The following is a 57,671-nucleotide window of genomic DNA, read 5'->3' as shown; positions in this document are numbered from 1 at the left end:
TTTGATGATTGTTAATATTACATTGTTTTTTCTTGTAAAGTAATTTTAAAAGTAAACTGACCAGTAATTAATTTACTAGTTTCACTTGCAGTAATTGTAAACGTTACAACTGTCTTTGGTTCTTGTTTTTTATCACTAGGTTGATTATTCGTAATGATAAAGTCAAGCTTAGTCACCGTAATCAAAAGCGTCTTATTAATCGTTGTTGTTACTGCTGTGATAATTTCATTATTTTTATTTAGTGTTTCATAAAGAGCATCTGGGTCAGCAACAACGGTGATAGTTGTTCCATCAATTTTAACGGGGGTTAAATTTAATTTTGCTAATACAACCGTAAATTTAAAGGTACCATGAATTAAACTACTAGTTTCTGTTGCCACAACGATAAATGTTACTGTTTGACTTGGTGCTTGTGGTTCATTAACTTTTTGATCATTTGTTACAATAAAATCTTTTGTTGTAATCGTAATTTGTAACTTGTTATTAATTGTTCCAATAATGGCATCTAAAATCTCTTTGTTTTGATTTAATTGATCATAAGTAAACTTAGGGTTTGGATCAACTGGTAAATTATTAATTTCAACTTCGGAAATATCTTTTCGTGCTGATAAAGTATTAATAAAAGTAAATGAACCTTCAATTAAACTACTATTTGGTGCGGTAGTAACAGTAAAAGTTACAACTGTTCCTGGCAACTGTTTTTCATTTGGTTTTTGATCATTAGTAATAATAAAATCACTATTCGAAGCTGTAATCGATAAACGGTGATTAATTGCATCACGAACCGCTTCTATGATATCATAATTAGTATTTAACTTTTGATAGACCTCATTTTCTCTTGCAGAAGTTTTTAAATCTGGAACAATAACAGTTTTAATATTTTGTTTATTAACATCAGTGACTTTAATTTCAACATTATATGTGTTCCCTAGTTCAAATCCTTCTTGCACTAAATTTTGTTGATCAACAGAAATTGATGAATCAGGTGGGGCTAAAGTAATAGTAATATGAACAATTCCATCACGACTAACAGTTACTATTTGATCATTAGTAATATCCTTGTTTTGATATACAACCTGATATGTCGCAATTTTTCGTGCTGTAGGGTCTTGCGTTAAACGATAACGAATTTGCATAAAAGTATGTAAATTAGCTAAAATTTCAATCCCCGTTTGATTTGTATTAATTTGAAATGTTTGTAAAATGTTTTTTTCTTGGTGTTGGGGTGGGTTACAAGCAATTAAACTAAAACTAGAGGTTGCTGTAATTCCTAAACTAACTAAAATTAATAATAGTTTTTTCATTGATCAACTTAGCTCCTTTATTTCTTCTATTTTTTTCTATAAATTAATTATAAACAAAAAAAAGAATTTAAAAAGTCTTCATTTTAAATTCTTTAAGATAAATTATTGCATTATAATGCTAATCATATCTCCATTAAACAACTTTAAATTCAATTGTTTGTAAAAATTCATCTTTCTTATCAGTATTTGTTTCGTGCCTATCGGGTTTAAAGAAAAAACTATAACCAAAGGCATTGTAACTAAAGTTTATGTCTAATCATAGATAATATCCATCTTTATTCATTTTTCGAAATAATTGAAAAATTAATGCGTTTGAATTTTTTATTAAATTAATATTATCAGTATTAGTGTAATATGAAAGTCTTGTATCAGATTTAATTTTCGGATCTAATTTATCATTAAATATCTTAAAAATAGTTCTGAAAAATGGGATTAAATTTGCAAATGAATTATTATTTGTTTTAAAAGCAACTGCCTTATTTGCTAAAACATTAAAATTATTTTGGGTCATTTTAAAAACTAGTCTGTCATTATATGTTTCAATTTGATAATATTGTCATAATTTCATTGTTGTTTCCGCAAATTGATCTAATTTTTGATCAATAAATTGTTGTGACTGTAATACTTTAATTGGTGTTTTTAAGGTTTTAGATGAGTTTTTCTTGTTAAAGGGCAAATTTTCAATTGTAAAACTTTGTGGATAAAAAGATGTAACATTTCCTTTAACATAAACATAATAATTTTTTAAAGTACTTGGTTTAAAATATTTTTCCTTATAGAATTTCAAAAAATTTTCTGGTGTTAATTTCTGTGAATCATAACCACTACCTACCTATGATAAAACCGAATCTGATTTGGTTACGGTTTCAATAAGACGAAAGGAAGTACTAAAAGAACTTCAAGAAATACTTGAATTATTTTTAAATAAAATTCCTCTCGCCTTTAATTCTTGACCCACTATCGGCCAAATTGTATTATAACCATTGATAGCATCAAAATTATGTTGTAATGAATCAATGATTTCATAATTTTGCTTTTGAAAAAGTTCATCAATAAAAGTAATAAAATAGTTTTCAAGATTCTTCTGAATACCGCTTAAGGCTTAAACATCATTGCAAATAACAACAAGTCCTTGTGAATTCTGAGGTTGTTCAAGATCCTTAAATTTAATTGAATATGAAATACTAAAATTAATTGTAATACCCATAATACTATCATTATTAACTGTAATTAATTTTGCTAAATTATCAAAATTAATATGACTTAAATTAGACTTCTTGCGATACCCTTTTTTATTAAAATATTATTATAAAATATAATTTATGGGGACATAAAAATATGAACAATAATAAATTTAATACTCTTAATGATAGAGAATGGTTAAGATTAACAGGAATAAAAAAATCCACTTTTAATAAAATGTTAGATATTTTAAAAGTTGCTGAAATAGAAAAATTTAAAAAAGGTGGTAAAACTAATAAATTATCATTAGAAAATAGATTATTGATGACTTTATTATATTGACGAGAATATCAGACTTATTTTCATCTTGGTAAAAGTTTTGATATTAGTGAGGCTAATTGTTATCGTAATATTAAGTGAATTGAAGATATTTTAATTAAAAACTCTGATTTTCAACAATTTGCTGGTAAAAAAGCACTAATAAATGATTATTTTAATGATAAAACTATTATTATTGATGCTACCGAAACTCCAATCCAACGCCCAAAAAAAGACAAAAACAATCTTATTCTGGTAAAAAGAAAAAACACACGATCAAAACACAAGTAATTATCGAACAAGAAACCAAAAAAATTATTGCAACAAGTTTTTCGCTCGGAAAAAAACATGATTATGCTTTATTTAAAGAATCAAAAATCCCAATTTTAAAAAATACCAAATTAATAGTTGATAGTGGTTATCAAGGAATACAAAAAAATCACAATAATGTTCTAATACCTACAAAGAAAACAAAGAAAAACCCTTTAAACAAAGAACAAAAGCAATATAATAGACTAGTTTCAAAAATGAGAATTATTATTGAAAATATTTTTGTTATTCTTAAAAAATTTAAAATTATTACAGAAAAATATCGTAATCGAAGAAAAAGATTTGGTTTAAGATTTAATTTAATTGCCTCAATTTATAATTTACAATTATTATATTTAACATAAAATATTTATTTAAAATTAAATAATTTAAATAATAAATTAATTTTTCGTTGTGGAAAAATATTAAATTTTTAAATAAAAAACATAATTAATTAAAATTATATTTTTCTATTAGTATCTTTTTTACAAATATTTGCAATTTTTTAACAAGTAATGCAAGAAGTCTATTATAAAATGAAAGAAAATGTGTTTTTACAAATTAAATAAGAATAATCAAGAAAACATAACTAAAACCCACTAAGCCCGCGAAACAAAACCTAAATCTTGTTGCAATCGCGTTCAAGCAGTATATACAATAGCACTATTCCTTGAATCTCCAAAACCAAAACCTAAACTTCAAAACATCTTGGATCCTTGTGTTGAAAAACTCTGGTCCCTTGTAGCTTCGTTTTTATTTCAAGTTAGCCTTATCCAATATAAACAAAAATTATGTAAAAAAAATAAATTAAGATCTGGTAATGTTTTAGCAACATCACTTTGATTATTTGTAGTAACATATTTAATATTAAATCTTGCTGGATTAGTTAATGTTTTGAATGAACCAGTATAACCAAAACTATAATTTACCACAACTGCTTTTAAATCCTTAATTGGTTGTGTAGTTAATTTTTGTAATGCTACTACATCAACGTAATTTACTTTTAAATTTGAAAGACTCGTCTTAAAAGCAAACGGCATTGAATTAACATAATAGTTTGAGTATTTATTGGTAATTAATCGATTAACCTCATCAAAAACTGTTTTAAAATTATTCTCAAGAAAATTATTTATTTTCTCACCAAAAGGAGTGTCTAATTGCAATTCAACTTCTTTTTCCGTTGGATTAACTAAATCAAATAATTGGTTTAATTCTGGAATTTGATAATCATTAAAATTAAGAACAGCTTTTTCATTTGCATAATTTAAAAATACTTCATGAGCTTCATTCATAATCTTTAATAACAAATCTAAATCTTTTCTAATATCATTATCATCATCACTAGGGTCAACATTCGGCTTAGATGCACAACTAACAACGGTTGTTACTCCTGCTGTTAACAATGAGCAGGTTCCTAATAAGGCTAATATTTTTTCATTTTTTATGTCTCCTTATTAATATATTTATTTGTTGCTAAGTTTTTTATCATATTTTTCCTATATCACTAATTATAATTAAAAAAAGTAAGCACCCCTAAATTATTATAGGAATTATTGTCCTTAATTTTGTATTTTAAAATAAAAATGATTTGAAAGCATAGTTAACTATGCTTTCAAATCAGAATTTTTAATACTCTATTTTGAAGTATTTATATATGTAACAAAGATAAATTTAAAATACTTTTTCTTAATATCTTAATTCATCAAGTCCGATAATCATAAATCAAAATTGATATTTCCATTTGTTTCGTAAGCAATTTTATCATTATTTTTTGGAGTAACTTTAAATTTAACATTCATAAAACTAATTTTTATATCAGTTGCATTAAGAATTTGCGTTAAATCAGGTTGCTTATCACCTTCTTTAAAAGTTGCTTTAAAATCCTCTCACTGATTATTTTTATTTTTAAGTGATAACTTAACTGTTCCGGCAGTCATTGTAATGTTATTGTTATCTATTTCAGTATTGCTTAAACCTAAATTACGTAAAATCGTTGGTCCAGCAAAATTCATAATACTTGGCCCTAAATAAACATTAATTGCTGGAATATTCTCTTGTATCAGTGAATTAATTCCTTTTCACGTTTTTGGTTGTAAAATACTTTTCCCAACAGCATCAATCCCTTTTCCTTCATTTTGACTAAAAACATTTAAAATACTTGCAATTAATAAGGTTGGATTTAAGTGTAAAAAAACAAATGTTTTTGTAAAAGAACTAGGATGACCTTTATTACCAACAAGACTTTGATCAAAAACATCATCAAGTTCTATAGCAACTTCTAAAACGACATTCATAACTACTTTTCCAACAACTTTAAAAATATACTGATTATCAGCTTTCGTTGGTTCTCCTTTATACCCACTAAGTAAATGAAACATCAAACTATCAAAATTTGTTGCTGTATTTTCATAGAATCAGTTAGTTTCACCAAATTCAGTTTTAATATTTTCTTGAACATTTTTATTAACTGGTGACAATAAATATTGAATTAATGGTAAAACAGTATTATGAGTTGTTCCAATTCTTTCTTTGCCTTCTTTAAGGTATCATTGTAATAATGCAATAACATCTGGAGCAATATTATGCAATAAATCATTAACAGTTCCAGTTCCTTTTATGGTAATATCAGTTTTGTTCTCTTTAGTGGGTTTTACTACTTTAAAAGAAAACGATAAGTCTTTTGTTAAGAAATCACCAAGACCAAGACCAAGAACTGACAATCTATCGCTAATCTTTTTTAAAACATCATTAAACTTAGTAACAAAATCGGGGGTATTTATTTGTGATAAATCAATACTATTGATTAATTCTGCTGGCAATTCAATTAAGCCAAGATAACTATATAAATCAGCAATATTAATATATAATTCCGGCATAATTGGTGGTAGTGGAAATTTAATATTTTGAGTTGTATCCCCCACATCATTAATTTTATTAATGGTGCTTGCTAAAAACAGTAATTCATTTGTTGATCACTTAATTTTAACACTAAATAGTTCAGTTGATTTTTTCTCCAAACTAACAATTGCACTTCCATTATTCACAACTAATTTTCCTTCTGCTGCGGTTAGTGCTAATTGTGTTTTAAACTCATTAATGGTTGCTGCTGATAGAGCATTGCCATCAGAAATTTTTGGTTGCACAAATGTCGGATCAGCTTTAACGACTAACTTGTAACTTCCTACTGTTATTTTACTAGCTAATTCTGATGCTAATTTATCGTTTGTTATTTCTGATGAAGAAGCAAAAAATGGTGTATCAGTATATTGTTCTAATTGTTTTTTAATTTCATCAACTGACACATTCTGATCTTGAGGATGACCACAAGCAACAACTGAAACGGCGCTTGTCCCCACTAACGATATTGCTCCTAAAAGAGCTAATATTCTCTTCATATTATTCCTCCTATTTTTTAAAGTTTTTATCTAATTAATCTCATTAATATCTTTTAGTTTTATTTTTCAAAATTTATAATAACATTTTTTGTCATTATCAGTTAAAAATATTTTTTGTTATTAAAAAATAACAAACACCCTGTCTACCTCAATTAAGTTAAAAACCTCTTTTTTGGACAAAGGGAGTTAATAGCTAAGTTACTACAAACGGATCCAAGAGTTGTTAACAATTAATTTTAAATTACTTATGTTCCTTTGAGGTATTTTTATTTTACTCTTTTTATTTAACAAATTATTTGCTAAATTAAAATTATCTTGCAAATTATTTGCAAGATAATTTTAATCCCTAATGACTAATTCGTGATGTAATTCCATCACTTTTTCTGGTCCTAATACCCGATCAGCAATTGCCAACGCAAAATTCATTGTTGATCCAACCGAAGCCCCTGTAATAACGTTACCATCAGTAATTGCTGCCATTTCATCATTGTAAATTGCTTTTTCCATTCCTTTCGTACATCCTGGATAACTTGTTGCTTCTCTGTTGTCCAAGATTCCTAAATGCCCTAAAATTTGGGGAGCAGCACACACCGCAGCAATTGTTTTTTGATCACTATTTGCTTTTAATAATCAATCTTTTAACATTTCACTTTTTGTAAGATTATCAACGCCAACCCGACCGCCAGGCAAGATAAACCCATCATAATCTTCATATTTAACATCCTCAATTAATTTATCTGCTACAATTGTAACATTATACGCTGAAACAACTTCTCGTTTTTTCATGATACTAACTAATTCCAAGTTAATCCCACCACGACGTAATACATCAGCGGTAATAATTGCTTCACCTTCTTCAAAACCAGTTGCTAAAAACAATGCAAATTTCATAATAACACCTCTTTCTCTTGGTAATTATAATATAATTTTATATAATTGTTAAGAAAAAAGAAAAAGGTGTGATTATGGGAATTTTTTCAAATTTAATTTATAAATTTCATCGTACGAAACATAAACGAAATAAAAAATATTATTTATTAAAAGATCATAAAACATTGACAGTCAATAGTATTCCCCAAGATGTTGATGTTCATATTATTAAATCTTGACGCGATAAATTTACTAGTTTAATTCAACCAAAAGATATTACAATGAAAGATGGTTATTTACTACGAAACGTGCGCGGATTTAATAGTTTTGGGATTTTTTATCAACTTGATGTTATTTTTTGTAATAAAAACTTTGAAGTTATTTCAACAATTCAAAATTTTGGCTCACAAAAAATGACTCATTATTTTTCAGAATGTTATTTTGTCTATTGTTTAGCACCAGGAATGATTAAATTCTTGAATATTAAAGCAAACGATATTTTACGAATTATTTAATTTATTAACAATATTATTAAATTAGTTTTAATAATATTGTTATAATATATCTATTGATATGGTTAAGGAGGGAAAAAATTATGGCAAAATTAAAATATGCAACAATTAAGGTTAATGTTACTTTCCAAAAAGTAATGATTTGAATTTCTGGATTATGATTGTTTATTTTAGCAATTTTAAACTCATTTCCAAATGTTAAAGTTGACACAAGACTCTTTGTTCACAATAACACTGGAGATAATGGCGCAATTATTTTAATTACAGCTTTCTTGTTTATTTGTGTCGCAACCTTTGTTCGTCACAAAATTGGTAAATTAATTGCTGGAATTGTTTTTATCACAATTGCAATTATTGGTATGATCGGTGCAATTATCACTTCAACAAAAGAAATTTCAACTTGAGTAATTGTTGTTGGTGAATTAGTTGCTGTAATTGGGGCTTTAATTTGATTATTAGAAGGAATTGGTGCAATTCGGGTTAATAAAGCAAACGCCACAAATAATACAACTACTACTAAACAGTAATAAATAAAAAAGGTTAACTAAATTCCTCTTCTTGGTCCGCTTCAGCTTCAAGTGATGTTGCATAGACTTTTCCAAGGGCTTGATTTTTATTATGGCGGTCTTCTCTTTTTCCTTTAATTTTTCGTAACTGTTCTTCAATTTTATGTAAAGTTTGGTCAACTGCTTTATAAAAATCACTATTATGAACTTCTGCTTTTAAGAAATTGTTTTTCCCTCTAATATCAATTGAAGTATTAATGACAACATTGTTCTCTTTGGTAAACTCAATATCAACATGAACAAGATCATTTTCATTAACTTGCTGATATTTTAATAATTTATTAAAAGTATCCATTAAATGCTGATGCATTGCATCAGTAATAATAATGTTTTTGCTACGAACTTTGTATTCCATTATATTCGCCTCGTTTCTATATTTTTATTATAACAAAACCAAGAATAATTCACAGGTTAAAAAAAGAAAAACAAATAAAAATTAATAAAAAATTTTAACCTTCATTATCTAATAAGAAAAAATCAATATATTCATTTGTGACTTCCTCTAATCTTATTTTTTCAACTAAAACCTTACTTGCATTAATTTGCGCAAGATTTTCATTATATTGTTTAACTAATTTAACCAAAGGAGCATTAACTTCTTTTAATAACTCTTGTAACTCTAACATTTCTTTTGTTGAATAACGTTGTGGCTCTTTAATTTTTAAATACAAATTTTTAGCATTTACTTCTGCTGGATTAACAACACTGACATATTTTTCTTTTGGATTATATTGTCGAACAATTGTGTCAATTCGAAATTCAAAACGCGTTAAAATTCCTGCAACATATTTTTCTAATAATGAATGTTGAATTAAATTTTCAAGCTCACTACGATTTTTAATCTTATTATGATTATTCTTTGTTTTTCCTCATAAATGTTGAATTGACTGTTTCTTTCGATTTGCAAGATCATATAAATTAATTACTTCTTAATCAAGTTTAGTTTTTAACTTCTTTAAAATATCTAAATTTTCAAGTGTAAATTTTAATAAAAAATCGGTATTATCTACAATTAATTTATCGTCCATTTTATATTACTCCTTAAAATTCTACACACTTTCACTATTATATATTATACTCTAAAACGGTTCGTAAAACAAGAGGCAAAAGTTTACCATTTTTAATGTGTTGGAATAAAGTAAGTGTTTGTTTAGTAGACATAAATTTAATGCTTTTTATTTATAAAAGCATTAGCAAGACTTGTCTTTTTAAGTTAAGATAATTAAACCACGAATTTTTATATTCTGCAACAACAAAATAGCAAATTATTAAAATTTGCCCTAAATTCTTAATTAATTAGTTTTTTGAATTAAGAATTTTTCTTATTAGTTTTGTAATTCCTTTATCTTTTGAATTCAAAATTGGTACTGAATCCTGTTTTGGTTCATAATCAGAATTTTCATTAGTTGGATGGAATCACATATTTTGTCGATAATATTCTGTTGCATCGTTAACTTCTTCAATATGTTCATTAATAATTAATTGAATAGGATTTCATTTATTTACTTTTGCCATTCGCATGCATAACATATTACGAAAAACTATTTCACTATATGCTTTTGCACCATAAGATTTTAATGCTTTAACATTATGTGAAATTTGTGATTCAGTTTGACAACCAATATAATATTCTTGTTGATAATTTTTGATTTCTTCAGTATTAGTAGTTATATATTGAATTAAATCTTTGACTTTGTCTTTTTTATCTTTTAAAAATGGATATATATCTTGCATTTCTTTTGTCAAAAATGGTTTTAAATAATCCAAAATAGAATTAACTTCCCCTTTTCTAACAAAAGCATATACATCTTGATAAATTGCTTTTTTCTGAGTTTCTTCTACAGTTAGTTCTTTTTTTGAATCTTTACCTAGTCTACGAAAATTAAAGCAGTGATGAACTTTAGCCATTAAATGAAATTCATCTAGGACATAATCTGTTTTCAAATATTCAGCTAATTTTTTAATTCATTCTGCACCATCACTCATTACTATTAGTTGCTTGCCTGTTAAATCATAGTTATTATTAATAAATTCCTTTAATAATTGACGATATTCTTTCATTTTAAGATTTACATTTTTTTACATTACCATTAATAATAGTTTATTTTGTAAGAAATGTCTTTTTTTACTAGATTTTTGCCAATCAATTCCGGTATGTAAATATGCTAATCTAACCATATTTTTGTCAATTTTCTTATGCTTTTTAAAAATTTTAGTAAATGTGTCATCCAGCCCTAAGTAAACATATTTGCTATCGGCTCTTATTTTATTTGGAAGAGCCATATGTTTAAAATTTTCATTTATTTCAGCTAAATCAACACTACGAAAAATATTAGAAATAGTCATTGGTGAAATCTTTAAATCTTTATACTTATCAATAATATCTCGATAACGTTTACCAGAATCTAATTCCTTGAGAACTTTAATATATAAATCAAAATGAATTCGTTGATATGGTTTTCTGCCCATTTCTGTATCTAGTAAAAAAACAAATCTATTTCCTCCTAGTTTGCCATTTTTATTTGTTTTATTTGGATCATAGTATTTTGTATACTGTAAAACTAAACGATAAAAAGTTATAATTATATTAACATATTAATCATAAAATACAATAAAAAAGTAAAAAATAGTTTTATACTATTTTTTACTTTTTTATATTTTTATTAATTTATTCATTTTTGTTTGTTTTACTAATATTTTCAATATTGTCTGTTTTATCTTGTTTTTTATTTAAGTTTTGGAATGCTGTTTTTATTTCCTGAATTTCTTTATCATCATTTTTTAATAATTAAGGGTGACAATTTTTATAACTTAATTTAAGATGTTTTCTAACTGTATTAAAATCAAGCACCTCAACTTCAATTTCATCACCAATATCAAAAAAATCTTTAATATCTTTAACAAAATAATCTGAAACTTCACTAATATGGATTAAACCATCAGCCTTTCCTGCTCTACAAAAAGCACGATAGGGAGTAATATTTGTTATTTTTACAATAATTTTGTTATTTTTATCATACATAATATTTTTTTCTCCTTTACTAAACCTAATTATATTATTAAAGTGCTGAAAATAATTTGTTAAACACAAAAATAATTAATAGATTTTATTATTTTTATTATATACAGTAACTAATTAATGAACAAATATTTTTTTAAAATGTTGTCTTGATGTAAAATTCCCTAAACAAGGTCGTATTGTTGTATTTAATATATATAAAACATTTTTTAATCTACTACGAATATTAATCAAAGGTTCATTTGGCCCAAATCATCACCTTATATCTCTATTTATTCGTTCTACTAATGCTTTTTGTTTTGGTTTACCGGGGTCACAAAAATAAACTCTTATTTTAAAATATTTTTCTATTGTTTTTCATCTATAAAATTCTTTTCCTCTATCTGTAAAAATACAACTAAATTTGCTAACACCAATTTGTTTAATTATTTTCATTAAAACCATTAACACGCTACTTGCTTTTTTAGTAAATAAAATATCATAAAAAACTATTTTAGATTTCCTATTTACTAAAACTAATAAATGAAAATTACCACAATCAAGGGTATCCATTTCTCAAATTCCACTAAAACTTAAATCATCTCCATAATCATTTAAAAATTCCTTATAATCTCTAATATTAAGCAATACACCACGATTATCATTTTTTTCACCATTTTTAGTTTTTCGCTTTTTATTTTTAAAATACAAATTATTTTTTGATAAATTAAAATAACCTAATCTAATATATTTATACATTGTTTTAAAACATACACCAAATTTTATATTATATTGTAATTCATACGACATAATAATATTTTGTGGTGAACAACCAAAATTATTATATTCATTAGAAAAATAACTTAATTCTTGTGAATTTAACATTGAATATTTACGACATTGTTTTTTCTTTTTATCATGTATTTTTTGTGCTTTTACAGCATTATAATCATTAATATTATCAAACATATTTAATTCTTCTCAAATAACAGAATAAGACCTATTCATTTGTTTAGCAATTTTTCGAATATTAATTGTTCTATTTTTCTTTTTAAATAATTCATTATCTTTTAATTTTTCTAAATTTACTCTTTCATTAATATCTAATCTTTCATATTTTTTCATATTTTACCCCCTAAAATATGTTATGATTTACATAGAGTAATTATAACATTCTAAATAAGGAGATAAGTATATGAAAAAATGACTAAGTATTTTAGGAACAATCGGATTAACTACAACAAGTAAAACATCATTAATTAGTTGTGAAAAACCAAATAACAATGAAAACGGGGGGTAATAAACCTAATAAACCTTGAATTCCACAACAACCACCAGTTGGAAGTAAATGAAAGTTTATTCCTAGCGGTACAGAAGTAGAAGAAGATAATAAAGAATATATAGTAATTTATAGAGATCAAGTACAAAAATGAAGAATTATTAAAACAAATTCAAAAGACATTAATCATAGATGAATGTGAAGTACACATGCTAAAATTTATTGTTGAGATGGTTTAAATGAACTTGAAATACCAGAAATTAATAAAGATACAGGACTAATAATTGATTGAAAAGAATAAAAGGACCTATAAGTCCTTTTTTAAATTAATCGTACAAATTTCATAAAGATAATTAATAAAAATATATTTGTTATTGTGTTATATAATGCTGGACTAAATTTTCACACTTCAAATGTTTGACTAAAAAAACTATATATTGTTTGAAAAATCTTACCAACTCCACTTGCTAATTCATTTACTTGTTTTACACCAGGAATATTATTTACAACTCAAATTGCGGCATTTTTTATATGACACGCTAAATTATATCAACTACAACTTTCATATTGTGCTTGTCATCATTGTCCATCAGGGAATAATAATCCACCGTTGTTTATTTCTTGTCAGTTGTAAATCCCAAAATTAAAATCATAATAATGATACATATCATTTTCTTTCTGCGCTTGTAATTCAAAAACATTATAACCAATTTTTTGTTCTTCAATTTTTTGTATTTTAAACCATATTTATCTTTTAAAACATCTTCAAAAATATAACCCTCATTTTGGTTAATATTATAATTATTTGCAACTGAAAAATCATAATTAAACACATTACCATAATTGGTGTTATAAAACCGATTTTTAAATGCTGAATATAATTTAATATCTAACTGATTATATTTATCGGAAAAATAAAAATATCGTGGGTAAATTTTAAAACCATTATTTGCTAATAAACCATATTTTTTATTATATCCTTGCACATAAGTATTATTTTCTAAATCAAAAATTGTTCGTAAATAATCTTTATAAAAATTTTGAGAAACCGTAAACATACTATTTAATAACTTTTCAAATTGACTTTTATTAGTATTGCTTTCATCAATTAAAACATCTCTAAAATTAAATAATTTCAAACCAAAAAAGTTAATTAAAACAGTGTTGTATTGTAAATTATCAATATATCCACTTTCAATAAAATTACTACGATTTTGAAAAACCGGTACCAAAGCGTGTGCAAAAAAGGTTTTTAATAATTTATTAATCTCAATTTGACCTTTCATTTGTTCAAAAACAATTTTACCAGTATTGGGAGTATTACCTTGATAATAATTATAAGTTTCAGCACTAAAATTAAAAGTATCTTCTTTTTCTTTTATGAAAGAAAATAAAAATCCTAAATCATCAGTATATCGATAATTATTATAATTACTACCATTTCAATATTGTTTAAGATGTGTTAATTCTAAACTACCAGCAATAATATTTTTCTTTTCATCAATCGTTAAAATCATTCGATAAATTGATTTTTTAGTTAAAATAGTACCAGTATCAGACTTATCTAAATTATTAATAATTTCAAAATCAAATATTATTCTTTGACTACCTAAATTTGGGTCATCATAATCAGGATTACCACCTTGCTGAACTCTAATATTTTCTTACACAATGGCATTAATATATTTAAGTAAAAAAGAACGAGTATTTTGATATTCATTATCAGTTCAAAAAATTACATTACCAGTATTTTTATTAATTTCTGGCATTTCAAGTTCATTTAAACCATCTCAACAATAAATTTTAGCATGTGTGCTTCACATTCATCTATGATTAATGTCTTTTGCATTTGTTTTAATAATTCTTCATTTTTGTACTTGATCTCCATAAATTACTATATATTCTTTATTATCTTCTTCTACTTCTGTACCGCTAGGAATAAACTTTCATTTACTTCCAACTGCTAAGTCAGATGCATCATCAGCATATACTGTAATTAATAAATTAGTTTTCCCTTGGGTTGTATCTAAAAACTTTTGCAATAAAGAATCTGATAGATTGCCAGGAGTATTATGATGTGTTATTGGGTCTTGTTCTGGAATTCCATCTCCAGAAATTCCATAGTCAACATTTAATGCTATATTAAGATAATTATATTTTATCAAATAATTTTGAACATTATCAATAATTCAATTTCTAATTTTATTAATATTAAAATCTTGAAAATTATATGAATAATTATCAAACTTAATTTTTGATAAATCATCAGCTTTTGTTGGATCATAATGTGACGAATTTCTAACTTGGACACTTGCTGTTCCGATTAGCAAAGTTGAAGTTGTTGCTGCTTTAATTGTTAATTTTAGATACTGTGGGTCAGTTTGATTATTTAATAGACTTCTTGCGATACCATTTTTTATTAAAATATTATTATAAAATATAATTTATGAGGACATAAAAATATGAACAATAATAAATTTAATACTCTTAATGATAGAGAATGGTTAAGATTAACAGGAATAAAAAAATCCACTTTTAATAAAATGTTAGATATTTTAAAAGTTGCTGAAATAGAAAAATTTAAAAAAGGTGGTAAAACTAATAAATTATCATTAGAAAATAGATTATTGATGACTTTATTATATTGACGAGAATATCAGACTTATTTTCATCTTGGTAAAAGTTTTGATATTAGTGAGGCTAATTGTTATCGTAATATTAAGTGAATTGAAGATATTTTAATTAAAAACTCTGATTTTCAACAACTTGCTGGTAAAAAAGCACTAATAAATGATTATTTTAATGATAAAACTATTATTATTGATGCTACCGAAACTCCAATCCAACGCCCAAAAAAAAGACAAAAACAATCTTATTCTGGTAAAAAGAAAAAACACACGATCAAAACACAAGTAATTATCGAACAAGAAACCAAAAAAATTATTGAAACAAGTTTTTCGCTCGGAAAAAAACATGATTATGCTTTATTTAAAGAATCAAAAATCCCAATTTTAAAAAATACCAAATTAATAGTTGATAGTGATTATCAAGGAATACAAAAAAATCACAATAATGTTCTAATACCTACAAAGAAAACAAAGAAAAACCCTTTAAACAAAGAACAAAAGCAATATAATAGACTAGTTTCAAAAATGAGAATTATTATTGAAAATATTTTTGCTATTCTTAAAAAATTTAAAATTATTACAGAAAAATATCGTAATCGAAGAAAAAGATTTGGTTTAAGATTTAATTTAATTGCCTCAATTTATAATTTATAATTATTATATTTAACATAAAATATTTATTTAAAATTAAATAATTTAAATAATAAATTAATTTTTCGTTGTGGAAAAATATTAAATTTTTAAATAAAAAACATAATTAATTAAAATTATATTTTTCTATTAGTATCTTTTTTACAAATATTTGCAATTTTTTAACAAGTAATGCAAGAAGTCTAATAATGTACGAATTCACAGCAAATTAAATTATTTAACACCAATTGAATATAAAAATCTTTACTCTACATAAAATTTGTCCAAAAAACCCTTGCCATTCCAATCAGCAGTCATTCGTTTAGTATCTGCTCCTGTTTGAAACTGAGCATCTTTAAAGAAAAATTCGCCTTGATATTGAAAGTTATTATATTTTGTAAAAAATAATTTTAAGTTTTCATAATTTAACGGAACTTTCTTAATTGTCATATCACTAGTTTCTTTAAAACTAATGACTCCTAATGTTGTTGTGGCAAGTATCCCCACACTTAACAACAATAAAAATTTCCTCATATGATTCTTATCCTTCCCATCTGATTTATTATTTTTTAGTACTTTATTAAACAGTTTGCATTAGGTTTGATACATTATCTTTTAATGATATATCGTAATATACCTCATATTAAAAATAACATAAAAAGCAAAAAAAGATATTTTTTACTGAAAAAAAGTTTTAACCAAAATTATGTTATAAAAATAAAAAAAGGATCAAAAGATACCTTTTTATTTAAACTTAACTTTTAAATTATTAAAAACTAATGAATTTAGTAATACTAACAACTGACTAGCACCCATCACAACTGCCCCAATTAATGGAGGAATAATTCCTAAAATTGCTAATGGAATCGTAATTAAGTTATAAATAAAAGCTCAAAAGAAGTTTCATCAAATTAAGCGGCGCGTTAATTTTGTTAATACAAAGACTTTATAAATATTAAAAATATTTGGTTTAATAATTGTAATATCACTATTTTGAATTGCAACTTCACTACCTTGTCCCGTTGCAATGGCAAAATCTGCTTGTTTTAAAGCCACTAAATCATTAATGCCATCACCAACATAAGCTGTTACTTGCCCTGTTGCTTGAATTGATTCAACAATTGTTGCTTTCGTTAATGGTGCAACATTAACATAATAACTAGCAATGCCAACTTCTGTGGCAATTGCTTTTGTTGTTTCTTCGTTATCACCACTAATCATATGGGTTGCAATATGTTTTTTTGCAAACTTCGCAATTGTAATAGAAGCATCGCTACGAATGATGTCTGTTAAAACAAGGACATTAGTAATTGTTTCATTAATTACGAAGGCAATTAAAATTGGATTAATAACCGTTAAACTTGCAACTTGGTGGGCTAATAAATTTTGAAAATCCTTTTTGACTGCTGTTTGATAACTCATAATCTGATAAGTACTGTTATTATAAACACCAGATAACCCACGCCCTGCTTCTTCTTTAAATTGTTGAAATTTAATTTCTGATTGCTCATTAGGAAAGAAATTTACAATGCTTTTTGCAATTGGATGGGCTGATAACTTTTCTAAATGATAAATATACTTGCTATTTGCATGATCACCTAAAAATTGTTGTACTGTTAATTCACCAGTTGTAATTGTTCCAGTTTTATCAAAAGCTACCGCATTAATTTTATTAATTTTTTCAAAGGCACTAGTGTTATTGAAAACAACTCCTTCTTTTAATGCTTTCCCAAAACCAACTGCCACAGCTAATGGGGTTGCTAATCCTAAGGCACAAGGACAACTAATAACAATTACAGTAATAGCAATATCAATGCCTTTAGCAACATCACCTTTGTGAAAAATAAAGTACTGACACAAAAAGGTAATAACCGCCACAATTAAAATTAACGGTGTAAACCATTTTGCAATTTGATCAGCAATTCGTTGAATCCGTAGTTTTTGACTTTGGATTTCATCTACTTTTTGTAAAATATTAGCTAAAACAGTATCGGCACCAACTTTTTTTGCTTGGAGATAAAAAGGTTCGCCCATATTAACTGTTCCCCCAATTACCTCAACTCCAAGTTTTTTTCAACAATTTAACATTGCTTCGTTTAAATAGCCAGTTCCTTGTTGAACAACACCATCAACAGGAACTTTTTCACCTTTTTTAATTAATAAAATATTATCAACTTGAACATCTTTTGTATTAATAACTGTCAATGTTTGATCAGGGTCAACACGGTTAGCCTGATCAACTTGTAATGTGATAACACTTTCAATGCCAGCCGTAACTTTTCGTTGAACATTTGTATTAATAATATTTCCTAACAACATAATCATAATAATTGTTCCAGCGGTTTCAAACAACAGCATATAACTACTATGACTAGCAATTAAATAAATACTATAGCCATATGATAATAAAGTTCCTAAACCAATTAATGTATTCATTCCTAACAAATGTCAACGGAAGATTTCATTAAACATATTAATATAATAGCGACGACCACAATAAAATAAAATAATTGTCGCAAGGGTTAATTGTAATCATTGGTTATGTAAAATACTTAAACTAGGAATCATCCCTAACAATAACGGAAGATTTAAAATAATCGCAATAATTAATTCATACAAATCACGAATTTGCCGTTTTGTTAATTTTGTTTTTAGTGGTTTTTTCATTTGTCAAAACCAAATTACAACTGTTCAGTTGCAATTTCATCAAAATCATAACCAGCTTTTTAAATTTGTTGAAAAATTGCTTCTTTGCTAACAAGTGTTTCATCATAAGTAATTTTAACATTTCGTGTTACAACCCCAATTTGAAATTCAATATTAGGAATTTTTTTAATTTCTTTTCAATTGCCATCGCACAACTACTACATGTAAGTTCAGGCACATTAATTTTAACGAGTGTCATTATCATCATTTCCATTTCTAACACCTTTATTCTAGCACTGCTAAAAAATAAACCAAGAAGTTACTTTAAAGTAACTTCTTGGTTTATTTCGTAAAGCGATCATATAACTCATTAATTCGTTTTTCATATACACTATGTAATTTTGGATGATAATAAACCGTTCCCAACATTTCTTTTGGTAAATATTGCTGCATAACATAATCATTTGGAAAATCATTGGGAAATTGATATCCTACGCCATTTCCTAATTTTACCGCTGAAGCATAACTAGTATCACGTAAATGATGTGGAATTGGATAAATTTTGCCTTTCAATACATCTTCATAAGCTTGGTCAGTTGCTAAATAAGCACTATTTGATTTTTCACTTAAACACATTTCAACAATTGCTAATCCTAACGGAATTCGACCTTCAGGTAAACCAATCTGACGAAAACTATCAACAGCAGCCTTAACATGAATTGCAATCGATGGATTTGCTAAGCCAATATCTTCATATGCAATAATTAACATGCGGCGTAACAAAGCTTCATAATCCCCACTTGCTAATAACCGTGCAAAGTAATATAACGCTGCGTCAACATCACTACCACAAATTGATTTTTGTAATGCTAATTTTAAATCGTGGTGTTCATCTCCATCAGCAAAATTAATTAAATTTGCCGATGGAGCAATACTTGTAATAATTGCAGAAGTAATTTCTTCTTCTGGGTATAAATTTAAACATAATTCTAAAATATTAATTGCAATTCGTAAATCACCACTTGCTAATTGGCAAATTAATGCTAATGCTTCGGGAGTAATTGTTAAAGTTAATTTTTTCATAGCAATTAGTTTCTTTAACCCGACTATCATTTCATCTGTAGTAATTCGTTCTAATTTAATAATATTTGCTCGTGATCGTAAGGCGGGATTAATAACAAAATATGGATTTTCTGTTGTACATGCAAACATAATTAAATGCCCATTTTCTAAGTATTGTAATAAAATATCTTGGCGGTCTTTATTCATCCGGTGAACTTCTTCAACAATAATAATAAAACGCTCAACATTTTGTGCTTTTTTAATAATGTTTTCTAAATCTTGTTTTTTATCAATTTCTGCATTAAAAACAGCATATTCTAATTGTAAGTCATTTGCTAAAGCACGAGCAATACTACTTTTCCCAACCCCAGGATCACCATAAAAAATTAATGAACTAGCATAGTTATATTTAAACATTCGTGAAATAAGACCATTTTGATCATTAATAATATGACTTTGTCCAATAATCTCCGCAATTGTTGTTGGGCGTAACAAGAACGCTAATGGTTGTTGCATTAATATTCACTCCTATTTTTTAAATCATAACATAAAAAAACTGATAATAAATCAGTTTTATTGAATCCCAATTGCTTGAAAAGCAACAGTTAAGGTCTCATGAATTTTTTGACAAGATTTATTAAATTGTTCTTGTTCTTCATTATTAATATGTAATTTAATAATTCGTTCTCACCCACAGTTGCTCACTACGGCTGGAACACCAGTATAAATTCCATTTTGACCATATTCACAGCTTAAATATGCACCAATTAAGATTGCTTGGTTCTCACCACGGATAATAATCCGCGCAATGTGAGATAAAACAACACCAATGCCATAGAACGTTGATTTTTTCTTTTCAATAATTTTGTATGCCATATTAATAGCATCAGTTTGACAAGTTTTTAAATCCTCAATCGTCAAGCGTCCTTCTTCAATATAGTCACTAATTCGTTTCCCTAAAATTGAAGCGCACTTCACGCTGTCATTGCTGAATCCCCGTGTTCACCCATAATATAGGCGTGCACCGAACTAGGATGTACATTTAACTTCTTCCCAATCAAACGACGTAAACGCGCAGAACCCAAACCAGTTCCTGACCCTAAAATTGTATGCGGATCAAAACCAGTTACTTTTTGATATACAGTAGTTAAAATATCTACTGGGTTAGATGCAATTAATGAAATGCCTTTAAAACCAGAAGCTTTAATTGCTAAAGCAATTTCTTGCATAATTTTAGCATTATCAGCAACCATTTCTAATCTTGTTTCACCCTCTTTTTGCGGACGCCCAGCAGTTACAACAACCATATCAGCATCAACACAATCTTGATAAGTTCCGGCATCAACACTATAAAATGGTCGTTCTAAGACAGCATTACAATCATCGAGATCCAAGGCATGTCCTTATGCTCATTCATAATTAATATCAATTAAAACATATTCTTGAGCTAAACCTTGGTTAATTTCAGCATAAAGAAATGTTGTCCCTACTGAACCACAACCAACTAAAACAATTTTGCGATTCTTCACTGTTAAATGTTAGCCACTAACAATTAATAATCTAATTCTTTTGTTTTTTGGTGCTCTTGACGAATAATGTCATAAATATCTGATTCGAATTTTTTTGTTCCATTAATAACCGCTAATAAAGGTTGTTCTCCAATTTTAGCTGGTAATTGTAAGGTTTCTTCAAAGTAATGATCAATTCCTTTGATTAAACCACCACCACCACAAATGGTAATTCCATTTCGGAAGATATCCCCCGCTAATTCTGGTGGTGTTTCTTCTAAGACTTGGACGGCTAAATCAATAATCCGTGAAACCGGAACCTTTAACACTTCACGAACTTCTTCTGGTGTTAATTCAATTTCACGCGGTAAGCCTGAAACAACATCTCGTCCATATACTTTCATTTTACGTTCATCACCATGTTTTGCTAATGAACCAATTTCAATTTTAATCATTTCTGCTGTTTTAATTCCAATTTCTAAACCATATTGTGAACGAACATATTTTAAAATTTCATCATTTAAATAGTTTCCAGCAACTTTTACTGATTTTGATAACACAATATCCCCAGAAGCAAGAACAGCAATATCAGTGGTTCCTCCACCCATATCAATAACTAGGTTTCCAAAAGGTTTGTAAATATCAACTCCGCCACCTAAAGCAGCCATTTTAACTTCTTCTTCAACAAAAACTTTTGTTGCACCTAAGTTCATTGCAATTTTTTTTAACGCATTTTTTTCTAATTCCGTAATCACTGACGGACAAGCTAATAACATAATTGAATTAGCTAATTGTTTACTAACCCGTAAACGATTAAAAATATATTTTAATTGGGCTTCCGTTGCATGAATGTCCGTAATAACCCCATCAACCATTGGTCGCACAATTCTAATTGTTTTATTTCCTTTTCCAATCATTTTATATGCTTCATTACCAACAGCAACAATTCTATTTTCTTTAATTTTATAAGCCACAATTGATGGTTCATTATAAACAATTCCGCTTCCTGATATATAAACCAAGGTATAAGCTGTTCCTAAATCCATCGATACAAAAGTTGGCTTTTTATTATTAAACATCGCCATATCCAATCCTCCTTAATAGTAATTATATGCTTTTTTTAAAATAAAAACAATAATTAATAATAATATGTTGGAATAAAGTTTTAGGTCCTACTGCTACTTATATATTTTTAATTTATCTTTTCTAAGTTGCGACTTGAAACTACTTTTTTGATTGTTTCCATATTTTTTAGTTCAACCTCTTTATATTCAGTTTCCACGAATTCAAAAATTGATGACATTTTAATTTGTGAAACAAAAGATTCTTCTCTTAGTCAATTAATAAATCTTATTATAGGGGTTCCTGTAATTATTAAATTATTATCTCTATTCATACTCACTAAAAAATTAAAATAATTAATTACATCAGAATGTATTCTTGGAGCTAATAACAATGCAAAACCTTTTTTTGAATCTAGACTTTCTAGAAGATGTCTTGCGATGGAATTTGTTTCTGAATTTAATAGTTGGGTTTTATCTCTAATCATTGTTAATTCAAGGGTGTGGAATGGCAAGGGTTTTTTGGACAAATTTTATGTAGAGTAAAGATTTTTATATTCAATTGGTGTTAAATAATTTAATTTGCTGTGAATTCGTACATTATTGTATCAATTAACATAGTCAAATAATTCTAATTTAAATTGTTCAATATTTTTAAATTTTCTGTTTTTAATTAATTCTGTTTTTAAAATTTTATAGGTTGATTCAGAAACAGCATTATCATAAGGACAGCCTGGTTTACTATAAGATTTTGCAACATTGTTTTTAGCTAAAAGATTGTAAATGATATTGTTATTAAATTCGCTGCCTTGATCAGTATGAAATATTTTAATATTATCTAAAGAAAAACTAAGCTTTTTAAAAGTATTTTCAACTAATTTGGCATCTTTATGAGAACTAACATCATAACCAATAACTTCACGATTAAATAAATCAATTAGAAAGCACACATAATATCATTTGCTATTGATAGCAACTTGTGTTAAATCACTGACAACAACTTCATGTAGTTTATAATTATTAAATTCTTGATTTAACAAATTATGATATTTGTATATAGCGTTTTTGTTACTTTGATGTTTATATTTAAGTTTTGTATAATTGGAAATTAAGTTATATCTTTGCATTATTTTACTAATTTTTATTCGTGATAATAAAATATTTTGTTGTGCTAACATAACTTTAATTTTTCTTGTGCCATAATTTTTACGACTTTTTAAGAAAATACTGATAACAGCATTATCAATAGTATGGTTTGATTTAGGATTATTTGATTTCAATTGATAATAAAACGTTGATCTAGGAACTTTTAGTGTTTTGCATAAATTAGTAATTGCATATTTTTCTTTGTTGTTTTTAATAATTACTATTTTTTGCCTATTATCAGTGTGGCTTGCTTTAAAATATCATTTTCCATTCGTAATTGTTTAATTTCTTTTCTTAGATGAATTAGTTCATTTTCTTCTGGGCTTCGATTATCTTTTGCTTTAAATGAACCAGAATTATTGAATTCATAAATTCATTTTCAAACTGTTGATTTACCGACCTGATAGTCACTGGACAATTGTTTTGCTGTTTTACCTGTTTTATAAAGACTAACAATTTGTTGTTTAAATTCATCGGTATAATGATTCTTTGCCATAATTACACCTCCATTTATTAATTTAATTATAATCCTTACTCCACATTATTGTTGTCCAATTTATCTTAACCCATCCACTAAAATATGTTATGATTTACATAGAGTAATTATAACATTCTAAATAAGGAGATAAGTATATGAAAAAATGACTAAGTATTTTAGGAGCAATCGGATTAACTACAACAAGTACAACATCATTAATTAGTTGTGAAAAACCAAATAACAATGAAAACGGGGGAGAAGGTAATAAACCAGAACCACCATATAATCCGCAACAACCACCAGAAAATAGTAGTTGAAAGTTAATCCCATTAGATAAATTAAATAGGAATCCAGATAATAAATGATATATTGGAATTGTAAAAAAGAAACAAAATGATAATTTTTCTATTATAAAATTTAATTTTTCAAATAAATCAATTTGAGATAATAGTGGAGTACCTTATCATATTATTAATGGTGTATGATATCTTTTTAAATCATATTATTGTTGAGATGGTTTAAATGAACCTCAAACACCTGAAATTGATACAAATACCGGTAAAATTACATATTGAAAAGAATAAAAGGACTAACAAGTCCTTTTTATATTAATCTTACAAATTTCATAAATATAATTAACAAGAATATATTTGTTATTGTGTTATATAATGCTGGACTAAATTTTCATACCTCAAATGTTTGACTAAAAAAACTATATATTGTTTGAAAAATCTTACCAACTCCACTTGCTAATTCATTTACTTGTTTTACACCAGGAATATTATTTACAACTCAAATTGCGGCATTTTTTATATGACACGCTAAATTATATCAACTACAACTTTCATATTGTGCTTGTCATCATTGTCCATCGGGGAATAATCCACCGTTGTTTATTTCTTGTCAGTTGTAAATCCCAAAATTAAAATCATAATAACGATACATATCATTTTCTTTTTGCGCTTGTAATTCAAAAACATTATAACCAATTTTTTGTTCTTCAATTTTTTTGTATTTTAAACCATATTTATCTTTTAAAGCGCCTTCAAAAACATAACCCTCATTTTGATTAATATTATAATTATTTGCAACTGAAAAATCATAATTAAACACATTACCATAATTGGTGTTATAAAATCGATTTTTAAATGCTGAATATAATTTAATATCTAACTGATTATATTTATCTGAAAAATAAAAATATCGTGGGTAAATTTTAAAACCATTATTTGCTAATAAACCATATTTTTTATTATAACCTTGCACATAAGTATTATTTTCTAAATCAAAAATGGTACGTAAATAATCTTTATAAAAGTTTTGCGAAACCGTGAACATACTATTTAATAACTTTTCAAATTGACTTTTATTAGTATTAGTTTCATCAATTAAAACATCTCTAAAATTAACTAATTTTAAACCAAAAAAGTTAATTAAAACAGTATCATATTCTAAATTATCAATATATCCACTTTCAATAAAATTACTACGATTTTGAAAAACAGGTACCAAAGCATGGGCAAAAAAGGCTTTTAAAAATTTATTAATATCAATTTGACCTTTCATCTGTTCAAAAACATTTTTACCAGTATTAGAAGAATTACCTTGATTATAATTATATGTTTCAGCACTAAAATTAAAAGTATTATCTTTATCTTTCATAAAAGTAAACAAAAAACCTAAATCATCAGTATACCGATAACTATTTGCATTATTACAATCCCAATATTGTTTAAAATGTGTTAATTCTAAACTACCTGCAACAATATTTTTATTTTCATCAATTGTTAAAATCATCCGATAAATTGATTTTCTAGTTAAAATAACATCAGGTTTTCAATCTAATTTTTCCATATTATTAATAATTTTAAAATCAAATATTATTCTTTGACTACCTAAATTTGAGTCATCATAATCAGGATTACCACCTTGCTGAACTCTAATATTTTCTTGCACAATAGCATTAATATATTTTAATAAAAAAGAACGAATATTTTGATATTCATCATCAGTTCAAAAAATTGGATTGTCATTAATATCTATTTTTGGCGTTTCAGGTTCATTTAAACCATCTCAACAATAATATGATTTAAAAAGATATCATACACCATTAATAATATGATAAGGTACTCCACTATTATCTCAAATTAATTTATTTGAAAAATTAAATTTTATAATAGAAAAATTATCATTTTGTTTCTTTTTTACAATTCCAATATATCATTTATTATCTGGATTCCTATTTAATTTATCTAATGGGATTAACTTTCAATTTTGAAATTTTAAATTAACTTGTTGTAAATTATCAACACTTTTTTCTAATTTATTAATAACTTCAACAGTATTAAAATACTTAGCAAATGAATAAAAGAAATTAGTTAATTCTTTTAAAAATTGTTTCTTATCCACATCATAAAATTTATCAATATTAGACTTCTTGCGATACCCTTTTTTATTAAAATATTATTATAAAATATAATTTATGAGGACATAAAAATATGAACAATAATAAATTTAATACTGTTAATGATAGAGAATGGTTAAGATTAACAGGAATAAAAAAATCCACTTTTAATAAAATGTTAGATATTTTAAAAGTTGCTGAAATAGAAAAATTTAAAAAAGGTGGTAAAACTAATAAATTATCATTAGAAAATAGATTATTGATGACTTTATTATATTGACGAGAATATCAGACTTATTTTCATCTTGGTAAAAGTTTTGATATTAGTGAGGCTAATTGTTATCGTAATATTAAGTGAATTGAAGATATTTTAATTAAAAACTCTGATTTTCAACAACTTGCTGGTAAAAAAGCACTAATAAATGATTATTTTAATGATAAAACTATTATTATTGATGCTACCGAAACTCCAATCCAACGCCCAAAAAAAGACAAAAACAATCTTATTCTGGTAAAAAGAAAAAACACACGATCAAAACACAAGTAATTATCGAACAAGAAACCAAAAAAATTATTGCAACAAGTTTTTCGCTCGGAAAAAAACATGATTATGCTTTATTTAAAGAATCAAAAATCCCAATTTTAAAAAATACCAAATTAATAGTTGATAGTGGTTATCAAGGAATACAAAAAAATCACAATAATGTTCTAATACCTACAAAGAAAACAAAGAAAAACCCTTTAAACAAAGAACAAAAGCAATATAATAGACTAGTTTCAAAAATGAGAATTATTATTGAAAATATTTTTGCTATTCTTAAAAAATTTAAAATTATTACAGAAAAATATCGTAATCGAAGAAAAAGATTTGGTTTAAGATTTAATTTAATTGCCTCAATTTATAATTTACAATTATTATATTTAACATAAAATATTTATTTAAAATTAAATAATTTAAATAATAAATTAATTTTTCGTTGTGGAAAAATATTAAATTTTTAAATAAAAAACATAATTAATTAAAATTATATTTTTCTATTAGTATCTTTTTTACAAATATTTGCAATTTTTTAACAAGTAATGCAAGAAGTCTATTATATTGTTTAGCATAAGTATCTCAATTTTTATATAAATCCATAAACTCATCACTAGGCTTATCAAATGAAATCCCAGTTGAATAACTATCCTTTAAAAAGTCTAAATATCATTTATCATTATAAGTTAATGTTTGTAATGTTTTTAAAGTTGGGTTAATAAAATAATTTGTTTCTGACCAGTTTTCAAAAAAACTACTGCGTAAAAACATTGTATTAATAAAATCAGTTTCATTCATTCCCGTTGTTTGTTGATTAACAGTATAATTCTGCTGATTTAAGGGTTTAAATGCTGTTAAAGTAATAAATGGAATAATTAAACCTAAAATACCTAAAATAGATATCGCAAATAAAGATAATGACTTACGCATTATTCTTTACCACCTTATCTTTTTTATTTTCTTTTATTAATTTAATAATTTGATTAAATAAATAACCATAAAAATAATGAATTACTAAAATATATCATAATATATCAAATCATAAACCATAAATTATATAACCATTTATACCAGCATATTTCTCTTTTAATTCATCAATAGTTGAAACTGTATCTAATACACATATAAGGGTTAACAAAAAACTTATAACAAGATACAAAATTAAATCAACCCAAGAAATAAATAAACCATTTTCTTTTTGTTTCTTTTCATTTTTATTATCCATAAATTCAACTCCTAACTATATAATGTTTTTGAAACAATAAAACCCAAAATATATAAACTTGATATTGTAAGCATTAACGGATGACTAAACAAAATTGCCATTTTACCAAATAAAGAAAGTAAAAAAGTATCTGAGTTATATAAATCCATAATGATATTTTTTGCTGATGTTAATTGATTTATAATCACCGTAATAAAACCAGTACCAAAAATAGCGATTGCCGCAACCAATAAAACTAATCTAATCATTATTTATTCACTCTCCGATATCCTTGTTCTCTTGTTTTTGCTTGTTTTGCTAAACTTGATAATTGTTGTTTATTACGATTAATTTTAAACTGTTTACGCTCTTTAAAATGTTTTTGCATACCTTGTTTAGTATCTGATACTCCACGAGCAGTCGTAGAATAAATATTTGATACCCCCGTTTGTACTGTTGAACCTAATTCGTTATATTGGGTTCTTGTTCCGTGAATAGCATAAATCGATAACTTAACAACCATAAAAAAGATAATAAAATAAGCAATTGTTGTATTTGTCATTGGCAATTTAGTATTTCAAATTACATCAAAAATAAACAAAAATACATCAAAAATAAAACTAAAAATTTTATCTCAATTACTACTTTCTGATAATAAATTAATCATCTTTACCACTTCCTTTTTCTTTTTTAGGTTTTAAATTCTTTTTCAAAATATCAATATCAAACAATGTTAAACGCTCTTTAACACTTAATTTAGTAATTTCTGACCAATAATATTCTTTTTTATTAACTATTTCATCATTTTTTAAATCACGAACAAACTTTAATCATTGACTATCATATTTCTGTGCAAATTCTAACGGAATAATTATCTTAAAAAACCTGATTCCTAAACCAACATCAGATTTATGTTTTGCTCGTTTACCTTCTGCTGTTCGTTCTACTGATTTTGTCTTTCAAATTTCATAATCCGTAATATCTTGAAAAATACCAATTCGCATAATAAAGAAACGATTAAAAAAATTAAATCCTTTTTTAACAATAGGTTTTTTCAATGAAATTGGAATAATAATACCACTTGCTAATTGCCGAATATTGTTCCAAATCATACCCTCACGCTGAGCAGTAAACAAAGCACGATTACCAAAATGTCTTGCTAAAACAATTCACGGAATCTTACCACTATGAACTTTTTTCTCATCGTGGGGACTAGTTCCATCAATATATAAATAACTTTCATCAAATAAAATAACACTATCATCAGGAGGAACCGGTTTTGTTCTATCTGTAAAATCTAAATTTTTAAATGTTAAAACCTTAACTTTATCATCTTCTAACGGATAATTACTATAAATCTTATCTGTTAATAATTTCATAGTTTGTGATAAATAAGTTAAAAGTAAAGTTTTACCCGTTCCTAACTTACCAATAATTACCGATAACGGATTATCTCAAACAAAATTAACTGACCGAAAAGCATTCAACTGATAAAATATGTTTTTTCATACTCATCAAACAAAATAAACACATTGTAAAGCAAATAATAATCAAAATATTAAACCAGTATAATTTAATGAAATTATCCAAAGTAATAAATCAATTAAACTAAACAAAATCATTGAACCACTAATATAACAATAATTTTTTAAGAAAAATATGAACTTTTTCATTTTACCTCCAATAGTTATTTATAATTAAACTAGTATTATTATGGTTTTCTCTCCCCACAAATCAAAAAAGAAAGTGATAAAAATTAAGAAAATTTTAAAAATAATTTCAATATTATTGCCTATTATTGGAATTATAAACTTTTTAATCAATCCTATCGAGAAATTAATTACTACAATTAATTTTGTAAAATGAATATTTAAAAATATTAGTCAAATAAATGCAAAAGAAATATTTTTTACAACATTATTTATATTAATAATTATTGCATTCATAATAAAAATATATATTATATTCAAAAAAAGATTTTAAAATTTTGTGGGGAGAGAAAACCATAATAATAACAAAATTTAATTATTTAAAACAACTAACTATTTTAAAAACCATTCACAATAAAAACCACGTTAAAAATAAAATTACAATTCAAATACCAATCATAAGAGTTAAATATTCATTTTGTGTTAAATTTCAAGTTGTAATACTTTCAACGTTAAATTTGTCAATAAACAAAAATATATGAATAAAAAACTCTTTTAATTTTTCTCAATCATTTTGCATTTTTAAAAACTCCACATTTTTTGAATAAGTTTAAAAAATATTCCAAAAAATAAAACAATAAATAATACAAAAGATATAACATATAAAAATTCAGGGGCATTTGAACCAATAATATAACTAACAAATTGAACTCAATAGTCATATAAACTCATTTAATTTAAACTTTCTAGGTCTTTAATTAATTGTTGTTCTTTTTCATCACTTCAATTTGTTAAATTATTGTTAGTCGTTTTTACTTTTTTAGGTTCATTTTGAAATAAAGCTTTTTTCATTTGTGTAAAATAATTTTGTTTATATTGATTGTATAAATTTATTAATTCTGTTCCAGTTAAATACTTTCATACATGACGTTTTAAATTTTCATCATATTTTACAATAGGATAATAATTATCATAAATCAAACCGATTGCTACTTGTTCTGAGTGTTTTTCACTCGGATAAATAAACTTATTACTCAATCAAAAACCAATATGGCGATTATGATTAGGTAAATTTATAAAACTTGCTTTTTCTGTTTCAAAAACTATCAATTCTTTACGAATAAAATAATTTTCTACATTTTGATTTTTCTTAACAAAATTACTCAATTTTATCAACTCCTTAATAAACATTGTTTCTAATTAACAATGTTATAAATATTGTTAAATATTGCTTATCTATTGTTAAATAAACACTGTTAATAAACATTGTTAAATATAAAAATGATAAAAATTGGCACACTGAAAAATACTATTAAGTTTAAAATAATAGTTATATAAAATAATAAATTAATAAAATATAAATAAACTAGTGTGCCTTAACTAATACAAATAATTAGTTATAATAAATGTTAAAATCCTTTAACCATAACACGGAAAAAGTTTAAAATCTTAATGATAACAAAAATACCAAATGGAATTAAAATAATTCACGCATCACCTAAAAAGGTCATTAATTGTGGTAATACAGCATAAATTGCTTCTTTAACTTTCATCATTGCTTGTCCTAATCCACTTCAAATAGAACCCATTCCATCTGAAATAGTAGGCGTATCTGCTGCTAAAAAATTAACCGCTGTTGTTAAATACATACCTAACATTATTTTTTATCCTCCTTACTTTCAATTTCTTTTTTATCTTTTTTCTTTCCTCGAATTTGACGAATTTTTTGATAAATCGATAAACCAATTCAAGCAAAAATACCTAATATAATAACAACACTAAATATTGTCGTTAATCAACCTGGCATAATATATCTCCTTTCAATAAATTAAAAAATTGAAATTTGCAAACTCGCTCCGCTCGTTGTCGCTTTGCTCCATTAAAAAACATTATTGAATAAATTATCCGCTAATAAATTACGCGGAATAATTTATTCTTTTACTTTTTAATTTCAATATCTTTTGCAATCTTATTGACAGTATTAATAACATTATCTTTACCGTACTTTTTCACTAACGACCGCAAAATCAAATATTGCTTTGTTTGCATAATTTCAACTCCTTAAAACTAACTTAAAAAAGTTAACTAAATTGATAGTTAACTTTTTATGGTTTGGCACTTACAATTTACATAGGTATTAGAACATTATTGTGATTTTTTTGTATTCCTTGATAACCACTATCAACTATTAATTTGGTATTTTTTAAAATTGGGATTTTTGATTCTTTAAATAAAGCATAATCATGTTTTTTTCCGAGCGAAAAACTTGTTGCAATAATTTTTTTGGTTTCTTGTTCGATAATTACTTGTGTTTTGATCGTGTGTTTTTTCTTTTTACCAGAATAAGATTGTTTTTGTCTTTTTTTGGGCGTTGGATTGGAGTTTCGGTAGCATCAATAATAATAGTTTTATCATTAAAATAATCATTTATTAGTGCTTTTTTACCAGCAAGTTGTTGAAAATCAGAGTTTTTAATTAAAATATCTTCAATTCACTTAATATTACGATAACAATTAGCCTCACTAATATCAAAACTTTTACCAAGATGAAAATAAGTCTGATATTCTCGTCAATATAATAAAGTCATCAATAATCTATTTTCTAATGATAATTTATTAGTTTTACCACCTTTTTTAAATTTTTCTATTTCAGCAACTTTTAAAATATCTAACATTTTATTAAAAGTGGATTTTTTTATTCCTGTTAATCTTAACCATTCTCTATCATTAAGAGTATTAAATTTATTATTGTTCATATTTTTATGTCCTCATAAATTATATTTTATAATAATATTTTAATAAAAAAGGGTATCGCAAGAAGTCTAATTAATAAAAAATAAAATAACAAATAAAAAAATGTATCAAAACTGATACATTTTACATTTTAGTTTGTGCCAAAAACATTATTGAAGACTTCATCATAAGTTGCTACCGGAATAATTTTTAATGTTTCTTGAACTTCTTTTGGAATATCTTCAATATCTTTAATATTTTTATTTGGAATTAAAATTGTTTTTAAACCACTTCGATTAGCTGAGATTGATTTTTCACGGAGTCCTCCAATTGGTAAGACTTGTCCCCGTAATGTAATTTCTCCCGTCATTCCAATATCTTTTGAAACCGGACGATTACTTAACGCACTAATAATTGCTGTTGTTAAAGTAATCCCTGCTGATGGACCATCTTTTGGTACCGCTCCTTCCGGAACATGAATATGAATATCATGAGTTTCAAAGAATTTTGCACTAATACCAAATTTATCTGAATTTGCTTTAACATAATCTAACGCAATTGACGCTGATTCTTTCATTACATCACCTAGTTTTCCCGTTAAGACTAATGAGCCTTTTCCTAAAAAACTATTAACTTCAATTGGCAGAATATCACCCCCAAATTGGGTATATGCTAAACCAGTGACAACCCCAACTTGTGATTCTTTTTCTTTTTCAGTATGTTCAAAACGACGTTTTCCTAATAACTCATTCACAATTTTATCTGTTACAGTTAAATTCGTCATTTCTTTGTTTAAGAATTTAACAATAAATTTCCGAGCAATTGCATTTAAGTCTCGTTCTAATTGACGAACACCAGCTTCACGCATATAATGTTTAATTACTTCATTAACAGCATCATCAGTAATTGTTAATTGCCCATCTGCTAAACCATTATTACTTAATACTTTTGGAACTAAATAATCTCTTGCAATATGGAATTTTTCTAACTCTGTATATGATGATAATTGAATAATTTCCATACGGTCAATTAATGCTTCTGGAATATTATCATAATAGTTTGCTGTTGCAATAAACATAACATTGCTTAAATCATAACTTTCTTCTAAATAATGATCAGAAAATGTTGCGTTTTGTTCTGGGTCTAACACTTCTAACATTGCACTAGCAGGATCACCACGATAGTCAGACGCCATTTTATCAATTTCATCTAATAAAAATAATGGATTTGTTGTTTTTGCTCGTTTCATTGATTGAATAATTCGCCCTGGCATTGCTCCAATATATGTTTTACGATGACCACGAATTTCTGATTCATCTTTAACACCACCTAAGGCCATTTTCACAAAATTACGGCCAGTTGCTTCGGCAATTGATTTTGCTAAACTAGTTTTCCCAACCCCCGGCGGCCCAACTAAACAAATAATTTGTCCTTTTAAAAAATTAGTCATTGTTTTTACTGCTAAGTATTCAATAATCCGTTCTTTAACTTTATCTAATCCAAAATGATATTTATCTAACACTTCTTGAGCAAATTTTAAATCATTTTTCTCTTCGGTTTTTTCTCATCATGGCACTTGCATCATTCAATCAATATAAGTTCGAATAATGTTTGATTCACTTGATGCTTGTGGTAGCGCTTCATAACGAGTAATCTCTTGTTCGATTCGTTCTTTAATATTTTTAGGGAATGATTCTTTTGCTAAACGTTCTTTGTATGTTTTCATTTCATCAGCCGCATCGTCAAATTCACCTAATTCGTCTTTAATAGCTTTTAATTTTTCACGTAAATAATATTCTCGTTGTTGTTCATCAACTCGTTCTTTAATTTTCTTACTAATTTTATTATCAATATCATTTGCTTGTTGTTTATTAACTAAATAATCAAAAATAATTTGTAATCTTTTTTCAACATCTAATTGTTCTAAGATATCTTGTTTTTTTGCCACTGGAATAAATGGTAAAAATTGTGCAATTGTATCAACAACTTCATTACCATTAACTGAATCACCAATTTGATCTAATAAATCTTCTGGTAAAATGTCTTGTAATTCCATTAGTTCTTTAATATTAGCGGTAATTTTTTCAGCAATTTTATCCTCTGATTTTACAACTGATTTTAGAATATCAATGTCAGCAGCATAAAATTCACCTTCTCGTAAGTCTAAAATTTTTACCCGATCAACTGCTTTAAAGTTAACAGTTAAACTACCATCTTCTCATACTTTACGAATTTTTAATTCCGCCAAAATTCCAATGCGATAAATTTCAGATAATTTTGGGTCATCTTCTAGTGGTTTTTTTTGACTAACTAAAACAATATGATTATCAAAATCCTTGTTTGCTGTATTCACTGCTAAAATTGATTTATCTCGTCCTACTTCTAATACTTGTTCAAAGCCTGGAAAAATATAACTACCCCGTGTTACTAAAACTGGTACATTTTTTAATTGCGTTGTTTTTGAATCCATCTTCAAAACACCTCCTGTTTCTTTCCTTCACTTTATATTGACAATATCTTATCACATTTCAACGAATATCGTAATATAATTTGAACTACAAAAGAATTATAACAAAAAAATTAGCACTTGCAATAGATAAGTGCTAATTTTTGTAAATTATTATGCTTTTTTATTATATCCTTAAAAAGATTAAAGTTTTAAGCTTTTAGTTTTTATAATGATAAGATTATTCTAATCAAAGAAAGAAGGCTTACCATAAAAAAACTTTGAACAACCTTAAACATTACTGATTTAACACCATTATAATATGAAGTAACGCAAGAAAATGCGACCGAACCACCTTTTCAAAATAAATACTGAAATAATCACGAAAAAGGGATTTATGTTGATATTCTGTCAGGAGAACCTTTATTTGTTTCTTCTAATCAATATGATGCTGGCTGTGGTTGACCCAGTTTTACCAAACCAATTGATAAAACTTTACTCCAAGAAAAAGTAGATCATTCCTTCGGAATGACACAAACAGAAGTTCGTACTAACAAAACAAAGATTCATTTAGGGCATCGTTTTAATGACGGTCCGCAAGCTGATGGTGAGTTCCGTTATTGTATTAACTCTGCTGCATTACGTTTTATTCCCTTATCAGAGATGACAAATGCTGGTTATGAAGCATATATCCCCTTAATAAAATAAAACTAACAAATGTTAGTTTTATTTTATTCACCGTTATTATCATATAAAAAAGCAAATACTTTATCGTGAATTACTTGGTCTTTTACTTGTTGTTCTGATACTAATTTTGTTTCTTTTAATGTTTTTGCATCAATCCCAAATTGTTTACCTAATTTTTCATATTGTGTTTCACATTCTTCGGTGGTTGCGACAATTTTTTCCGCTTGGACAACGCCGTCAACAATAACCCCATTTTCTAAACGATTTTTAGCATCTTTAAATAATTCTTCAAAAATATCTTCTTCAGACATTCCTGTTCGTTTTTTGTAAGTTTTCATATCCATTTGTTGTGCTTGTAGCTTTTGTTCAAACTCATGTTTCAATTGATTAGCTTCTTTCCGGATAATTGATTCTGGTAATGCAATTTCTGAATCTTCAGCAATTAAACGGAATAAGTGCCCAATAAAATGATCATATTCTTGTTTTACTAATTGTTCTTTAATATTATTTTTAACATGTTCTTCTAATTTAGCTAAAGTATCAATTCCCTTTAAATTAATATCTTTTGCTAATTCATCATTTAATTCTGGTAACTCTTTTGCTTTTACTTCTTTAATATTTAACTTAAAAACTGCAGGAGCTGATCTCAATTCTTCAATTTGATAATCGGCAGGAAAAGTAACATTAATATCTTTTTGATCTCCTGTTTTTAAACCAATCATTGCTTCTTCAAAACCTGAAATAAATTGATTACTACCAATTTCCAAGGTAAAATCAGTCGCTTTTCCTCCTTTAAATGGTTTATCATCAACAAATCCTTCAAAATCAAAAATAACAGTATCTCCTGTTGTAATTGGAGTTGTTTTTGGTTTAAAAATTGCAAAACGGTTACGTAATTGATCAATGTTATTTTCAATCTCTTCTTTTTTAACTTCAATCTCTTCTTTTTTTAAGTGGTCATGTTTAAACCCAGTATATTTATTAATTTTAACTTCTGGTTTCAAATCAAATTCTAATTCTAAAATGTATTCTGTTCAAGTAATTTTTTTAACACTTGGTGTTGGTGAAGAAAATGGTTCAATCTCTGATTTTTGGTCAAAAGCAAACTGATAAGCTTTATTAACAACCATATGATGCGCGGCATCTAAAATCTTTGCTTCTGTTAAATGTTTTTTTAATAAATCAGCTGGAACTTTTCCTTTTCGAAAACCAGGAATTTCTAACTCATTTGCTGCTTTCGTTTCTGCTTTTTTAACATAATCTGTTCATTCTGTTCCATCAATCGTTACATATCATTTTCCGATTCCTTTATCTTGAATTTTTTCTGCTTTAAATTTCATATTTTACTCCTTACCTAACTATTTTTCACATAAACCATTATAACAAAAAGAATGATTTAAAATAGTTTTTTTATTATTTTTCTTGTGAAAACCACACACATTTAAGAATTTAGCTCATACCGTTAATAAAATTATAACATATAGATAAAAGAAATTGTTATAATTATTAATATATTAGGGGGAAGAGAAATGACTAATAAAGAAAATAAAGAGTGACAAAAAAATATAGATAATTATTCAAACGAAGAATTAATAATTATATTAGAAGATTTAAATTTTCTTACAGCTGATCCTATTGCTGAAGAATTAATTGGCTATAAATATACGCAATTAATTTATGAAATAATTCAAACAAGTGATAATGATAACTTTTTTGAAAGTTTAAAAAAAATAATTCAGTTACTTTAGCTACAGCTAAAACTATGGTAAAAAATTGATCTGATTTTTATAATAGACTTCTTGCATTACTTGTTAAAAAATTGCAAATATTTGTAAAAAAGATACTAATAGAAAAATATAATTTTAATTAATTATGTTTTTTATTTAAAAATTTAATATTTTTCCACAACGAAAAATTAATTTATTATTTAAATTATTTAATTTTAAATAAATATTTTATGTTAAATAGACTTCTTGCGATACCCTTTTTTATTAAAATATTATTATAAAATATAATTTATGAGGACATAAAAATATGAACAATAATAAATTTAATACTCTTAATGATAGAGAATGGTTAAGATTAACAGGAATAAAAAAATCCACTTTTAATAAAATGTTAGATATTTTAAAAGTTGCTGAAATAGAAAAATTTAAAAAAGGTGGTAAAACTAATAAATTATCATTAGAAAATAGATTATTGATGACTTTATTATATTGACGAGAATATCAGACTTATTTTCATCTTGGTAAAAGTTTTGATATTAGTGAGGCTAATTGTTATCGTAATATTAAGTGAATTGAAGATATTTTAATTAAAAACTCTGATTTTCAACAACTTGCTGGTAAAAAAGCACTAATAAATGATTATTTTAATGATAAAACTATTATTATTGATGCTACCGAAACTCCAATCCAACGCCCAAAAAAAGACAAAAACAATCTTATTCTGGTAAAAAGAAAAAACACACGATCAAAACACAAGTAATTATCGAACAAGAAACCAAAAAAATTATTGCAACAAGTTTTTCGCTCGGAAAAAAACATGATTATGCTTTATTTAAAGAATCAAAAATCCCAATTTTAAAAAATACCAAATTAATAGTTGATAGTGGTTATCAAGGAATACAAAAAAATCACAATAATGTTCTAATACCTACAAAGAAAACAAAGAAAAACCCTTTAAACAAAGAACAAAAGCAATATAATAGACTAGTTTCAAAAATGAGAATTATTATTGAAAATATTTTTGCTATTCTTAAAAAATTTAAAATTATTACAGAAAAATATCGTAATCGAAGAAAAAGATTTGGTTTAAGATTTAATTTAATTGCCTCAATTTATAATTTACAATTATTATATTTAACATAAAATATTTATTTAAAATTAAATAATTTAAATAATAAATTAATTTTTCGTTGTGGAAAAATATTAAATTTTTAAATAAAAAACATAATTAATTAAAATTATATTTTTCTATTAGTATCTTTTTTACAAATATTTGCAATTTTTTAACAAGTAATGAAAGAAGTCTAATATAATAATTGTAAATTATAAATTGAGGCAATTAAATTAAATCTTAAACCAAATTTTTTTCTTCGATTACGATATTTTTCTGTAATAATTTTAAATTTTTTAAGAATAGTAAAAATATTTTCAATAATAATTCTCATTTTTGAAACTAGTCTATTATATTGCTTTTGTTCTTTGTTTAAAGGGTTTTTCTTTGTTTTCTTTGTAGGTATTAGAACATTATTGTGATTTTTTTGTATTCCTTGATAACCACTATCAACTATTAATTTGGTATTTTTTAAAATTGGGATTTTTGATTCTTTAAATAAAGCATAATCATGTTTTTTTCCGAGCGAAAAACTTGTTGCAATAATTTTTTTGGTTTCTTGTTCGATAATTACTTGTGTTTTGATCGTGTGTTTTTTCTTTTTACCAGAATAAGATTGTTTTTGTCTTTTTTTGGGCGTTGGATTGGAGTTTCGGTAGCATCAATAATAATAGTTTTATCATTAAAATAATCATTTATTAGTGCTTTTTTACCAGCAAGTTGTTGAAAATCAGAGTTTTTAATTAAAATATCTTCAATTCACTTAATATTACGATAACAATTAGCCTCACTAATATCAAAACTTTTACCAAGATGAAAATAAGTCTGATATTCTCGTCAATATAATAAAGTCATCAATAATCTATTTTCTAATGATAATTTATTAGTTTTACCACCTTTTTTAAATTTTTCTATTTCAGCAACTTTTAAAATATCTAACATTTTATTAAAAGTGGATTTTTTTATTCCTGTTAATCTTAACCATTCTCTATCATTAACAGTATTAAATTTATTATTGTTCATATTTTTATGTCCTCATAAATTATATTTTATAATAATATTTTAATAAAAAAGGGTATCGCAAGAAGTCTATTAATTGTTTTTCAAATCATTCATTAGCACAACTTTTACAATGAAATCATACTCTTAATGTTTGTCTAGATAATGTAATGAATGTATAACTAAAAGCTTTTGTATATGGAATCTCTTTGCCACATTCACAAATTACACGTTCAATTTTTTTGGCCATTTTGAACCTCTTTTAAGTTTTCTAAAACCCGTTTTTAAAGTATGTTTCTTTTTTTCTTTTTTTAATTGTAATCTATAGTTTCTTGTTTTCATTTTGGATCTCTTTTAATTCTTCATAGACCATTTTTAATGTTTCATGTGCCATTTTGTTAGGTCATTTTTTGAAATCATCACCACAGATTTGTTTTACTTGTTCTATTTGTTTAACAATACTATTAATTTTTTCCATACCGTATTTCTCCTTTAAACATAAAAAAACCGCTTTTATGCGGTATTCTGCTGAATTCTTAAATGTGTATAGTACCTTACATTTTATTATTTTTCTTTTATTTTTAGTTGTTTTGTTGCGATATTTAGCCTATAAAGTCTTATTATTTAAGGATAATAAATATTTTTGGACAATTGGTAATGCAACATCAAATTGTTCTGCTAATACTTTAATGGTAATTTTTTCATTATACATTACTTGGCCCTGATAAATAATCGCAACCGCTAACGCTTCAATTTCATTGTTAACAATAAATTGCGGGTATAAATCATAATAATATGTTTCTAATAAATATAAACAAGTATGATATAAACTAGGATTATCGTTATAAACTCATTGGTCTAATAATTGTAGCACTAACTTAACTTGCTCTTCTTCTTGATACGGGGTCATTTCCTGCGGATTTAATTTAAAAAACCCATTTGTTTTTTGAACCTGAAAAACTTCGTTGATTTCTTGTTCTTTTAATAAATATAATAAATAAATTTTAGCAAAATTAGAAACCTTTTTATTAACAAGGTATTTACGAATTACTGGTAAAATTTTACGCAAATTTTGATCCTTCAAATAATGAAAGGCTAATAATTGAGTTTCTTCATCCGTTGGATTTGTTAAAATTTCACTAATTTTTGCAAGGGTTCAAACGGAATTAGGATTTGGTTGTTGTTCAAGCATTTTAGCATTAACTTCTTTTAATAATGTTTCTAACTTCTTTTCGATATTTTGAGGAATATAGGGCATTGTTAACTCGGTTTTAAGCTTTGTTAGTGCGTCATTATAATTACTATTATCAATTAATTCTTCAATTTCATTAATTAATTCATCGTAATAATTTAATGATGTTGACATTTAATAACTCCTCCTCATATTGTTAATTATTTTGTAATATCATTATAACAATTTTAGAAAAAATAAAACCTTATTTAAATTATTAAATAAGGTATTTTTTATTGCAAATTAAATGGCGCCCACGGAGAGATTCGAACTCACGACCCTACGCTTAGAAGGCGCATGCTCTATCCTACTGAGCTACGTGGGCATACCATAGAAATCATAACATACATTAAAGATTATTTTCAATAAAATAAGTTTGCTTTTTAAAAATAAATTTCATCAAAAATATCAAAATCATAGAATGGTTCTTTTTACTTTGAACTTATGTTTACAATACCAAATTGTTTTTCTAAATGAATAATAACACGATAAATTGCAATAAAAATTGCCCCATTAATTGTAAATTTCAATAAATTAAATGGAATTATCACCGGAACTAAAATACTTTTAAATCATTGAATTACTTCTGGCGTATAATTTAAAAAGCGCGCATACATATCATAAATAAACAATCAATTAAACAAAGTCATTAAAAATGAAACAGCTATAATTGCTAAAATAACGTTGCTTGTTGTGATTAAATATTCTGTATTTTTTGAAGTTTTGTTTTTAATTAAACGATTAATTCCTTTTCGAAGAAAAACATCGCCTAATCAAAACACAATTAAAAAAATTAAATCAGCTAACATTAAAGCAAAAACATCAATTGGCCCGTCACCTAAATAAGCCATTTGTAATCAACTAACACTAATTGTTAAAAGAGTGGCATAAATAATTCCAACTAACCGTACAGCTAATAACATCAAAAAATCAGTTAATTCTATTTTTAAAAACGGCGCAACAGGAAAAACTGCTAAGTTTAATATTTTACTTAGTCATGATAACAGAACATATAGGGCAATAATAATTGCCATTGCTGCCACTTTTTTTGTATCTAAACAGAATAATCTTTTTGCTTTGGTTTGCATTTTATCACCTTTTATAATTATAAATTATTTTTAAAAATATACCAAATTTTAAAATAAAAATGGTGTAAAACTAATTTTACACCATTTAATTTAATAATTTTATTATGCTTGTATTTATAAAATTAAATAACCATAATTTTAAATTTAAATTTTGTTTGTGTTTTAGTTCATCCTAAAAAAGTTGGATTAAAAGCAGTAGCCTTCGCTCTAAGTTTAGCATTAATTGTATTATTAATAAATTTAAAATCTAAAAATAATTCACCATATGCAGTAGCATATGTTTTTTTATCATTAGTATATCAAGTGCCACCTATATTTTTATTATTTAATTCTGTTCCATTTGTTAATGGAATCCCACGTAATGGTTCACCATTAGTATCATTGACAATTAAATTTACTCATGCCTTACTTGTTTGTGTTTTAAAACTACTTCCTTCCGCTCATCCTTCCGAACGCTCACCTAATCCAGTTAATATAAAGGTTGTATATTTTTTTGCTTTAGGTATTTTTTTGTTCATATTAATGTATTTTCATCCGAATAAGAATGGTAAAAACCAGCAACTTTAGTTATTGGTGTCTTTAATTCAAACTCCTCTTGAATAATGTCATTTGGAGTTTCGTTAGTTTTGTTTATTAAGAAATTTCAATCCTTATTTAAAGCGTCATTTGACGCTATAATAGTTCCTCCTAAAATAGTGCAACTAGCAAAATTAATAATGCCTAAAATTACTACCAGTTTTTTCATTTCCTTCTTTCCTTTCATTAATTTTACTAATAAATTATTCTATGTTATTTTAAACCTATCAATTAAACTAATAATTTTAATTTCTTGACAAACTAATTTAATTAACCTTGTAATTCTTTTACTTTCTGCTCTAATTCTTTTTTATCTTTTAGCAACTTATCATTTGCTGTTTTAAGACCATCATTTTCTTCTTCAAGTTTAACTACACCATCTTTTAAATCGTTTATGGCAGTAACTAAATGATTAAATTCTTCACAACTTTTCTTAATTAAACGTTTATTTTCTGCGTCTAATTTTGCAATTTTATCATCTTTTTGTTTAAGTAATTCATCATTGTCTTGCTTAATTTTTTCTAATTCCGCTTTAAGTTTACCGTTTTCTGCAGCTTCAGCAGCAATTTGTTTTTGTAATCCTGCTTTTTCTTCAGCAATTCCACCTAGTTTATTCTCAAGATCTTTTTTATCATTTTCTAAAGCAGTTTTATTATTTTCAAGATCAGTAATTTTTTGTTCTAATAAACCTACTTTACCTTCTAAATCAGTTTTCTCCTTCTCACTATGATCTAATTTATTTGCTAAATCATCAACATTTGATTCTAAAGCTTTAATTTTATCTTCTTGTTCCTTAATTAATTTTTCATTACCATCTTTTGCTTTTTCTAAGTCTGCTTTAAGCTTATCATTCTCTGCAGTTTTTTCAGCAAATTTATTTGCTAAGTCTGTTTTTTCTTGCGTAGTTGAATCCAACTTATTTTTAAGCTCTGTTTTTTCTTGTTCTAGTTTATTTTTTTCTTGTTCCAAAGCCGCTAATTTTTTATTTAACGCTTCTAATTCTTGATTTGCTGCAGATGATTTTATGTCATTTGCTTTAAGTGCCGGAATAAAATTATCTAATTCAGTTTTCACTAATTTAACACTGTGACTAGTTGATTTTTGTCTTATTAATTGATTTTGTCATATCCCGGTGCGGTTTGGTTCAGCAAATCACATACTAATTGAATAGTTTTCTTTATAAGGTATTCCATCTTCTAACTTATTTCGTTTAATAATAGTTTTCATACTGTCCATACCATTAATATAAATCTGTTTAACCATTTTATTTTTTTCATCTTTAATATTAATTACTTTATAAGTTATGTGGTTTCGACTTAATCGTTTTCCATTATAATAGACATGAAAAGGAACATCATTTCCCAAAAAGATAATTTTTTTGTTTAAAATATCAATTCCAATTTCTCCTTTATATTCTGTATCCCCAGCTAAGCCTTTTTGACCTAATCCTCATAATTTAATTTGTTTAAGATATATTCCTTTAGTATTTGGATTATTAGTAGTAGTATTAGTATTATTTTGTAAAATATTATTTTGTTGTAAATGATTATAATTAATAGAATCATTCGTAGTTTCATTTGGTGTCATTCCAACTAATGTTGTCATTGAACTAGTACTAATCTTTAGTATAGTTAATAAACTTAGTAGTTTTTTCATTTCACCTTTCTTTTCTTAGCTTAAGCTAAGATGATGATATGATATAATGAAAAAAAAGAAAATCATTTTCTTTTTAAAATTATTTATAATATTTTAATAAAAATAGTTATTTATTTAATAATTCAAGTAATTATTAAAACAATTTTTCATAATTATTGGTCAATTAAAAGCCCTGCATTTCAAAGATGATTAGATGCTTGCCCATTATTAGCGCCATATGCCCCATAGAAAATTGAATCCATTCTTGTTATTCCAAAAGAAAATGCTAAACAGAATGAACCATTAGAAACATCAAAAATAATTTTGCCTTTCGTATAACCACTAGTTCCAACCCTTGTTGAAGTATCATCAATTAAATTATAAATATTAAATAAGTTAAGGTCAACTAATCCCTGTGCTATTTCACTTTTCTTAAAATTAGCTAATAATTTTTTCAAGATTTTATTTTTACTACTAATGTTATCTTTTAAATCCGATAAGGCATCTTTGACATGAAAAAAACTAGAATTGCTAATTACATTGTTCCAAGTGCTTTCACCTTTTCGTTTCCGAATATCAATATTATAATAATTATGAAAAGCAACAATAATTTTTCCAAAATTAGTTAATTTTGTTGTTAATCCTTGACTACTAATTAAAATATTACTTTCATAAATTTGATTATTAATCATTAATGCTCCTGATAATGGTAAACCATAAACACTAATATAATTTAAATTGACATTTAATTTTGCTAACATCATATTTTCTTTATCGACATTGAAAACTGGTAAACTTTCTTTGTAAGCTTTAACAAAATTTTCAGTTGTTAATCCCGGTGGATTAACCCCTTCTCCCGCTCATAATGCTGGCTGATAATTTCCTAAATCAAGATTTTTTGGAATTTGTCCAGAATTTTCAGCTGTAATTGTTGAGGATACTACTTTCATTAATCGTTTATAACCAGTATCATCAAAAGCAATTCCTTCTTTTAATTGTAAGGAAATTGTTTTATCATCTCTAATGTTCTGACGTAATTTAGTCACAAAAATATCATCTAACGATTTAACATCCCCAACATAATTTACTTGAAAATTATCATAAATTGATTTAAATTCATTAGTTTTATCAACAACAACATTCACATAATTTTTAAAATAATTAACTAAAACTTTTGTAACTTCTTCAATGGTACCATTAACAAGTTTACTAATTTTTTGAATATCATTTGAAATTAAAAACGAAATTGTGAACGGCATTTTTTGATCTAGTTTTTTAAAATTTAAATTTAACATAAAACTATATTGTAATTGTACTGCTTTTAAGTTACTAATATCTGTCCCCGTTATTTAAGCAATTTTATTTAAATTAATATAGTTTAACATAAACTTATCTTTATCTTCTTCAAAAGTCAGCGGCATTGTATTAACATAGTAATTAGAATAATCATCTTTAATTTGGCGATTAATATTATCAAAAACTGATTTTAAGCCATGCTTAATCATATTTAACCCCATACTATGTTCAGATGATGAAGCAGGGATTTCAACACTTGGTTTAGTTTCAGAAACTAAACCATAAAAATAATTTAATTGGGGATAAGCATTTGAATCCTTCAAGTTACCATTATTCTCATAATCATTAATACCTTTACTTACTGTGCTGGCAATTTTAGTTAAAATTGCCATATTGTTTTGCATACTACCGTTTGCATCATTACTATTGTCATTTGGTTTTACCGTACAACTAACAATATTAACCGTTCCAATAGTAGTTAATGTTAAACTTCCTAAAATAGTTAATAATTTTTTTATTTATTTTTTCCTCCGAAAAATAATATATATTTCATATTTATTATAATATATATTAGACTTCTTGCATTACTTGTTAAAAAATTGCAAATATTTGTAAAAAAGATACTAATAGAAAAATATAATTTTAATTAATTATGTTTTTTATTTAAAAATTTAATATTTTTCCACAACGAAAAATTAATTTATTATTTAAATTATTTAATTTTAAATAAATATTTTATGTTAAATATAATAATTGTAAATTATAAATTGAGGCAATTAAATTAAATCTTAAACCAAATCTTTTTCTTCGATTACGATATTTTTCTGTAATAATTTTAAATTTTTTAAGAATAGCAAAAATATTTTCAATAATAATTCTCATTTTTGAAACTAGTATATTATATTGCTTTTGTTCTTTGTTTAAAGGGTTTTTCTTTGTTTTCTTTGTAGGTATTAGAACATTATTGTGATTTTTTTGTATTCCTTGATAACAACTATCAACTATTAATTTGGTATTTTTTAAAATTGGGATTTTTGATTCTTTAAATAAAGCATAATCATGTTTTTTTCCGAGCGAAAAACTTGTTGCAATAATTTTTTTGGTTTCTTGTTCGATAATTACTTGTGTTTTGATCGTGTGTTTTTTCTTTTTACCAGAATAAGATTGTTTTTGTCTTTTTTTGGGCGTTGGATTGGAGTTTCGGTAGCATCAATAATAATAGTTTTATCATTAAAATAATCATTTATTAGTGCTTTTTTACCAGCAAGTTGTTGAAAATCAGAGTTTTTAATTAAAATATCTTCAATTCACTTAATATTACGATAACAATTAGCCTCACTAATATCAAAACTTTTACCAAGATGAAAATAAGTCTGATATTCTCGTCAATATAATAAAGTCATCAATAATCTATTTTCTAATGATAATTTATTAGTTTTACCACCTTTTTTAAATTTTTCTATTTCAGCAACTTTTAAAATATCTAACATTTTATTAAAAGTGGATTTTTTTATTCCTGTTAATCTTAACCATTCTCTATCATTAAGAGTATTAAATTTATTATTGTTCATATTTTTATGTCCTCATAAATTATATTTTATAATAATATTTTAATAAAAAAGGGTATCGCAAGAAGTCTATTTTTATTATAAAAAAAAGCAAGTAAAAAAGAAAATAATAACATTATTATTTTTTCTATGTTATATTAATAATTAGGAAATTAATGAAAGGAAGAAAACAATGAGTAAAAATAATGTTTTACCAATTATAGTTGAAATTCCAAAAGGAAGTAGTAATAAATATGAATACGACCTTAAAATTGGTCGTATTATCTTAGATCGTGTTTTATATGGTGCTAATTTTTATCCTGGTGAATATGGTTTTATTGAAAATACTTTAGATTGAGATGGTGATCCCCTAGATGTTATTTCACTAATTTCATATCCAACAATGCCCGGGTGTCAAATTAATGTTCGCGTTTTAGGAACAATTAATATGATTGATAATGGTGAAATTGATACTAAATTAATGGCAGTTGCTGCTGATGATCCTCGTTTTAATCATATTCAAAAATTAGAAGATGTTCCACAACATCTTCGTGATGAAATTGAAAACTTCTTCTTACAATATAAAGCATTGCAAAAAAAAGAAGTTAAAATTAACGGATGAAGTGGTTTAGACCAAGCTTTAAAAGAAATTAAAGAATGTCAAGAACGTTATATTGAATATAAAGACCTTTTAGAAACAAAAGGAAAAGATGCTGTAATGCAAATTTGAAAAGAAAAATGATTAGGACAATCCTAATAAAAAAATACTATTGTTAACAATAGTATTTTTTTATTATTGGATTAGTCAGTTAACTTCTCTGAAATTATTGCTACAATTTCTTCTGGTGTTTTATCGTTTGCATCAATTACTAAAAAATTAAACTTATCTTTTACCCGTTCATATCATTCTTCATATTTACGGTTCAACAAAATTCAATAAGCATTGCCAACGTTTTGTTCACTAGCTCGCCCCCTTTTAATAATTCGTTCCATTGCTATTTCAGGATCAACTCGTAGATAAACCACTAATTCTGGTTTAATATTTTCATCTAAGTATAGACTTTGTAAAACAACAACATCATAAAATTCTTTATAAACTTTATAATCCGTATTATTCATGTATCCCAATTCATATAAAACATCAACAAAAATTGGATCTTCAAGGATGCTTCGATCAAAAATAATATTTGATGTTATTTTTGCTTGTTTTAATTGCTTACTTCGCGCCATTATCATATACACTTGCATTTTAAAAGCCATATCCTTAGGGTCGGCATAATATTGATCTAAATATGGATTTTCTTCAACTGGTTCATCCATCACCATATATTGATGTTTTTCTCCTAGCATTTTACTAACAGTTGATTTCCCAACTCCAACAACTCCAGCTAATGTAATTCGCATTGTGTTTTCTCTCCTTTATTTTGTTTTTAATTGTGATGCTATCCCAAAAAAACGTTTAATTTCCTTCGGCTTTAAAAAGCACCACTCGCCTGGTTTTAAAGCTTCATCTAATTCTAAAAAACCAATTGCAATTCGTTTTAATTTAAGAACTTCATGGCCAACTGTTTGAATCATTTTTTTAACTTGATGTTTTCTTCCTTCATGAATTGTTAATAACAAAATAGAAACATCTTTATCTTCTTGGTATTTTACTAATTTTGCCTGTGCAGAACTTGTAACAATACCTGGTTCAATTTCTACCACTGTTGCTAATTGGTGCAACTGGTGTTTTGCAAGACAACCAGAAACTAAAACATAATAGGTTTTATTAATAATATGACTTGGGTGTGTAATAATATTAGTAAATTCACCATCATTAGTCAATAGTAATAAACCACTCGTATCATAGTCTAAGCGACCAACTGGATAAATTCGTTGTGGAACACCTTTAACATAATTTAAAACCGTTTTACGGTGTTGGGGATCATGCATTGTTGAAACACAATTTCGTGGTTTATTTAACATTAAATAAACTTTTTCATTATTTTTATCAATAAGAAGTTTACTATCAATATAAATTTGATCATCCTTACCAACTTTTGTTCCTAACGTTGTCACAACAATATTGTTAACCTTTGCTCGTCCCTGAACAATTAACTCTTCTGCTTTACGCCGAGAACAATAACCCCGTGCAGCAATAACTTTTTGTAATCGCTCCATTATTTAAATAATTCCTGATTATTATCAACAGTTGCTTCTTTAATTTGTGGGAGATCTGCTAATGAAGTTAAATTAAAAACTTTTAAAAACTCATTTGTAATTTGATAAGTCATTGGTTTTCCAGGCAGTTCACTTTTCCCAGCTTCTTCAATTAACTCCCGTGCTCGTAATTTTTGAATTACATTGTCAGAATTAACTCCCCGTAATTCTTCAATTTCTGGCTTACTAATTGGACCCCGATAAGCAATAATTGCTAATGTTTCTAATGCTGCTTGTGATAACCGTGCTTCAATTTTATTGTTTGCTAATTTTAAATAGAAACTATAGTATTCTTTTTTGGTTGTTAACCGATATTTATCAGCAAATGTTGTAATTCTTAATCCCCGCATCTTATTTGTTTGATATTCTGTTTTTAAATTTAGTAACAATTCATTACTCTCTACTTCTGAAATTTCAAGAATATGGGCAATTTCTTTTAAACTAATTCCTTCATCACCACTAATAAATAGTAAACCCTCCAATAAGGCTATTTTTTCATCTAACTTCATTTAGTTTAATTCCCTTCTTTTTTCATATATTTTCGAATATAAATTGCTTCTAAATGTTGATATTGTTCAATCTCAATTTTCTGATGACGAGCTAAATCTAATAAAGCAATAAAACAAGCAACAAAAACTTGTAATGATAGATCAAAATTACTTAATAAATCTTCTAATAATCACTCTTTGTCTTCATTTAATAAGAAAAACATAATTCGATCTGCCATTTCCTCTGGTGAAATTTCAGTAATAACAACATTTGATTCTAATGGTTTTGTTGCATTAATTCGTTCTAACATCTTTAAAAAACTATTTGTTAATTTATCAATATTAATTTTTGATGACAATGGTAATTCTTCTTCTCTAACGACATCACCCTTAATAATTGTTCGTGGTTTTGATAAATATTGAATTCCTTCTTGATGTTGGTCTTTAAAATATTGACTAACTTCCTTAATTTTTTTGTATTCTAACAAACGATTAATTAATTCATCACGTGAATCTTTTTCATAGTTATCGTCAATCTCAACTTCTTCTTTTGGCAAGACTAACTTTGTTTTTGTTTCAACTAAATAACTTGCCATAGTTAAATATTCTGATGCAATTTCAATGTTTAATTGTTCCATTTCCCGAATATAAGCTAAAAACTGATCAGTAATTTCTGTTAGTTTAATATCAAAAAGATCCATTTCCTTTTCCTTTACTAAGTGTAAAAGTAAATCTAATGGTCCTGAAAAATTATCAAGTTTTACTTCATAACGCGACAAATTTAGCATTTTCTTTCTCCTGTTTTTTATACTCTTAATTAATAATAACGATATTTTAAAAAAATTAAAGATGTTATAAGTAAAAAAGTGATTTTAAATGAATCACTTTTTTACTGAATTATTTCATAAATTAATTCTTGTTCACGTGGTTTTGTACTAGTAATTTTAAAAGTTTGTTTTACTCATTCATAAACTGGTTCAGTAACATAACGATTAGTATATAAAGTCATTACCACATCACCAACAGCAACTTTTTCACCTGTTTTTTTATTAAGATAAATTCCAGCATGATAATCAATCACTTCATCTTTTGTTGTTCGGCCTGCTCCCAAGCGAACAGCTAATAAGCCTAATTCATTTGTATCAGTAATTTCCATATATCCAGCTTGCTCTGCTTTAATTTCAATAATATTTTTTACCTTTAAAATATCTTTTAGCGGTAAATTATTATCAATAAAACTTAAATCGCCACCTTGAGCCTTGATAAAAGCACGGAAATAGCTTAAAGGTTCTTCCGTTTGCAATTTTTCTTGACAAGTAACAACAGCTGATGCTAAATCGGGAAATAAACCAGCTTGGAATAAACTTAACGCTGCTGATTCAGCCACAATATAGTTTAAATCATCTGGTCCTGTTCCTTTTAATGTTTGCAAAACTTCATAAATTTCAATTGCATTACCAATTGCACGTCCTAATGGTTGGGACATATTAGTAATTTCCGCCGCAATTTTCTTATTAAATTTAATTCCTAATTCAACCATAATTTGAGCTAATTTTCGTGCTTCTGAAATTGTTTTCATAAAAGCACCACTTCCGCACTTAACATCTAAAACAATGCCATCACTTCCTGTTGCAATTTTTTTACACATAATACTGGCAGCAACTAATGGTAAAGAATCAACAGTTGCTGTTACATCTCGTAACGCATAGATTTTCTTATCAGCTGGAACAATATTATTCGATTGTGACATAATTGATAAATTTGTTTGATTAATAATTTTAACAAATTCAGAAAAGGGAATTTCAACTTTAAATCCAGGAATGCTCTCTAATTTATCAATTGTACCACCCGTTTGCCCTAAACCACGGCCAGACATTTTTGCAACTTTCAAACCAAAAGCAGCAACTAATGGTGCATAAATTAAACTAACCTTATCCCCAATTCCGCCAGAAGAATGTTTATCAACTTTAAATCCGGGAATTGATGATAAATCATAAATTTCACCTGAATTAATCATCGCTTCGGTTAAAAATGAAATTTCAGAAATAGACATTGATTGAAAATAAATTGCCATTAAAAAGGCTGACATTTGATAATCGGGAATTAACCCCGTTGTGTAACCTTCCACAATAAAATTAATTTCTTCACGAGTTAATTCTTGACCATATTTCTTTTTATCAATTAAAGCTAAAATATTCATAGTTACTAGTTCCTTTTACGTTATGTGTTTTTTTTCTTTAATGAAGCTTTATTTAATTATTGAACTATATTCTAAATAAGCTTTTTTGTGATCGACATCACGGTATTGTTCGATTCCCTTTTGAATAATTTGTTTAACATTATTCGCTATTAACTCTGTTGGTTTTGTCATAAAGGTATCTGGTTTAATTGGTTTATGGAAAACAATATGAACATATTTTTTTCCCTTTTTTTTATATTCCTTATTAAAGATTGGATAAGAATTAATTATTGAAACTGGAATAATTGGCGCATGTGCTTTCTGAGCAATTTTAAAACTACCGGCATGAAATTCCCCCATTTCTTGATTACAACTACGAGTTCCTTCCGGAAAAACAACCATTGTTCTTGGCACTCGAATTAAATCATTAGCTTCTTTCATTAACTCTAAAGCTTGACGAGGATTATCACGGTCTAAAAATAAAACATCAATTAATGTTAAAAAGTTTTTAAATGTTTTATCATTTGCTAATTCTTTTTTAGCAATAAAAGCACACGGTGCTGTTTTGTTAAAATCATTTAAAACAAATAATAAAGCTGGATCAACATTTGATTGATGATTAGCCACCATTAAGCAACCTTTATCAACTCAATTGTCACGATCATGAACAATTATTTTAACATCATACACCCACAACATATAACGTGTCCGTTTTTGCAATCAATGGTAACGATATTCTTCAAAAATAATATTGGGATCACGCTTAATTTTTTTACTAATACTTTTTGCCTTCGTAATTGTTCGTAAAAACCGTGGCCATGTAAGGATAATTTTTCAAATATTTAACATACTAACTTTGTTCCTTTCTCTTATAATATTTTATTACAAATTGCTCTGATTCAACGGTTTTAATTAAAATAAATTGTGCTAAATCAAATGTTGAAAAATAAGTGTCTCCTTCATATTTGACTTTAATATAACTAATAATTAATTCATCAGCATACGGTAAGGTTGCTTCATAAATTTTTTTCCCACCACAAATGTAAATATCATCTGTTGGATTGTACTGATAAATATTGATAATATCATTCAAATTTGTTACTACTTTAACATCAGGATGATTAATAACATAATTTTGATTAGTTGTTAAAACTAATGTTTTTCGATTTGGTAATGGTCCACCAATTCCTTCGTAAGTTAAACGACCAAGCAATATTGTTTGCCCAACTGTTGTTCTTTTAAAATGTTGTAACTCTTCTTTTAAATGTCATGGTAAATGATTATTTTTTCCAATTAAATTATTTTCATCCATTGCTCATAATAACTTAATCATTAAACAGCAACAACTCCTTTAATTAATGAATCTGGATTATAATTTTCAAGGGTAATATCTTCATAACCAAAATCAAATAAAGAATTAATTGTTGGGTTTAATTTCAATGTCGGTAATTTGTGTGGTGTTCTTGTTAACTGCACATTAATTTGCGAAAGATGATTTTTGTAAATATGGCAATCTCCCAACGTATAAACAAAATCACCAACTTCTAATCCTGAAACTTGTGCAATTAAATGCGTTAACAATGAATAACTTGCAATATTAAAAGGAACACCTAAAAACACATCAGCACTACGTTGATATAATTGACAACTTAATTTATTATCTTTTGAAACATAAAATTGCATTAAAGTATGACATGGCGGTAACGCCATTTCCTCAACCTCGGCTGGATTTCAAGCACTAATAATATGGCGACGTGAATATGGATTTGTTTTTAAATTATCTAGCAAAGTCACTAACTGATCAACACCATTAAAGTTTCGTCATTGTTTTCCATATACCGGTCCTAAATCACCAAAAGCAGTTGCAAAAGCAGCATCGGTTTTAATCTTTTCCACAAATTCAGGTAATGACTCATTCTGATATTGTGATGATGCTTTATATTTTTCATATGGTCACTCATTTCAAATTCGAACATTGTTATCAACTAAATACTTAATATTCGTATCACCTTTAATAAACCATAATAATTCATAGACAACTGATTTAAAATGAACCTTTTTTGTTGTTAATAACGGAAAACCTTTTTGTAAATTAAAACGCATTTGATAACCAAAATAAGAAATTGTACCAGTATTTGTTCGATCATCTTTGTCTTGACCGTGATTTAAAATAAACCGTGCCATCTTAAGATATTGTTCCATTAATTTTCACCTTGTTTTCTATTTTTCCATACTTAAATCTTACCTTATTTCAAAATAAAATCATCAGAAAAAATAAAAAAAATATTAACAATATTATTTTTTTATGTTATCATATGAATAATCATAAGAAGTGAATAGCAATGAATAAATTTTTAAAACATATCATTAAAAAAATTAGGTTTTCATTAAGTTTATTTATTCCTGGAACTTTTAATCCTCTTCGTAGTAAATATGAAAATGAAACAGAATTTGATTATGCTTATATTTTAACTAATTCAATTCATCAAGAAAATGTTATTAATGAAACAGAAGTTACTTTAATCAACGAAGAAAATAATTGCCAATATAATAAACAAATTATTCGCAAAATTAATCGGTTTTCAAAACCAAATCAAAATGTTCTATTAGTATGCTTAGGTTTTGTCGTTTGATTTTTTAAATTTAAAAAGAGTACTTTACCACCACAAGTATGATAAAATAATACAAGCAAAATAAATTAACGACCTAAAATATATAACAAAATAATTTTTTCAAATATAACCTTTCAAATTTAAATACTGTATAAGAAGTCTAGATTTAACCCTTATCTAGACTTTTTTATTAATAATAAAAAAAATAAAAACAAGGAATGATTCCTTGTTTTTATTTTTTTAAAAATCAGGGGTCAAACGGAACATCAAGACCAAATCAACCATTAATTAAATCATGAACTGCTTGTAAGTTAAAGTACAACATAACAATCACTACTACTGCAACAATTAAGACCGCCAAGATAACAATTAATACGATTGCTCATATTGGTAATCTTTGTTTTTCTGAATCTTCGTCATAGCCCTCAAGGTTTGCATTATTCACTCTTTGATTAAAATTATTACCTTGTGCAAATGGCATTTTAACTGGTTCCATTTGTCCCAAGCCTGCACCATTTGGATTAAATTCTGAAGTTGAATTAAAATCACTTGGAGTGTTAAAACTAGGAGCAGCATTAAAGTCTGGTGTTGGTCCAAAACTTGGCCCTTGATCATTAAAGTTATTTGCTGGACCAAAATTTGGATTTAGTTGTCCAAAATTACTTCCCGTATTAAAATCTGAATCAAAATCATTACCACCTGAATTAGGATTTGAAAATGGAGCAATATCATCATCAAAATCATCATTAAAGTCACCAAAATCACCATCATCTTTATGTTGATGTTTCATTAAATCTGGATTCATAATTGCAAAATGACTACCATCATCATGTGCTTGTTTTTCTTGTCCTGAATGGTTAGCTTCTTGAGGTGTTTGTTGTGGCATCGGTTGATATTGTTGTGTTAAATCTGGTCCTGCCAACGGCTGATATGCCATCATCATTCCTGGAAATTGTGGATATCCCATCATCATTCCTGGAAATTGTGGATATCCCATCATCATTCCTGGAAATTGTGGATATCCCATCATCATTCCTGGAAATTGTGGCATCATCCCATACTGATTCATTCCCATATTAGGCGCGTTATTTACAACTGGTATTAGATATGGTTGATATATAATTGGTTGATAAATTGATTTGTTGTATTGTGCTTGTAATGTTGTTCCATTAATTCCTAATGCTTGTGAAATATATGATGGATTAAAAGCCGGATTGGGTCCTGCTTTAAAACCATCCTTGTCTAACGGAACCTTAATTGGCTTTGACAATGGTGTTAACGGAGGATTTTGATTAAATAAACTACCACTACCTGTAGTATTGTTAGGATTAAAAGAAATCGAACTATTGTCTATTCCTTCGGTAGTTTTTACTCCACTATTATTCATGTGATACCCCCCACTTTAATATGCCATTTTGTTTGATAAGTATATTATACTATAAAATTGTAAAAAAATAAATAAAATTATTGTCAAAAATAAAAGAAAAGTATATAATTATTGTATTTTATTTTTATTATGGCGGGTTTTAATACGTAAATACTCTTGATCCATTTTACTTACTTCATTAAAAATACTATGACGGTGTTTATATCAGAATGAATATAGAATAATACCCACAATAATTCCCGAAATTAAGTCATTAAAACCTATCATAATGAAATAATAAATGTTATTTTTTGGTGTTCCATCTGATAAACCACGAACAATAAAGGCTCCCGCTAACATCAAGACTGGTAATACAATAAGTGTTCGAAATGAAGAACACAACGCTGCCTTTCGGGCATTATTCATCCCCTGAAATAGCGTAACACCCATAAAAGAAATCGCCGCACACGGGTAACTCATTAGCATTAAGACTGATGTTCACCGATATTGATCAACTAATGATGATGGAAAAGCAAAAGTCATTAATAATTGTGGACCAAGACCAATAAATAATAAGAGGACAAAAAATAATCAACTTCCAATAATAATTAAGCCATATCAGCAAGTTTGATACATCCGTAAATATTTTTTTGCCCCATAATTATATCCAATAATCGATTTAATTCCTTGTGCAAACCCTAACGCAATTGCGGTAAAAAAGACAACTCAAGGTGTCATTGCACTATTAAATAATTGAAACGCTGATAAACCACTTCTTTGTTTTTCATCAAATTGACCTGGCAAATATGACATAATTGTTGATGATAAAATGGAAACTAAAACAATTCCTAAATTATTAAGAAATGATGAAAATCCTAATCGAAAAATTTCTTTTACAGTTGATTTACGAAAATAAAATAAATCTTTTCAATGAAATCGTAAGTATGAATCTTTGTTACGATAAATGCAAATTAATGAAACAACAATAATAAAAACTCATGAGATAATAGTACCAAACATTGTTCCTTCTAATAACAAATTAGCATACTTAACTAATATGATTGAAAAACAAACATTAACTAAAATTGATCCAACCATAATATAAACTACAATCCGCCCTTTTCCATCAGTACGTAATAACGTTAATAATAAGTAACTAATAAACATTAACGGACTCGCCAACAACATTGGAAAAACATAACGCCAAGTTAAATCTTTTGTAATTCATGACCCTTTTTTACTTAACTGAATAAAAATCATAATATTATCTCATTTAGGAAAAACTAAACAAAAAACAAAAAAAGCCGCAACAATTGAAAATAAAATTGTAATTGTTAGGGCATTCCCAGCTAAGGATTGTGTTTGTTGTTTATTATTTTGTCCATATTTAATCGTAAAAGTAATTGAAGTCCCAATTGCAATTAAAACAGCAAATGCTAAAAGAAGGTTGTAAATTTGACCTGAAAAATGAGTTGCTAAATTAACAAAGATTTTTGCTACTTGATAACTTAAAACACCATTATTGTTATTAATATTTTCTCGATATCAATCTAAGTATGGTTGATAATGATAAACATTGGGAGTTACAAATGTTAAAGCAATTAGTTTGTCCAAAATCGGATAGGAAGCTGAAATTGCCATCACAAAAACAGTTGGTAATGAAAAAACAAAAATTATTTTTCATAAATTATCATAACGCAACTTAATCTCAGTTTTTGAAAAAACACTTTTGTGCACTAACAGTCCGTCCCTTCTGTAAATCCCTTTCTTATTAATTTTATCGTATTTTCAAAAACATTACTAGAATAAAAAGTAATATTGCATTATTTTTTATTTAATATCACTTTCCAATGAAATTGCATCAACAACATTAGCTTGTAAATTATTACGGTTTTGTTGCTCAAAATCATCTGGATGATCAATTAATTTCGCTTTATTTTTTCGTCAAGTTGAAATTAACATTGGACCAATAATGAAGGCACAAATTAAATCATTTAAGCCAATCAAAATAAAGTAATCAATATTATTGCCAGTTAATAAACTAACTCCATAACCAATGAATGATA

At 26.2% G+C, this 57,671-nt stretch carries 71 protein-coding genes, 1 tRNA gene and 5 pseudogenes (1 of these 77 cut by a window edge); 16 read left to right on the top strand and 61 right to left on the bottom strand.

Annotation, left to right across the window (positions count from 1 at the left end; translation table 4 throughout):
• Nucleotides 1-17: 17 nt before the first annotated feature.
• Together MSROBK_RS03665 and MSROBK_RS03660 are read right to left on the bottom strand one after the other, a co-directional pair.
• The gene (locus MSROBK_RS03665) at nucleotides 18-1,304 is read right to left on the bottom strand and encodes a spiralin repeat-containing protein (protein ID WP_052443469.1); all 1,287 of its coding nucleotides are present in this window, start codon (nucleotides 1,302-1,304) and stop codon (nucleotides 18-20) included.
• Between the two features lie 133 nt (nucleotides 1,305-1,437).
• Entirely contained in the window at nucleotides 1,438-2,091 is a 654-nt protein-coding gene (locus MSROBK_RS03660; RefSeq protein ID WP_052443468.1) for a hypothetical protein, read from the bottom strand.
• Nucleotides 2,092-2,642: 551 nt separating this feature from the next.
• On the opposite strand from MSROBK_RS03660, the gene MSROBK_RS13130 reads away from it, so the two are divergent.
• Nucleotides 2,643-3,095: an IS5 family transposase gene (locus MSROBK_RS13130; RefSeq protein WP_040093157.1), complete on the top strand. Its 453-nt coding sequence runs from the start codon at nucleotides 2,643-2,645 to the stop codon at nucleotides 3,093-3,095.
• On the top strand, nucleotides 3,080-3,478 hold the full coding sequence (locus MSROBK_RS13125) for a transposase family protein (protein WP_416375038.1): 399 nt from the start codon (nucleotides 3,080-3,082) through the stop codon (nucleotides 3,476-3,478). The genes MSROBK_RS13130 and MSROBK_RS13125 overlap by 16 nt, the downstream gene beginning before the upstream one ends.
• 234 nt (nucleotides 3,479-3,712) lie before the next feature.
• Here MSROBK_RS13125 and MSROBK_RS03650 read toward each other — a convergent pair whose 3' ends face one another.
• From MSROBK_RS03650 to MSROBK_RS03640, 3 genes are all read right to left on the bottom strand, one after another.
• Nucleotides 3,713-4,516, bottom strand: a complete 804-nt coding sequence (locus MSROBK_RS03650; protein WP_040093155.1) for a hypothetical protein — start codon at nucleotides 4,514-4,516, stop codon at nucleotides 3,713-3,715.
• Between the two features lie 291 nt (nucleotides 4,517-4,807).
• Entirely contained in the window at nucleotides 4,808-6,508 is a 1,701-nt protein-coding gene (locus MSROBK_RS03645) for a lipoprotein (RefSeq protein ID WP_040093153.1), read from the bottom strand.
• Nucleotides 6,509-6,847: 339 nt separating this feature from the next.
• On the bottom strand, nucleotides 6,848-7,399 hold the full coding sequence (locus tag MSROBK_RS03640; protein ID WP_040093152.1) for a DJ-1 family glyoxalase III: 552 nt from the start codon (nucleotides 7,397-7,399) through the stop codon (nucleotides 6,848-6,850).
• A gap of 74 nt (nucleotides 7,400-7,473) precedes the next feature.
• Between MSROBK_RS03640 and MSROBK_RS03635 the strand changes: the two genes are divergently transcribed.
• Nucleotides 7,474-7,893, top strand: coding sequence for a hypothetical protein (locus MSROBK_RS03635; RefSeq protein ID WP_040093151.1), 420 nt, complete (start codon nucleotides 7,474-7,476; stop codon nucleotides 7,891-7,893).
• Between the two features lie 80 nt (nucleotides 7,894-7,973).
• Nucleotides 7,974-8,417 (top strand): hypothetical protein, encoded by a 444-nt coding sequence (locus MSROBK_RS03630; RefSeq protein ID WP_040093149.1) that lies wholly within the window; start codon nucleotides 7,974-7,976, stop codon nucleotides 8,415-8,417.
• 13 nt (nucleotides 8,418-8,430) lie between these two features.
• Here MSROBK_RS03630 and hpf read toward each other — a convergent pair whose 3' ends face one another.
• The 6 genes from hpf to MSROBK_RS03600 form a co-directional block, all read right to left on the bottom strand.
• Nucleotides 8,431-8,811: a ribosome hibernation-promoting factor, HPF/YfiA family gene (gene hpf, locus MSROBK_RS03625; protein ID WP_052443467.1), complete on the bottom strand. Its 381-nt coding sequence runs from the start codon at nucleotides 8,809-8,811 to the stop codon at nucleotides 8,431-8,433.
• A 94-nt stretch (nucleotides 8,812-8,905) separates the two neighbouring features.
• Nucleotides 8,906-9,127, bottom strand: coding sequence for a hypothetical protein (locus MSROBK_RS03620; RefSeq protein ID WP_040093147.1), 222 nt, complete (start codon nucleotides 9,125-9,127; stop codon nucleotides 8,906-8,908).
• Between the two features lie 625 nt (nucleotides 9,128-9,752).
• Entirely contained in the window at nucleotides 9,753-10,517 is a 765-nt protein-coding gene (locus MSROBK_RS03615; RefSeq protein ID WP_040093146.1) for a UPF0236 family transposase-like protein, read from the bottom strand.
• A gap of 18 nt (nucleotides 10,518-10,535) precedes the next feature.
• Nucleotides 10,536-10,925 carry a hypothetical protein gene (locus tag MSROBK_RS03610; RefSeq protein ID WP_040093144.1) on the bottom strand — a complete coding sequence of 130 codons (390 nt, stop codon included), beginning with the start codon at nucleotides 10,923-10,925 and terminating at the stop codon, nucleotides 10,536-10,538.
• A 319-nt stretch (nucleotides 10,926-11,244) separates the two neighbouring features.
• Nucleotides 11,245-11,478: a S1 RNA-binding domain-containing protein gene (locus MSROBK_RS03605; protein ID WP_084217958.1), complete on the bottom strand. Its 234-nt coding sequence runs from the start codon at nucleotides 11,476-11,478 to the stop codon at nucleotides 11,245-11,247.
• A 114-nt stretch (nucleotides 11,479-11,592) separates the two neighbouring features.
• Nucleotides 11,593-12,579, bottom strand: coding sequence for an IS30 family transposase (locus MSROBK_RS03600; RefSeq protein ID WP_040093142.1), 987 nt, complete (start codon nucleotides 12,577-12,579; stop codon nucleotides 11,593-11,595).
• 70 nt (nucleotides 12,580-12,649) lie between these two features.
• On the opposite strand from MSROBK_RS03600, the gene MSROBK_RS03595 reads away from it, so the two are divergent.
• Both MSROBK_RS03595 and MSROBK_RS03590 read left to right on the top strand, forming a co-directional pair.
• The gene (locus MSROBK_RS03595) at nucleotides 12,650-12,754 is read left to right on the top strand and encodes a lipoprotein (RefSeq protein ID WP_157944225.1); all 105 of its coding nucleotides are present in this window, start codon (nucleotides 12,650-12,652) and stop codon (nucleotides 12,752-12,754) included.
• On the top strand, nucleotides 12,738-13,034 hold the full coding sequence (locus MSROBK_RS03590) for a hypothetical protein (RefSeq protein ID WP_040093141.1): 297 nt from the start codon (nucleotides 12,738-12,740) through the stop codon (nucleotides 13,032-13,034). Before MSROBK_RS03595 ends, MSROBK_RS03590 begins: the two co-directional genes overlap by 17 nt.
• Before the next feature lie 20 nt (nucleotides 13,035-13,054).
• On the opposite strand, the pseudogene MSROBK_RS03585 reads toward MSROBK_RS03590, so the two are convergent.
• A pseudogene (locus MSROBK_RS03585) lies at nucleotides 13,055-14,532 on the bottom strand (spiroplasma phage ORF1-like family protein); the annotation flags it as partial.
• 663 nt (nucleotides 14,533-15,195) lie between these two features.
• Between MSROBK_RS03585 and MSROBK_RS03580 the strand changes: the two are divergent.
• Complete coding sequence (locus tag MSROBK_RS03580) at nucleotides 15,196-16,014, top strand: IS5 family transposase (protein WP_040093140.1); 819 nt, start codon at nucleotides 15,196-15,198, stop codon at nucleotides 16,012-16,014.
• A gap of 240 nt (nucleotides 16,015-16,254) precedes the next feature.
• Here MSROBK_RS03580 and MSROBK_RS03575 read toward each other — a convergent pair whose 3' ends face one another.
• From MSROBK_RS03575 to MSROBK_RS03535, 9 genes and pseudogenes are all read right to left on the bottom strand, one after another.
• Nucleotides 16,255-16,509, bottom strand: coding sequence for a hypothetical protein (locus MSROBK_RS03575; RefSeq protein WP_040093139.1), 255 nt, complete (start codon nucleotides 16,507-16,509; stop codon nucleotides 16,255-16,257).
• A 225-nt stretch (nucleotides 16,510-16,734) separates the two neighbouring features.
• Nucleotides 16,735-18,657, bottom strand: a complete 1,923-nt coding sequence (locus tag MSROBK_RS03570) for a heavy metal translocating P-type ATPase (RefSeq protein WP_040093137.1) — start codon at nucleotides 18,655-18,657, stop codon at nucleotides 16,735-16,737.
• A gap of 59 nt (nucleotides 18,658-18,716) precedes the next feature.
• The gene (locus MSROBK_RS12090; protein ID WP_258267058.1) at nucleotides 18,717-18,851 is read right to left on the bottom strand and encodes a hypothetical protein; all 135 of its coding nucleotides are present in this window, start codon (nucleotides 18,849-18,851) and stop codon (nucleotides 18,717-18,719) included.
• Between the two features lie 127 nt (nucleotides 18,852-18,978).
• Nucleotides 18,979-20,214: a replication-associated recombination protein A gene (locus tag MSROBK_RS03560; protein ID WP_040093135.1), complete on the bottom strand. Its 1,236-nt coding sequence runs from the start codon at nucleotides 20,212-20,214 to the stop codon at nucleotides 18,979-18,981.
• 57 nt (nucleotides 20,215-20,271) lie between these two features.
• Nucleotides 20,272-21,233: pseudogene (locus tag MSROBK_RS12320) on the bottom strand (L-lactate dehydrogenase).
• A 17-nt stretch (nucleotides 21,234-21,250) separates the two neighbouring features.
• On the bottom strand, nucleotides 21,251-22,291 hold the full coding sequence (locus MSROBK_RS03550) for a rod shape-determining protein (RefSeq protein ID WP_040093134.1): 1,041 nt from the start codon (nucleotides 22,289-22,291) through the stop codon (nucleotides 21,251-21,253).
• A 107-nt stretch (nucleotides 22,292-22,398) separates the two neighbouring features.
• Entirely contained in the window at nucleotides 22,399-22,755 is a 357-nt protein-coding gene (locus MSROBK_RS03545) for an AlwI family type II restriction endonuclease (RefSeq protein ID WP_040093133.1), read from the bottom strand.
• 45 nt (nucleotides 22,756-22,800) lie between these two features.
• Nucleotides 22,801-23,601: an IS3 family transposase gene (locus MSROBK_RS03540; protein ID WP_242441467.1), complete on the bottom strand. Its 801-nt coding sequence runs from the start codon at nucleotides 23,599-23,601 to the stop codon at nucleotides 22,801-22,803.
• Nucleotides 23,602-23,633: 32 nt separating this feature from the next.
• Entirely contained in the window at nucleotides 23,634-23,909 is a 276-nt protein-coding gene (locus tag MSROBK_RS03535; RefSeq protein WP_040092565.1) for an IS3 family transposase, read from the bottom strand.
• Nucleotides 23,910-24,046: 137 nt separating this feature from the next.
• Between MSROBK_RS03535 and MSROBK_RS11465 the strand changes: the two genes are divergently transcribed.
• Nucleotides 24,047-24,475 carry a spiroplasma phage ORF1-like family protein gene (locus MSROBK_RS11465; RefSeq protein WP_040093132.1) on the top strand — a complete coding sequence of 143 codons (429 nt, stop codon included), beginning with the start codon at nucleotides 24,047-24,049 and terminating at the stop codon, nucleotides 24,473-24,475.
• Between the two features lie 19 nt (nucleotides 24,476-24,494).
• Here the strand turns inward: MSROBK_RS11465 and MSROBK_RS03525 are convergent, their stop codons facing one another.
• Nucleotides 24,495-26,300, bottom strand: coding sequence for a spiroplasma phage ORF1-like family protein (locus tag MSROBK_RS03525; protein ID WP_052443463.1), 1,806 nt, complete (start codon nucleotides 26,298-26,300; stop codon nucleotides 24,495-24,497).
• Between the two features lie 89 nt (nucleotides 26,301-26,389).
• On the opposite strand from MSROBK_RS03525, the gene MSROBK_RS13120 reads away from it, so the two are divergent.
• Both MSROBK_RS13120 and MSROBK_RS13115 read left to right on the top strand, forming a co-directional pair.
• A complete protein-coding gene (locus MSROBK_RS13120; RefSeq protein WP_040092682.1) occupies nucleotides 26,390-26,842 on the top strand; it encodes an IS5 family transposase in 453 nt (150 codons plus the stop codon).
• Nucleotides 26,827-27,225 (top strand): transposase family protein, encoded by a 399-nt coding sequence (locus tag MSROBK_RS13115; RefSeq protein ID WP_242441474.1) that lies wholly within the window; start codon nucleotides 26,827-26,829, stop codon nucleotides 27,223-27,225. Before MSROBK_RS13120 ends, MSROBK_RS13115 begins: the two co-directional genes overlap by 16 nt.
• 91 nt (nucleotides 27,226-27,316) lie before the next feature.
• On the opposite strand, the pseudogene MSROBK_RS03515 reads toward MSROBK_RS13115, so the two are convergent.
• The 12 genes and pseudogenes from MSROBK_RS03515 to lon form a co-directional block, all read right to left on the bottom strand.
• Nucleotides 27,317-27,760, bottom strand: a pseudogene (locus MSROBK_RS03515) (spiroplasma phage ORF1-like family protein); the annotation flags it as partial.
• Nucleotides 27,753-28,055, bottom strand: a complete 303-nt coding sequence (locus MSROBK_RS03510; RefSeq protein ID WP_040092983.1) for a hypothetical protein — start codon at nucleotides 28,053-28,055, stop codon at nucleotides 27,753-27,755. The pseudogene MSROBK_RS03515 and the gene MSROBK_RS03510, both read right to left, overlap by 8 nt.
• An 11-nt stretch (nucleotides 28,056-28,066) precedes the next feature.
• Entirely contained in the window at nucleotides 28,067-28,303 is a 237-nt protein-coding gene (locus MSROBK_RS03505; RefSeq protein WP_040092604.1) for a hypothetical protein, read from the bottom strand.
• Nucleotides 28,303-28,701, bottom strand: coding sequence for a hypothetical protein (locus tag MSROBK_RS03500; RefSeq protein WP_040092985.1), 399 nt, complete (start codon nucleotides 28,699-28,701; stop codon nucleotides 28,303-28,305). The genes MSROBK_RS03505 and MSROBK_RS03500 overlap by 1 nt, the downstream gene beginning before the upstream one ends.
• Nucleotides 28,694-29,707, bottom strand: a complete 1,014-nt coding sequence (locus MSROBK_RS03495; protein ID WP_040093130.1) for a hypothetical protein — start codon at nucleotides 29,705-29,707, stop codon at nucleotides 28,694-28,696. Before MSROBK_RS03495 ends, MSROBK_RS03500 begins: the two co-directional genes overlap by 8 nt.
• Before the next feature lie 352 nt (nucleotides 29,708-30,059).
• Complete coding sequence (locus tag MSROBK_RS03490; protein WP_040092609.1) at nucleotides 30,060-30,263, bottom strand: DUF2649 family protein; 204 nt, start codon at nucleotides 30,261-30,263, stop codon at nucleotides 30,060-30,062.
• A 152-nt stretch (nucleotides 30,264-30,415) separates the two neighbouring features.
• Nucleotides 30,416-30,850, bottom strand: a complete 435-nt coding sequence (locus MSROBK_RS03485; RefSeq protein ID WP_040093128.1) for a DUF3627 domain-containing protein — start codon at nucleotides 30,848-30,850, stop codon at nucleotides 30,416-30,418.
• 242 nt (nucleotides 30,851-31,092) lie between these two features.
• Nucleotides 31,093-31,341, bottom strand: coding sequence for a hypothetical protein (locus tag MSROBK_RS03480; protein WP_040092611.1), 249 nt, complete (start codon nucleotides 31,339-31,341; stop codon nucleotides 31,093-31,095).
• Nucleotides 31,341-31,490, bottom strand: coding sequence for a hypothetical protein (locus tag MSROBK_RS03475; RefSeq protein ID WP_084217950.1), 150 nt, complete (start codon nucleotides 31,488-31,490; stop codon nucleotides 31,341-31,343). The genes MSROBK_RS03480 and MSROBK_RS03475 overlap by 1 nt, the downstream gene beginning before the upstream one ends.
• 319 nt (nucleotides 31,491-31,809) lie before the next feature.
• Nucleotides 31,810-32,001: a transposase gene (locus tag MSROBK_RS12315; RefSeq protein ID WP_369123220.1), complete on the bottom strand. Its 192-nt coding sequence runs from the start codon at nucleotides 31,999-32,001 to the stop codon at nucleotides 31,810-31,812.
• Complete coding sequence (locus tag MSROBK_RS03465; protein WP_040092446.1) at nucleotides 31,986-32,438, bottom strand: IS5 family transposase; 453 nt, start codon at nucleotides 32,436-32,438, stop codon at nucleotides 31,986-31,988. Before MSROBK_RS03465 ends, MSROBK_RS12315 begins: the two co-directional genes overlap by 16 nt.
• 128 nt (nucleotides 32,439-32,566) lie before the next feature.
• Entirely contained in the window at nucleotides 32,567-34,885 is a 2,319-nt protein-coding gene (gene lon / locus MSROBK_RS03460; RefSeq protein ID WP_040093126.1) for an endopeptidase La, read from the bottom strand.
• A gap of 309 nt (nucleotides 34,886-35,194) precedes the next feature.
• On the opposite strand from lon, the pseudogene msrB reads away from it, so the two are divergent.
• Nucleotides 35,195-35,569: pseudogene (gene msrB / locus MSROBK_RS03455) on the top strand (peptide-methionine (R)-S-oxide reductase MsrB); the annotation flags it as partial.
• 23 nt (nucleotides 35,570-35,592) lie between these two features.
• On the opposite strand, the gene tig reads toward msrB, so the two are convergent.
• Nucleotides 35,593-36,888: a trigger factor gene (tig, locus tag MSROBK_RS03450; protein ID WP_040093125.1), complete on the bottom strand. Its 1,296-nt coding sequence runs from the start codon at nucleotides 36,886-36,888 to the stop codon at nucleotides 35,593-35,595.
• Between the two features lie 189 nt (nucleotides 36,889-37,077).
• On the opposite strand from tig, the gene MSROBK_RS03445 reads away from it, so the two are divergent.
• The 3 genes from MSROBK_RS03445 to MSROBK_RS13105 all read left to right on the top strand — a co-directional run bounded on the left by MSROBK_RS03445 (nucleotide 37,078) and on the right by MSROBK_RS13105 (nucleotide 38,418).
• Nucleotides 37,078-37,296, top strand: coding sequence for a hypothetical protein (locus MSROBK_RS03445; protein ID WP_040093124.1), 219 nt, complete (start codon nucleotides 37,078-37,080; stop codon nucleotides 37,294-37,296).
• Between the two features lie 286 nt (nucleotides 37,297-37,582).
• Nucleotides 37,583-38,035, top strand: a complete 453-nt coding sequence (locus MSROBK_RS13110; protein WP_040092446.1) for an IS5 family transposase — start codon at nucleotides 37,583-37,585, stop codon at nucleotides 38,033-38,035.
• Complete coding sequence (locus tag MSROBK_RS13105; protein WP_242441474.1) at nucleotides 38,020-38,418, top strand: transposase family protein; 399 nt, start codon at nucleotides 38,020-38,022, stop codon at nucleotides 38,416-38,418. Before MSROBK_RS13110 ends, MSROBK_RS13105 begins: the two co-directional genes overlap by 16 nt.
• A gap of 161 nt (nucleotides 38,419-38,579) precedes the next feature.
• Here MSROBK_RS13105 and MSROBK_RS13100 read toward each other — a convergent pair whose 3' ends face one another.
• From MSROBK_RS13100 to MSROBK_RS13085, 15 genes and pseudogenes are all read right to left on the bottom strand, one after another.
• Nucleotides 38,580-38,972, bottom strand: a complete 393-nt coding sequence (locus MSROBK_RS13100; protein WP_416375035.1) for a transposase family protein — start codon at nucleotides 38,970-38,972, stop codon at nucleotides 38,580-38,582.
• On the bottom strand, nucleotides 38,957-39,409 hold the full coding sequence (locus tag MSROBK_RS13095) for an IS5 family transposase (RefSeq protein WP_040092682.1): 453 nt from the start codon (nucleotides 39,407-39,409) through the stop codon (nucleotides 38,957-38,959). Before MSROBK_RS13095 ends, MSROBK_RS13100 begins: the two co-directional genes overlap by 16 nt.
• Nucleotides 39,410-39,428: 19 nt before the next feature.
• Nucleotides 39,429-39,635, bottom strand: coding sequence for a hypothetical protein (locus MSROBK_RS03430; RefSeq protein WP_040093123.1), 207 nt, complete (start codon nucleotides 39,633-39,635; stop codon nucleotides 39,429-39,431).
• Between the two features lie 72 nt (nucleotides 39,636-39,707).
• The gene (locus tag MSROBK_RS03425; protein WP_157944224.1) at nucleotides 39,708-39,863 is read right to left on the bottom strand and encodes a hypothetical protein; all 156 of its coding nucleotides are present in this window, start codon (nucleotides 39,861-39,863) and stop codon (nucleotides 39,708-39,710) included.
• 129 nt (nucleotides 39,864-39,992) lie between these two features.
• Nucleotides 39,993-40,751: a DUF3196 family protein gene (locus MSROBK_RS03420; protein WP_040093121.1), complete on the bottom strand. Its 759-nt coding sequence runs from the start codon at nucleotides 40,749-40,751 to the stop codon at nucleotides 39,993-39,995.
• 113 nt (nucleotides 40,752-40,864) lie between these two features.
• A tRNA-Arg gene (locus MSROBK_RS03415) sits at nucleotides 40,865-40,941 on the bottom strand.
• 106 nt (nucleotides 40,942-41,047) lie between these two features.
• On the bottom strand, nucleotides 41,048-41,704 hold the full coding sequence (locus MSROBK_RS03410; protein WP_052443461.1) for an ECF transporter S component: 657 nt from the start codon (nucleotides 41,702-41,704) through the stop codon (nucleotides 41,048-41,050).
• A gap of 122 nt (nucleotides 41,705-41,826) precedes the next feature.
• Nucleotides 41,827-42,222 carry a hypothetical protein gene (locus tag MSROBK_RS03405; protein ID WP_052443460.1) on the bottom strand — a complete coding sequence of 132 codons (396 nt, stop codon included), beginning with the start codon at nucleotides 42,220-42,222 and terminating at the stop codon, nucleotides 41,827-41,829.
• Nucleotides 42,174-42,467, bottom strand: a complete 294-nt coding sequence (locus MSROBK_RS03400; protein ID WP_146182477.1) for a hypothetical protein — start codon at nucleotides 42,465-42,467, stop codon at nucleotides 42,174-42,176. The genes MSROBK_RS03405 and MSROBK_RS03400 overlap by 49 nt, the downstream gene beginning before the upstream one ends.
• Before the next feature lie 83 nt (nucleotides 42,468-42,550).
• Nucleotides 42,551-43,936 (bottom strand): coiled-coil domain-containing protein, encoded by a 1,386-nt coding sequence (locus tag MSROBK_RS03395; protein WP_105628901.1) that lies wholly within the window; start codon nucleotides 43,934-43,936, stop codon nucleotides 42,551-42,553.
• Nucleotides 43,937-44,088: 152 nt separating this feature from the next.
• Nucleotides 44,089-45,174, bottom strand: coding sequence for a hypothetical protein (locus MSROBK_RS03390; RefSeq protein WP_133165047.1), 1,086 nt, complete (start codon nucleotides 45,172-45,174; stop codon nucleotides 44,089-44,091).
• A gap of 90 nt (nucleotides 45,175-45,264) precedes the next feature.
• Nucleotides 45,265-45,615 (bottom strand): hypothetical protein, encoded by a 351-nt coding sequence (locus tag MSROBK_RS03385; RefSeq protein ID WP_052443457.1) that lies wholly within the window; start codon nucleotides 45,613-45,615, stop codon nucleotides 45,265-45,267.
• Between the two features lie 48 nt (nucleotides 45,616-45,663).
• Nucleotides 45,664-45,720, bottom strand: a pseudogene (locus tag MSROBK_RS12310) (hypothetical protein); the annotation flags it as partial.
• A gap of 226 nt (nucleotides 45,721-45,946) precedes the next feature.
• Entirely contained in the window at nucleotides 45,947-46,345 is a 399-nt protein-coding gene (locus MSROBK_RS13090; protein ID WP_416375034.1) for a transposase, read from the bottom strand.
• On the bottom strand, nucleotides 46,330-46,782 hold the full coding sequence (locus MSROBK_RS13085; RefSeq protein WP_040092446.1) for an IS5 family transposase: 453 nt from the start codon (nucleotides 46,780-46,782) through the stop codon (nucleotides 46,330-46,332). The genes MSROBK_RS13090 and MSROBK_RS13085 overlap by 16 nt, the downstream gene beginning before the upstream one ends.
• 169 nt (nucleotides 46,783-46,951) lie before the next feature.
• Between MSROBK_RS13085 and MSROBK_RS03375 the strand changes: the two genes are divergently transcribed.
• Nucleotides 46,952-47,515, top strand: a complete 564-nt coding sequence (locus MSROBK_RS03375) for an inorganic diphosphatase (RefSeq protein ID WP_040093118.1) — start codon at nucleotides 46,952-46,954, stop codon at nucleotides 47,513-47,515.
• Nucleotides 47,516-47,559: 44 nt separating this feature from the next.
• Here the strand turns inward: MSROBK_RS03375 and MSROBK_RS03370 are convergent, their stop codons facing one another.
• The 8 genes from MSROBK_RS03370 to thyA form a co-directional block, all read right to left on the bottom strand.
• Nucleotides 47,560-48,162 (bottom strand): deoxynucleoside kinase, encoded by a 603-nt coding sequence (locus MSROBK_RS03370; RefSeq protein ID WP_040093117.1) that lies wholly within the window; start codon nucleotides 48,160-48,162, stop codon nucleotides 47,560-47,562.
• Nucleotides 48,163-48,177: 15 nt separating this feature from the next.
• Nucleotides 48,178-48,921 carry a pseudouridine synthase gene (locus MSROBK_RS03365; RefSeq protein WP_040093115.1) on the bottom strand — a complete coding sequence of 248 codons (744 nt, stop codon included), beginning with the start codon at nucleotides 48,919-48,921 and terminating at the stop codon, nucleotides 48,178-48,180.
• Nucleotides 48,921-49,469, bottom strand: a complete 549-nt coding sequence (gene scpB / locus MSROBK_RS03360; RefSeq protein ID WP_040093114.1) for an SMC-Scp complex subunit ScpB — start codon at nucleotides 49,467-49,469, stop codon at nucleotides 48,921-48,923. Before scpB ends, MSROBK_RS03365 begins: the two co-directional genes overlap by 1 nt.
• 5 nt (nucleotides 49,470-49,474) lie before the next feature.
• Nucleotides 49,475-50,236 carry a segregation/condensation protein A gene (locus MSROBK_RS03355; RefSeq protein WP_040093113.1) on the bottom strand — a complete coding sequence of 254 codons (762 nt, stop codon included), beginning with the start codon at nucleotides 50,234-50,236 and terminating at the stop codon, nucleotides 49,475-49,477.
• A gap of 101 nt (nucleotides 50,237-50,337) precedes the next feature.
• Complete coding sequence (locus MSROBK_RS03350; RefSeq protein ID WP_040093111.1) at nucleotides 50,338-51,648, bottom strand: thymidine phosphorylase; 1,311 nt, start codon at nucleotides 51,646-51,648, stop codon at nucleotides 50,338-50,340.
• Nucleotides 51,649-51,696: 48 nt separating this feature from the next.
• Nucleotides 51,697-52,476 carry a lysophospholipid acyltransferase family protein gene (locus MSROBK_RS03345; protein ID WP_040093110.1) on the bottom strand — a complete coding sequence of 260 codons (780 nt, stop codon included), beginning with the start codon at nucleotides 52,474-52,476 and terminating at the stop codon, nucleotides 51,697-51,699.
• A 1-nt stretch (nucleotide 52,477) separates the two neighbouring features.
• Nucleotides 52,478-52,960 carry a dihydrofolate reductase gene (locus MSROBK_RS03340; protein WP_040093109.1) on the bottom strand — a complete coding sequence of 161 codons (483 nt, stop codon included), beginning with the start codon at nucleotides 52,958-52,960 and terminating at the stop codon, nucleotides 52,478-52,480.
• Nucleotides 52,960-53,829, bottom strand: a complete 870-nt coding sequence (gene thyA, locus MSROBK_RS03335; RefSeq protein WP_040093107.1) for a thymidylate synthase — start codon at nucleotides 53,827-53,829, stop codon at nucleotides 52,960-52,962. The genes MSROBK_RS03340 and thyA overlap by 1 nt, the downstream gene beginning before the upstream one ends.
• A 140-nt stretch (nucleotides 53,830-53,969) precedes the next feature.
• On the opposite strand from thyA, the gene MSROBK_RS03330 reads away from it, so the two are divergent.
• A complete protein-coding gene (locus MSROBK_RS03330; protein ID WP_040093106.1) occupies nucleotides 53,970-54,305 on the top strand; it encodes a hypothetical protein in 336 nt (111 codons plus the stop codon).
• Between the two features lie 166 nt (nucleotides 54,306-54,471).
• Here MSROBK_RS03330 and MSROBK_RS03325 read toward each other — a convergent pair whose 3' ends face one another.
• The 3 genes from MSROBK_RS03325 to MSROBK_RS03315 all read right to left on the bottom strand — a co-directional run.
• Nucleotides 54,472-55,626 (bottom strand): hypothetical protein, encoded by a 1,155-nt coding sequence (locus MSROBK_RS03325; RefSeq protein WP_040093105.1) that lies wholly within the window; start codon nucleotides 55,624-55,626, stop codon nucleotides 54,472-54,474.
• 108 nt (nucleotides 55,627-55,734) lie between these two features.
• Nucleotides 55,735-57,342, bottom strand: a complete 1,608-nt coding sequence (locus MSROBK_RS03320) for an MATE family efflux transporter (protein WP_040093103.1) — start codon at nucleotides 57,340-57,342, stop codon at nucleotides 55,735-55,737.
• A 93-nt stretch (nucleotides 57,343-57,435) separates the two neighbouring features.
• Nucleotides 57,436-57,671 carry the 3' portion of an MATE family efflux transporter gene (locus MSROBK_RS03315; RefSeq protein WP_040093101.1) on the bottom strand. Its footprint extends 1,372 nt past the window's final position, so only the last 236 of its 1,608 coding nucleotides appear in the window; the start codon falls outside the window, past its right edge; it ends in the stop codon at nucleotides 57,436-57,438.

The sequence above is a fragment of the Spiroplasma poulsonii genome (assembly GCF_009866525.1).
GTDB classification, from domain to species: Bacteria; Bacillota_I; Bacilli_A; order Mycoplasmatales; family Mycoplasmataceae; genus Spiroplasma; species Spiroplasma poulsonii.
This window is presented reverse-complemented; position numbering and strand designations above follow the sequence as displayed.